Below are 56,516 nucleotides of genomic sequence, written 5' to 3' on the forward strand. Positions count from 1 at the left end.
CGCCCGCAGCCAGGATCGCCCGGCCCGTCGCGGTGGACCCGGTGAACGTGATCATGTCCACCCGGGGGTCGGCGGTCAGTGCGGCGCCGACCTCGTTGGCGTTGGACACCACAACGTTGAAGACCCCAGCCGGGATGTCGGTCTCCTCGGCGACGATGCGGCCGTACTCGCTGCCCGACCAGGGGGTCAGCTGGGCGGGCTTGAGCACCACGGTGTTGCCGGCCATCAGTGCCGGAACCGTCTCGGCGATGTTCAGGTAGAAGGGCACGTTCCACGGGGTGATCGCGCCGACCACCCCGAGCGGCTCGTAGTGGATCTTGCGCCGGGCCGGGCCCAGCGGGGTCTCGTGCACGCCGTTGTCGACGAGGTAGTCGAAGGCCCTGCCGTGCTCGGCCCAGTGCTTGACCTCCTCGATCGGGCTCTCGATCTGGCTGCCGGTGACCGTGACGGGGCAGCCGACCTCGGTGATCAGCATGCGGCGCAGCCGCTCCTTGTTGCGTTCCAGCGCCTCGTGCAGCTGGGTCAGGCAGTGGTAGCGGAAATCCAGGTCGCGCGACCAGTCGGTGGTGTCGAAGGCCCGCCGCGCTGCGCCGACAGCGCGCGCCATGTCGTCGACGGTGCCGTCGGTGGCCTGCCCGGCCACCTGCTCACTGGCCGGATGGATGACGTCGAAACTGGCCCCGCTGGCGGTGAATTGCAGTTCGCCGTCGATGAGCATGCGCTGTTCGCCGGCGAGCACGCCGGTTTCGGTCTCCGCTGTCGTCATGACGGCAAGCTTTACAAAGATTTAGGCGAGTGTCACGCGTTTCAGCCGGTCTTGATCCCCACCGCGTGGCGGAGCTGCGCGAGGAACTGGTCGTCGTCGTCGCTGCGCACGATGTAGTGCGACACGGCCACCCGGACCGCGGTCGCGGCCTTGACCGCGCCGTTGGGGCCGGGCAGCAACTTCTCCAGCTGCGCCCGCATCGCCGGGATGATGTGCGCCAGCCGCCCGATGACGACCTCGGGCTCGATGTCGACCACCCGGACGCCGGAATAGGACTGCTGGTAGGCCACGATGAACTGCATGGCCGCATCCACGCGCTCGGTGCCGCGCAGCCCCGCGGTGGCCCTGGCGATGCCGGTCTCGAACATCTCCCGCTCGTAGACGCCGAACGCCTCCAGGAGGGCCTGCTTGTCGGCGAACCAGCGGTACAGCGTGGGCCGCGACACCCCGGCCTGCAGTGCCACCTCGGACAGGCTGAGCTTGGTCTGTCCGCTGCGGCCGAGGACCTCGGCGGTCGCGACGAGGATCCGGTTCCGCGTCGAGGTGTCCTCGGCGGTGTCGGATCCGCTGTGCGCTGGTTGGTTCACGTACCTGGCCTTTGGTTACGGGTTCGCCGTCGATCGTAAAGCGTGCACGCTCCGGAGGCCGACAGCTGCGGGGGCGGTGTCGGTCACAGCGACTTCTCCAGCAGCGCCACGGTGTCGAGGTCCTCGAGCGCTGCCAGGCTGCGTTCCAGGCCCTTCAGCGCGATGTCCTCGACCTGCATGCCACCCATGCCCGCGGTGATCAGGGTCGCGATGTACGGATATGCCGCGCCCTGGCGGTACCGGTCCCAGAGTTCGTCGCGGTCGATCTCCGGGCCGCCGCCGGCCGCCAGCGCATGCCGGTAGACGTCCAGCAGATCCCGCTGGGACTGCCGGCGGTCCTCGGTGGTCATGGCGGTCACCAGCGTGTAGGCCAGCTCGCGGCCCGGGTGCCCGCGCCGCACCGCCTGCCAGTCGAGCAACCCGGCCCGCCCGTTCTGGAAGTACAGGTTGCCCGGGTGGGCGTCGCCGTGCATGACGGTGTGCGGCGGGCGATCGATCAGCGCGGTCACCGGCCGGTAGTTCTCGTCGATGAACCGGCCCCGCTCGATCGGCAGATCGGTCCGCTGGGCCAGCCGCTTGCCGGAGGTGCGCATCATCGTGGGGACCAGCGGGGAGATGGTGTCCGAGGAGGGGGTGTAGAGCCATCCCAGCGGCCCGGTGCCCATCCGGGCGGGCAGCCGGCCCCAGAACGTGGCGTGCAGCGTTGCCAGCAACTCGACGACCTGTGCGGCCCGGTCGGCATCGATCGGGTGCAGCGTGTCGGGGAAGTCGCAGGGGGTGACCGCCAGATCCTCCAGGACGAGGACGAAGCGCCCGGTCCAGGGATCGAACCGGGAGCCGTACGCGCGGGGCACCCCGGGCACCTCCGGAGCCAGTTGGGTGTAGAACCGGGTCTCGGTGTGGGCGAGGTTGCCGATCTCACCCATCAGTCGGGTCGCGGCGGTCTCGGCCGCCATCTTCACGAAGACGGAGGACGGCACGTCGTCACCGGTCAGGGCCAGCCGGGCCCGCGACGACGTCCCGGCGTCGCCGCCGATCAGCGACACCGTCGTCACCTCCCGGCCGAGCAACTGCGACATCGCCGCGGCGTCGAGGTCGGCGATCGTGCGCGGCATCGGTCGCAACCTGCCGATCGCGGTGTCGGCCGCCAGCCGCCCCACGCCACGCCCGAGGTGTGCGGCCAGCCCGGCGACCGGGGCAACGCGATTTCTGAGCACGGACACCGCGCCCCTCCCTAGGCTTGGGCTGTAGCCCTAACAGGGTTACAAAATGATTCCTTGTTGTAAAGGAGTGAGAATCCATGGCCGGTCCGCTGCGGGGTATCCGGGTCGTCGAACTCGGCGTCTGGGTGGCCGGGCCGGCGGCGGGTGGCATCCTCGCGGACTGGGGTGCCGACGTCGTCAAGATCGAGCCACCCGGGGGCGACCCGGCTCGGGGCTTCGGGCGGATGCTCGGCATCGCGCCGCTGGACCGTCATCACGTCAGCCCGCCGTTCGAGATGGACAACCGCGGCAAGCGCAGCGTGGTGCTGGACCTGACCACCGGGGAGGGCCGGAGCCGGGCGCTCGATCTGCTGGCCGATGCCGACGTCTTTCTGACCAACATCCGCACCGGTGCGCTGCGCCGCCTCGGCCTGGAGTTCGAGGCGGTGGCCGCGGCCAACCCCCGGCTGGTCTACGGCTTGATCACCGGCTACGGGGAGGCCGGGCCGGACGCCGACCGGCCGGCATACGACGTGGCGGCGTTCTGGGCCAGGGCCGGTCTGGCCCACCTGCTCACCCGGCCCGGCGACACTCCGCCGTTTCAGCGCGGCGGGATGGGCGACCATTCCGCGGGCATGACGCTGGCCGCGGCGGTGTGCGCGGCGCTGGTCGCGCGTGCCCGGACCGGCGTCGGGCAGCTGGTGTCGACGTCGCTGTACCGGCAGGGCGCCTATACGGTCAGCTTCGACCTGAACACCTTTCTGCTGACCGGACACTCGATCGCGATCGGTCGGCGGGAGTCGATGGCCAACCCGTGCATGAACAACTACACCGCCGCCGACGGGCGGCGTTTCTGGCTGGTGGGCCTGCAGGGCGACCGGCACTGGCCGGCGCTGTGTGCCGCCGTGGAGCGGCCGGAGTGGCTCGTCGACGACCGGTTCGCCACGGGGGCGGCCCGGGCGGGCAACGCGGTGGGGCTGATCGCCGAGCTCGATGCGATATTCGCCGGCAAGACACTGGACGAGTGGTCCGAAGTCTTTGCCGCCCATCCGGATCTGTTCTGGTCGCCGATCAACTCGATCGAGGACGTGGTCGCCGACGAACAATTCCACGCCGCGGGCGGCATCGTGTATGTGCCCGACGCGGCGGGGTCCGGCGTCCCGATGGTGGCCTCGCCGGCCGACTTCCACGGCACCCCGGCGCAGCCGACGGGATGTGCGCCCGGCCTGGGCGAGCACACCGCGGAGGTGCTCGCCGAACTCGCTCAGCGGACGAATCGCTCGATGTAGGGCGTGAAGCGGCGCCGCAGCTCGGCCTTGTCGAGGCCGAGATCCTCCGGGCGGTAGTCGACCGATCCCAGCCGGCCGCGGGAGTGCCCGGCGAGGTAATCGGCTACCGCCCTGCGGGATTCGTCGCCGGGCCGGTAGCCCGCGGTGTCCCAGACCCGCTGCACCATCGCGAGGTCGTCGGCCATGAACTCGTCGAAGCGCACGTCGATGGTGCGCTCGGACGGCAGCTTGTCGTGGTCGCGCATGCAGGCCGACAGCATCTCGTCGATGCGGTCGATCCAGTAGTTCGCGACCGTCGGCACATCCACCTCGTCGACGCTCATCCGCATCGTGTACGTCATCATCGTCGCCATCGAGACCGACACGTCGACGGGGTCGCGATGGGTCACGATGAAGGTGGCATCGGGAAAGACGTTCATGATCGGGACGAACTGCTCGAGGTGCTGCGGGCTCTTGAGCACCCAGCGCCGGTGCGGCAGGCCGTGGGATGCGTCCTGATGCAGCAGGACCTGCAGCATCATCCGCAGGAACTGGTATCCCGGCGTCTGGTCGTTGTCGCGCAGATAATCCGACCACCGCGGCAGGTGGGTGAGCGTGGTGAAGAACCCGCTGGCGAAGTCCTGCACCATCAGGCCGATGTCCTCGTGGATGTGGTCGATCGTCATTTCGTGCATCAGCTGGAAGTAGGGCATCAGCGTGTTCGAGATGTTCAGCGCATCACCGGTGCGCTGTCTGCGCGGATCTACCGTGCCCTCTTCGCCGGGTGGGGGCAGCGGCTCCTGGGCCTCCCAGTACGGCAGCGCCCGCAACGCCGGATCGGCGGCCAGCAGGCTGTGCAGATGGGTGGTGCCGGTGCGGGGCAGTCCGGCGATGATCATCGGTGCCTCGACCTCGATGTCGAAGATCTCCGGGTGCCGCTTGAGGTGGTCGACGACCTGCAGCCGGCCCTTGAGGAAGGTCAGCATCAGCGAGAACGCGTAGGTGCGGCCGAACGCGGTCAGGTGCGGGAGTTCGTCGAAAGCCTGCAGCAGCAACGCCATTCGCTCGCGATAGTCCTGGGCGCCGAAGTCCGTGAGCCCGGTCTGCGCGGACGCCTGCTCGTGCAGCGCGTCGGCGGTCAGCGGGCAGTACGGCGCCATCGCGGCCATGCCGTCGATGATCGCCTGGGCGTCGGGGGAGAAGGTCGGACGGGCGAGGTCGGTGATATGCACGGCGGAGGCCGGCGGGGCGGGCTGGGAAGGCCGTGTCACGGCGGGGACGCTACTCGCACGTTACAGATCTTACAAGGAGTGTTGCGATGTAACTTTTGCGCCTATGATTCCAGCGCATGTCCTCCGACAGCGCTGTGGCCTGGCGTGAATTGCTTTCCGCCTTCGCCGAATTCGACGCCCAGTTCCTCGAGGGTCCGAAGGCGGTCCGGGGGCAGACGGCCGTCGCCGAGGGTTATCAGAACCTCGCCACCATGCTCGCGCTGTCGCTGGACATGCATTTCTTCGCCGATCCGGTCGCGCCCCGCTTCATCGACACGTTGACCCCGTTCCGCCCCGACCGGCGGTGGGGCGGCGACAACACCGACTGCTACTACGGCTACGCGGCGGTCGACCCGCGGCGGACCTACCGGGTCAGCGGACGTCCCAACGACAGCGCCATGTACTCGGTCACGGTGTACAACGAGCCCGCGCCCGGGGCCTGGCCCAACCGCACCGTCGGGCTGCTCTACGACACCGACATGACGCTCGACGACGACGGCAGGTTCTCCTGCGTGCTCGGCCCGCAGCGGCCGGCGAACTACGATGGGCCGTTCATCGAGCTCTCACCCGATGCGCGCGGCGTCCTCACCCGCGATTACCATCTGCATCCGGACTCCGGCGCGCGGGTCGAGTGGGACATCGAGGTCATCGACCACGCCGGTCTGCCCGTGCTGCCGGCGAAATCGGACGCCGACGTGGCCCGGGGCCTGCGTGCGGCGATGCGGTTCGCCCAGGACATGTATGCGCTGATTCCGCTGATCCTGATGGAACGCCGGCCGGTGGAGCTGGCCGACGGGCAGTCGTTGTCGCTCAACACGCTCGCGCCGCCCTACCGGGCGGGCGGGGCCACGCACGGATACTCGATGCAGGACGCCTGCTACTGCCTCGGCGGCTTCGCGCTGGAGCCCGGGGAGGCGCTGGTGATCACGTCGACCCACCCCGAGTGCCGGTTCTGGAACCTGACGCTGTGGAACCAGTACATGGCCGCGCTGGACGTCGAGTACGGCCGTGCCGGCCTCAATTCGGGCACCGCGGTGCCCAATTCGGACGGGTCGGTCACGATCGTGGTCGCCACGGAACTGCTCGACCATCCCAACGCGATCTCGACCAAGGGACATCCCGAAGGGCTGATGTCGTTCCGCTGGTTCCACGCCGAGGATCTGCCCGAACATCCGCAGACCCGGGTGGTGCCGGTTGCCGATGCCCCGGTGGCGGTCAGCTGACGGCGCCGGCCGTCACGGGCCCGATCCACTGTCGCAGATAGTGGCGCAGCGCGGCCGGGCTGCGTGGCGGGTCGGACGGGGCGATGACCATCGACTGGATCATCCGGAGTAGGTATTCGACCAGGTCGTCCATCCGCTTTCCGGTGAAAGATATTGCCGCCCAGTCGATGTGGGTGTGCTCCAGCATGGTCCGCGAGCGCGCGACGGCAGCGGGCATGACCATCTGCCGGCTCACCAGCCGCGTCCGGTCGGTTTCCAGCAGCAGGGCCAGCAAGGGCTCGTCCGGAAGCTTCTCGATCAGGTAGGCGACGGCTTCGACGAGCAGGTCGGTCGCATCGTGCAGGTTGCGGGTCAGCTGGCCGATCCGCGCGGTCCAATGGTCGAGCGCGATCTGTGCGGCGGCGGCCAGCAGTTCCTCGGTCGAGCCGAAGTGCCGGTAGACGGTCGGGCGGGCGATGCCCAGATCGGCGGCGACCTCCGAGAGCGTGGTCAGCCGAGGACCGCGACGCTCGATGCTCGCCAAAGCGGCATCGACGATACGTTTACGGGCCTCGGCGTCGTCGGCCGGGGGCGCGCCCCGCCACCCCCTACGGCCCACGATGGGCGCCTGCGGGGAGCCGGGGACCGGGCTGCATATCAGCACCCTACCGGTGCCGATGTGTGCCGCTGACCGAAATCGGTTCAGCCGTCGCCGGACTCGTCGTGGCTCGCCGGGGCGTGGTGCTTGACGCGCGCGGCGTGGCGCAGCTGGGCCAGAAAGTCGTCGTTGTCGTCACTGCGGACCAGATACTGCGAGATCGCCACTCGGACCGCCGTCGCGGCCGACAGCTCGGCGTCGGGACCGCTGCAGAACCGGCCGAGCCGCTCCCGGACCAGCGGCAGCACCTCGGCCATCCGCTTGATCACCTCGTCGGGCTCGACGTCGACCATGCGCAGCCCGGGGTAGGAGAGCTGCTGCTCGACGATGACCTGCAGCGCGGCGTCCAGGCGCTGGTCCGGCGGCAGGTTCGCGGTGGCCTCGGCGATGGCCTTTTCGTAGTACTGCCGTTCCCAGACCACGAACACGTCGAGCAACTCCCGCTTGTCGGCGAAATAGCGGTAGAGCGTCGGCCGAGACACCCCGGCCTGCTGGGCCACTTCCGACAGCGACAGTTTCGCCGTTCCGTTGCGGCCCAGCACCTCCGCGGTCGCCTCGAGGATCCGTTGGCGCGTCGAGCCGTCCGCGTCGGCCTCCTGAGGCCCGACCCGGGTGCCCGGCGACGACTGCTGCATCCACATAGCTTTACAAATTTTTGTCTGAGTGTCACGCTAACCCGGTGACTGCCCCGTCGTTGCACGAGCGCGAGCACAGCGCTGTCGACCTCACCTCACACGATTTCTGGAGCCGCCCGTTTGCCTTGCGCGACGAGACTTTCGCGCGGTTGCGGGCCGGCGACGGGCTGACCTGGCACGCGCCGTTCCCGTCGCTGTTCCCGATGGAAGAAGCCGGTTTCTGGGCGGTGACCCGGCGCGCCGACATCGCTTTCGTCAGCCAACACCCCGAGGCGTTCACCTCCGAGCGGGGCGTGGCGCTGGACCCGATGCCCGCCGAGGTGCAGCGGTTCGCGTCGTTCTTCCTGACGATGGACCCGCCGCAGCACTCGACCTACCGGCGGCTGATCAGCTCGGCGTTCACCCCGCGCAACGTGCGCCGGATCGAGGAGCAGATCCAGCGCAGCGCGGTGGCGATCGTCGACGATCTCGTCGGCGCGGGCGACATCGACTTCGTGGCCGACTGTTCGGGGCGGCTGCCGATGCTGACGATCATGGAGATGCTCGGTGTGCCCGCCGCCGATCAGCCCGCGGTGGCGAAGGCGGCCGAGAAGCTCTTCTCGATGAGCGACGACGAGTACAGCTCGCTCGAAGAACGGGCCGCCAACACCATGACCGAGATCATGCTGTTGTCCAGCACCGGCGCGGATCTGGCGAAGTTCCGGCGCGACCACCCCGGTGACGACCTGATGACCAGCATGGTCAATGCCGAGGTGGACGGGCAGCGGCTCACCGACGAGGAGATCGGCGCGTTCCTGATCCTGTTGTCCTCGGCGGGTAACGACACCACCAAGCAGACCACCACACACGCGATGATGGCCCTGGTCGAACATCCCGAGCAGCGCGCCTGGCTGACAGCCGATTTCGAGGGGCGGATCGGTCCGGCCGTCGAGGAGTTAGTCCGGTGGTCCTCGCCGGTGCTGCAATTCGCGCGCTTTGCCACCCAGGACACCGAGATCAACGGTCAGCCGGTGTCCGAGGGGGACAAGGTCGGCCTGTTCTACTGCTCGGCCAACCGCGACGAGACGGTGTTCGGGCATCCGCAGGCGTTCGACGTGAGCCGTTCGCCCAACCCGCACCTGGGGTTCGGCGGCGGCGGGCCGCATTTCTGCCTGGGTAACCAACTCGCCAAGGCCGAGCTGCGAAACCTGTTCCGCGAGCTGCTCACCCGGCTGCGGACCGTCGAACTCGGCGAACCCGACCTGCTGTACAGCAGCTTCGTGCACGGCGTGAAGCGGCTGCCCGCCCACGTCCGGTAGACCCGTCAGGATCGGAGCTCACATGAAGGTCGAAGTCGATCTGTCCAAGTGCACCGGGCACGGCATCTGCGAGTCCATCGCCGAGGACGTGTTCGAGGTTCAAGACGACGGCACGGTGGTGATCCACGACCCCGAACGCCCGGAGTCCGACCGCGAGCGGATGCAGCGGGCCGTCACCCAGTGCCCGGCGGCCGCGCTGCGGCTCGTCGACTGAGCAATGCCCGCGGGCGTGCGCTCCGGGTGGTCGCGGCGCGCGGTCCCCGACCCGGGTAGCACCTTGGCGGCGGGTCAGTTCTTCGGGGGGCGGGGGCGGATCAGCACCGACTGCTGGATGGCGCCGACCGGCCCGGCCTCGTCGAACAGCGTTCCCAGCGTCGTCCCGATCCCGTCCGGGCCGTAATTCGTCTCGGCCCGGATGCCGGTCCACTCGCCCACGGGCAGCCGGTGCAGATGCACCACCAGATCGGTGTTGAGGAACGTGTAGCGGCGGATGTCGAGCTTGCTGCCGATCCCGTTGGCGTCGTCGGCCACCGCGAACAGCCGCTCCAGCGGCGTCATCTGCTCGCCCTTGACCAGGTCCACCTCCGGCCTGATCCACGACTCGCCCGGCCCGTCGCTCATCGGCTTGGTCAGCCACCGCCAATCCAGGCTGTGCACGTAGTTGCGGTCCCAGTTCTTCTTCATGTCGCGGCCGCGCGCCTCGGCGAGTGGGCGCAGCGGCTCGGCGGTGGCGTGCACGATGTCGGCGGTGTCGAGGGTCTGCAGCCGCCACCCGCTGGCCCGGGCCACCGCACGGCGCTGCCCGTCCGGGCCGGCCGCCAGCATCTCGGCGCTGACCAGTTCGATCTGGGTGCCCGCGCGCTCGCGTTGCGCGCGCACCCACAGATCGCCCTCCGCGGGCACCGGGCCGAGCAGGTCGATCAGCACCCGGCTCAGCCGGGTGTCGTCGCGCGGTTCGCAGCGTTGCAGGGCGCGCACCAGCAGCGCGGACACCGGGGCAGCGTGCTGGATGGCCGCCGACCACGTGCTGCGCACTAGATCGGTGGCGGCGAACCGTTCGCCGTGCGCGTCGTCGGCGTCGACGGGCACGTAGTAGGAATCGGATATGCAGGAATCCGACATTGGTGTCCTCTCAGCTGTGGCCGGCGGCGGGCACGTCGACGGTGATGGCTTCCAGGCGTGACAGTTTCGTGCCCCGCAGGCGTTCCGGGTAGGCGTCGGCGGACGACAGCACGAACAGCGTCCGGCCCTCGGGTCCGCCGAGCGTGCAGGCGATGGCGGCGCGGCCGTCGATGTCGATGCGGTCGGAAACGGTGAACCGCCCGTCGCCGTCGGCCACGATGCGCTCGAACTGGTGGGCCAGCGTCATCGCCGTCCACACCCCGCCCTCGGCGTCCAGGCAGATGCCGTCCGGCGGTCCGTCCAGGCCCTCGGCGAAAAGCCTTCGCCCGCCGAGTCGCCCGTCCTCGTCGATGTCGAACGCGGTCAGCCGCCGTCCCGTCGATTCGGCGACGATCAGGGTCTGTCCGTCCGGCGTGATCGCCATGCCGTTGGGGAAGTCCAGCCCGGTGGCCACCACGGTGGCCCGCCGGTCGGGCTCGGCGTCGGGGTCGATGCGCACGATCACCCCGTCGGTGCGGGCCTGCGACCCCACGTACGCGCAGCCGTGCCGGTCGATCACCATGTCGCCCAGTGCTGCGGGAACCAGCGCCGAGACATCGGCGACCACGCTGACGGACTCACCGTCGTAGCGCAGCACCTGCCGGCGTTCGGTGGAGACGATCAGCAGCGAGCCGTCGGGCCGGAAACCCAGCCCGGAGGGTGCGTGACCGGCCAGGCGCAGCGTGCTGATTTGTCCGCCGAGCGTGACCGTGTGCACGGCCTCGCCGAGCATGTCGGAGAACCACACCAGGCCCTCGAACCAGCGGGGGCCTTCGCCGAAGCAGAAGCCATTGGCCAGCGGAGTGCGAGTCATCGGGCGACGACCGGTCGGACGCCCGGATTCCTGTGCGCGGTGACTTTACAAAACACGCGACAAGTGTCACGCTCGCTGGGTGCAGCTGTCAACCACCTGCCACCGTTGTGCACCCGCCGGTGAGGGGACGTGTCCGATCGTGAGCCTGACGTGAACATGAAGAAGTATCACAGCCACACCCTGCTCTACCTGCACGAGACCATCGATCTCGGATCGGCCCGCAGCGAGCAGTTCGTCGCGGAGTTCAGCGGCGTCTACCACCCGATGATGAGCGACCTCGGCGCCCGGCTGTTCGCCCTGTGGGAGACCACCCCGTACAACGGGCACTGGCCGCAGGTGACGATCATCTGGGAGATCGACGCCTTCGCCGACTACGCGCGCATCGGCCGCGCCCAGGCCGCCGGCGGCAGCCACTCCGCGGCCGCGGGGAAGTGGTCGACATTCCTGCAGCAGATCGGGGCCCGGGGCGAGGGCCGGATCATGTACGCCGGACGCAGCAACAAGACGCTGGCTCAGCTGCAGGCCGAGGACTTCAAGGCGGGCCTGGTGATCCAGGAGATCATGCAGACCAAGCCGGGACGCCAGGACGACTACATCCGCGAGCTCGAACGCCTCTACGTGCCGTGGTCGGAGTCCACCGGAAAGCGCTGGCTGGGTTCGTTCATCACCACCTTCCGATTCAACGAGGTGATCCACTACTGGGCGCTGGAGGGCGACTGGGACTGCTTCGAGAACCACTACCCGTCGTGGAAGGATTCTCCACCGGCCGAGATCGTCACCTGGATGAGCGTCGCGCCCGCCCTGCGTGACGGCTGGGAGGACTCGATCCTGGCCGCACTGCCACCCTCGCCGCTGCGGTGATCGTCATGCCGACCGACTTCACCTACGATCCGTTCGACCCCGCGGTGATGGCCGACCCGCTGCCGTTCTACCGGGTGCTCCGTGACGAGTACCCGGTGTACTACCTGGAGAAGTGGGACACCTTCGCGCTGTCCCGCTTCGCCGACATCTGGAATGTGCTGGAGATCAACGACGGAACGTTCGTCGCGTCGGAGGGGACGCTGCCCGCCGCGGCGGTGCTGGCCCGCCACAACGACGGTCCGGTACCCGACCCGCCGCTGCACCCGTTGCCGTTCCACGCCAACTTCGACGCCCCGATCTACGACGACGTCCGTCGCTGCACCGCGGCGCCGTTCCGGCCCAGATCCGTCAACGCGCTGGCCGACCGGATCCGCACGCTGGCCAACGAGCGCCTCGACGAGCTGCTGCCCCGCGGCGGTTTCGACCTGACCCAGGAGTACGGCGGTATCGTCGCCGCCTCGGTGGTCTGCGAACTCGTCGGCCTGCCAACCGATCTGGCCGCCGACGTGCTGGCCACCGTCAATGCCGGCAGCCTGGCCGAACCGGGCAGCGGCGTCGAGGTGGCCAACGCCCGGCCGGGCTACCTGGACTACCTCGTCCCGGTCGTGCAGCGCCGGCGCGGGGGCGCGGATCGGGGCGAACTGCCGATCGTCGACAACCTGCTGGCCTACCGGCTGCCCGACGGTTCGGCGCTGTCCGACATGGAGGCCGCCGTCCAGATGCTCGGCGTGTTCATCGGCGGGACCGAGACGGTGCCCAAGATCGTCGCCCACGGCCTGTGGGAGCTCTCGCGCCACCCCGACCAGCTGGCCGCGGTGCGCGCCGACCTGTCGGCCAACGTGCCGGTCGCGCGCGAGGAGATGATCCGGTTCTGCGCGCCCGCCCAGTGGTTCGCGCGCACCCTGCGCAGGCCGTTCACCATGCACGACAAAACGATCCAGCCGGGACAGCGGATCATCTCGCTGCTCGCGTCGGCGAACCGGGACGAACGCGAATACCCCGAACCGGACCGGTTCATCTGGGACCGGCCGATCGAGCGGCTGCTGGCCTTCGGCCGGGGACAGCACTTCTGCCTGGGTGCGCATCTGGCCCGGCTGGAGATCGCGATCATGGTCACCGAGTGGCTCAAACGGGTACCGGACTTCCAGGTCGACACCGCCGCCGCGGCCAGGCCGCCGTCCAGCTTCCAGTGGGGCTGGAACCGGCTGCCCGTGGAAGTTCCGGCGGTCCCGGAAGTCCGGGTGGAGGCCTGACGTGTGGTCCTACCGGCTGGTCGCCCCGTTCACCTTCGAGAAGGTCGACGTCCTACCGCGCTCACCCGAGTCGCTGGGCGACGGCCAGGTACTGCTGCGATTCCTCGCCGCCGGCATCTGCGGCAGCGACCTGCCCGGATTCCGTGGCGCACAGGGCCGATTGCCCGGCGACACCGGTCGCTGCGCCGCCGAGAAGAACGGCTTCCCGATCCACGAGATCGTCGGTGAGGTGATCGCCAGCGGCCACCCCGCTCATCGCGCCGGTGACCGGGTGGTGGGCTGGGCGTCGGGTTTCGACGGCCTGATGGAACAGGTGGTCGCCGACGGCGACGGGCTGGCGCCCTACGACGCCGGGCTCACCCCGGCACAGGCGGTCGGGCTGCAGCCGCTCGCGTGTGTGCTCTACGCGGTCGAGCAGCTGCCCGAGCTGGCCGGCCGCCATGTCGCGGTACTCGGCCAGGGTTCGATCGGGTTGCTGTTCTCCTACGTCGCCAAGGCCGCGGGCGCCGCCCACGTCACCGGGGTGGACCCGGTGGACCGCGCCGACATCGGTCCCGCGTTCGGGGTCGACACCGTCGTGCGGGCGACCAGTGACCGCTGGGTGCGCCACCTCACCCCGGAAGCCAAGCCCGACATCGTGATCGAGGCGGTGGGCCATCAGGTCGCGACCCTGTCCCACGCGGTCGAAGCGGCCGCGTTCGGCGGGACGGTGTTCTACTTCGGGGTGCCCGACGACGACGCCTACCCGATCAGCATGCGGACCATGCTGCGCAACAACCTGACCCTGAAGTCCGGTGTGACGCTGGACCGCCGGCGCGTCCTCGAGAAGGCCGACGTGTTCGCCCGCGAGCATCCCGGCCTGCTGTCGCGCTACCTCACGCACACCTTCGGCGTCGACGAGTCGCAGGCCGCCTTCGAGCTGGCCTGCCGCCCGGTGCCCGATCGGGTCAAGATCGCGATCGCGGGCTGAGATGACGACGACGAGCAGGCTGCAGGACGCGCTGGCCACCAGGGCGCAGGTGTGGGGCGGCTGGGTGGTGGGCCCGACGGTGCTGGGTCCCGAGGAGTTCGCCCAGGCCGGTTACGGCTACGTCGGATTCGATGTGCAGCACGGCTATCTCAGCGACGCCGACGTGGCGCTGATGCTGCGTCGCCTCGAGCACGTCGACATCGGCACGGTGGTGCGGTTGCCCGGTGCCGATACCGCCGCCATCGGGCGGGTGCTGGACGCCGGGGCCGACGGTGTCGTCATCGCGATGGTCGAGTCGGCCGAACAGGCGGCGGCCGCGGTGGCCGCCACCCGGTACGCCCCGCGCGGGGTGCGCAGTTTCGGACCGCTGCGGGCGAGCCTGGGTGTCGATCCGGGCGCTCTGGAGGCGCGCACGTCGGTGTTCGCGATGATCGAGACCGCCCGGGGCCTGACTGCGCTCGACGACATCTGCGCGGTCGACGGCCTGACGGGGATCTACGTCGGGCCGGCGGACCTGGCGATCTCCCTCGGGTACCGGCCCACCGATGGGTTCTCCGAGCCGACGGTCCGCGACGCGATCCTGCGGATCCACCACACCGCCACGGCGGCCGGCCTGGTCGCCGGAATCCACGCAGGAGCCGGAAAGTTCGGAAACATGATGGCGCAGGAGGGCTTCCAGATGATCACCCTGGCATCGGAGTCGCAGGCCCTGCGCCGGGGGGCCGCCGCGCACCTCGCCGAGGCCGTCGGCGCGGACCCCGGAGATACCCCGGCCGCAGGGGGATACCGGTGAACGCCGCCCCGGCCCGGGTCGCGCTGGTCACCGGTGCCGCCCGCGGGCAGGGCGCCGCGATCGCGTCCCGGCTGCTCGCCGACGGATACCTGGTCGCGGCCTGCGACCGGCTCGCCGACGACCTCACCGAGACCGTCGCCACATTCGGCAGCGATCGGGCGATGGCGGTGCCACTCGACGTCACCTCGCCCGAGGACTGGGCACAAGCGGTGGACACCGTGGTGGAGCGGTTCGGCGGGCTGTCCACGCTGGTGAACAACGCCGGCGTGCTACACCGCGCATCGCTGGCCGACGAGACGCCCGCCGGGTTCGAGGGCAGCTGGCGGGTCAACTGCCTGGGCCCGTTCCTGGGCATCCAGGCCGCCCTGCCGCACCTGCGCACCGCGGAGGGAGCGGCGGTGGTCAACACCTGCAGCACCGGGGCGATCCGGGCATTCCCCAACCACATCGCCTACGGCTCGTCGAAGTGGGCGCTGCGCGGGTTGACCCAGATCGCCGCGGTGGAGCTGGCGCCGGCGGGTATTCGCGTCAACGCGGTGTTCCCCGGACCGGTCGAGACGCCGATGCTCGACACGGCGACGCAGACCCGGCTCGCCGCCCACGCATTGATGGGCCGCATCGGCAAGCCCGTGGAGATCGCCGATGCGGTCGCGTTCCTGGTCTCCGAGCACGCATCGTTCATCACCGGATCAGAGCTCATCGTCGACGGTGGGCAGTCCCTGCAGATTGGATGACAACCAATATGGCGAAGACGCTCTCAGTGGGCATCATCGGGGCCGGCCCGGGCGGGCTGGCGCTGGGAATCTTTTTGCGCAAGGCCGGATTCGACGACTTCACCATCTTCGACCGGGAGGACGGCGTCGGGGGAACCTGGCGGATCAACACCTACCCGGGCCTGGCCTGCGACGTGAAGTCCCACCTGTACTCCTACTCCTTCGACCTCAACTCGGACTGGTCGCGGCTGTGGCCCGAACAGCCGGAGATCCTCGACTACTTCGAACGGTGCGCCCAGCGCTACCAACTGGCGGGCAACCTGCGGCTCAACACCGAGATCGTCTCCGCCCGATGGCAGCCGGACACCAAGACGTGGCTGGTGCGGACCGCCGACGGGGACGAGTACACCTTCGACATCGTGGTGTCGGCGGTCGGCGTGTTCACCCAGCCGGTGATGCCCGACCTGGCCGAGGAGGAGCCGTTCACCGGCACCGTCATGCACACGGCGAGCTGGGACCATTCGGTGGATCTGGCCGGCGCGCGGGTGGCGGTACTGGGCACCGGATCGACGGCATCGCAGCTCGTTCCCGAGGTGGCGAAGGTTGCGGCCAAGGTCTACTCGGTGCAGCGCTCGCCCACCTGGGTGCTGCCGAAGCCGGATCGCCCGTACACCGACCGCGAGAAATGGATGTTCGCCCACATCCCGCTGGCCAAGCGGATCTACCGCACCCGGCTGTGGCTGCGCAGCGAGTCGAACATCTCGGTGATCGAGAACGGCAGCGACAAGACCCAGGAGTTCAAACAGATCGCGTTGCGCTCACTGGAAGCCACGATTTCCGATGAGGAACTGCGCCGCGCTCTGACCCCGGAGCATCCCCTCGGATGCAAGCGGCTGGTGTTCGCGACGGACTATCTGCAGACGCTCAACCAGCCGCATGTCGAGGTGGTTTCCAGCGCGGCCCGCACCCTGCGGTCGCGGTCACTGGTCACCGAGGACGGCACCGAACTGGACGTCGACGCGGTGCTGTGCGCAACCGGCTACGCAGCCGCCGACTACCTGGGACAGATCGAGGTGGTCGGCGCGGAAGGCGTTGCCTTGACTGATGTCTGGCGGGACGGAGCGTATGCCTATCTCGGCATGGCGGTGCCCGGGTTCCCGAACTTCTTCATGCTCTACGGGCCGAACACCAACGTCGGTTCCAACAGCGTCATCTTCATGTTGGAGGCCCAGGCGCACTACATCGTGCGGGCGCTGAAGTACATGCGCCGCAAGAACAAGCCGTATATCGAGGTGCGTTCCGACGTGACGAGCCGGTTCCTGGCCCGGGTCGACAAGTGGATGGAGGGCACGGTCTGGCTGACCCGGTGCAGCAACTACTTCCGGGCCGCCAACGGCCGGGTGGTCACCCAGTGGCCGCGCAGCGCACGCGATTTCTGGGGTATGACGCGCTGGTTCCGGTCGGGCGACTACACCTTCGACCCGCCCGCGGTGCGACAACCGATCGAGGTGGGTGCCCAGACCGCGGTGAAACGGTAGCGTGCCGTGGCGATCCCGGGGATTCCCGGCGGCGACGTGACCGCCCGGCTCGACCCCGCACTGCGACACCTGTCGGAGATTCGCACCGATCTGTCGCCCCCGGTGCTCGGTGCGGTCCGCGACTCGCTGAACCAGCGGCGGGCCGAGACCGCCAGGTCGGTCGACACCGTCGGCGCGGAGGTCGAGCAACGCGAGGTGCCCGTCGAGGACCGGGTCGTCACGGTGCGGATCTACCGCGGCGGACCACCGCCGTCACCGGTGGTGATCTACTGCCACTCCGGTGCTTTCGTTCTCGGCAACCTCGACACCGACCACCGTCAGTGTGTGGAGTTCGCCCGGCGCGGACGCTGCACGGTGATCTCGGTGGACTACCGGCTGGCGCCGGAGCATCCGTTCCCCGCGGCCCTCGACGACGCCTCGGCGATCCTGCAGTGGGCGGTGCACAGCGCGGTCGAACTGGGCATCGACCCCGGTGCGGTGGCGGTGGCGGGCAGCAGCGCGGGCGCGTCGCTGGCGGCGCGGCTGGCCCAGCTCGCCACGGCCGGGCAGGTGCCCGCGGTGGTGTTCACGCTGCTGCACCAGCCGGTGCTCGACGACCGGCCGACTCCGTCGAAGGAGGAGTTCACCGCCACACCGGGATTCGACACCGAGGCGGTGCGGTGGATGTGGCGGCACTATGCGGGCGAACGGGTGCCCGCCGGCGCTGTTCCGGCCCGAGTCGGCGAGTTGGACGGACTGCCCCCCACGCTGATCACCTGTTCTGAGCTGGACCCACTGCGCGACGAGGCCATCGACTACGCATTGCGCCTGATGTGGGCCGGCGTCGGCACCGAACTGCACGTGTTCTCCGGCACCTGCCACGGGTTCGACTCCCTGGTACCCGAATGGGAGACCAGCGAGCAGCTGTTCGCGATGCAGGGCGCGGCGCTGCGCCGGGCGTTCTTGTGATTTCGGTGTACTTCGTCACGTCAGATGTGACGAAGTACACCGAAATCACGAGTTGCTGAGCTCGCGGGCGACGGCGGCGTGATAGGCGTCGATGTTGGCCGGGTTGACGGTCCGGAAGAACCCGTCGGGCAGGGGACAGTCCTTGTACGCCTCGATGGTCATGGTGCGCCGGAACAGCGTGATGTTCTCACCCGGCCGAATGAACTCGTATTGCACGGTGATCCGGCCCGGCATACCGCCGTTGCCGTCGCTGTCGTGGCCGAGGTTGCCCACCGAGGTGAACATCCACAGTTTCGGACGGGTCGCCATGGCCAGATGCCAGGTGAAGATCCGCTCGCCGTCCGGTCCCGCCTCGGTCCACGTGTCGCCGACCTCGAGCGGCAGCTTCTCGGGGATCTTGCCGACGTGGGCGCTGCCGGGATAGGTCTTGGTCCAGTTCACCGGGTTGGTCACGAAGTCGTAGATCTCTTGTGGCGACTGAGTGAATGTCGTCTCCGACGACGTCGTCACGATTCCCACAGTTCTCCTCTGCCGCCGTAGTCCGTCGAGCTTTACAAATACTAGGCGTAGTGTCACGCTGCGATTGGGAATTTCGCCGGCGCCGGGGAAGGGAGTTTCAGCATGGATTTCTCCGAGGTGCAGCTCTGTGACGAGGATCGGGCCTTCCAGGCCGAACTGCGCGACTTCCTGGCCACCGTGGTCACCGACGAGGTGATCCGCCGCGACCGGGAAACCGGTGACAACTTCGACGAGGAGGTCCATCTCGCCCTCGGTGCCGCCGGCTACCTGGAACGCGACTGGCGGCCCGAAGCCGAGGGTGGCTTCACCGCGGTGCAGCGGCGGATCTGGGAGCTGGAGATCGGCAGGGCCCGAACGCCTTGGTGGCACTGGGGGCCCACCATGATGGTGGCCTCCGCGGTGAACCGATTCGGGTGCGACGAACTGCGGGACGAGGTGCTGGCCAAGACGCTGTCCGGTCACTACCGGCTGTGTCTGGGCTATACCGAACCCGGAGGCGGCTCCGACGTCGCAACCTGCAAGACCCGTGCGGTGCGGGACGGGACCGGCTGGGTCATAAATGGCTCCAAGATGTTCACGTCGAACGCCCACCATGCCCAATATGTCTTCCTGATCACCAACACCGATCCGAGTGCGCCCAAACACCGAAGCCTGACGATGTTCCTGGTCCCGCTGGACACCCCGGGGGTGGATGTCCAGGCGCTACGCACGGTCGACGGCGAGCGCACCAACATCACCTACTACAGCGACGTGCGGGTCGACGACCGCCACCGGGTCGGCGCCGTCGACGGCGGCTGGGCCGTGCTGCGGGAAGCCCTCGACGCAGAACACGGCACCGTCGATCGCGACGACAGCGGGCTGCACAAGATCGCCGCGATGACCGAGCACGCGATCGTGCTCGCCGAGGCCGTCGACGCCACCGCGGCCGCGATCGCCGCCGGCGGCGGGCTGGACGACCGGTCGGTCGGCTACCGGCTGGGCCGCAGCATCGCTCGTCTGGAGGTCGCGCTGAGCACGCCGGAGATGTACGGCCGGGTCGCCATCGCGCAGACCCTGCGCGACGTGGCGCCGGAACTGATGGACATACTCGGGGCGGCAGCCGGCCTGACCACCGGGACCCGCGGGGCGGCGGCCGACGGCGCTGCCGAGTACGTCTACCGGATGGCCGGCCCCACCGGCATCTACGGCGGAACACTGGACGTGTTCCGCAACATGATCGCCCAGCACGCGCTCGGGCTGGGCCGGCCGCAGTACGCGCCCGTGCGTGCTTAGTCTCGATACACCGATCGGGCGGCGGTTTGGGCGGGGTCGTAACGCCGATATCCACTGCTGTCGTGAAGGTATGAGGTTGTATTAGGCCACATTCGGCCACGACGAAGAGCAGCACTGAGATGCAGGCATCTCACGCTCGACCCGTTACCTCAGCCCGCATCGATGATCGGAATCTGGTGTCGTGCGCGGGTCTGGTCCCGATGCGTTCGCGACGACCTCAACGGCCGGATCACTCCGACTGGCAACTAACAAATGCCAGGATCAGGTTCACCGTTTGTCAGACAGTCCCCGCCGCGAGGCTGGGTTTTTTTAGGTGGACTGGTGTCAGGAGCTTCAGCGACCTGTATGGGCGGGTCCACAATGACGGGGCCGCCGCGAGGCGGGGTTGTTGGAGGCGGAGTGGTGTCGGGGAGTTCGAGCTTATGGTCACTTATACACTTAAACGTAATACCGTCGTGGCAGATTATCTTGCATGTGCCTTGGCGGCAGACCTGGGTAAATCCGTCGTAGACACAAGCGTAACCCTCATCGAAATAGTCCTCAAAATTGCCGCCTGCGTTTTCACAGTCCTCCTTGGCCTCTTCCGCGGTGAGATCTTGTGGGACTGCACTGGCAGTTGATATATCGACTGCCAGGAGTAGTGCGGCAGTGGCGAAAAGTATTGTGGCAGTGGCGAAAATCGAGAAGGCTCGCTGAAGACGTTTGTGCTGAATGATACCGTTCACAACGGGCCTCTCCGGTTTCCGGACGCGCGTGCGACGACGCACCTGCCTGACGGATGCGAGGCAGACAATCTTTGTCTGCGCGACCACGCTGTGTGATGAGGCCCATATCACCCTACACTCACTCGCCGACGTGCACTACGGGTTGGCCACCGACAAAGCCGCCGACCGGCGCGCCGTGTTGACCCAAGCCCGCGCCCGCGAGCGCCGCGCCGTACAAGAACTGCACCGAAACGGTGACACCAAAATCCCCTCGAGCAGCGACGAGTACGGGCCTTGGCTGGACAGCGACGGCGACGGCATCGGCTGCAAGTCGTCCTCGTAGAGACTTGAAACGCCTGTATGTTGGGTTGCTCGCGGTGCCGGCCCTAACCCCAGCGTGTCTCGTTGCGCCGCTCACTGCGACAGCCGACGTGGTGGGCACCACCGCCGTGGTGCTCAAGATCGTTCACGGCGACAACCATCGACATCCGCGACGATGTTCGCGGCCGACTGCGCGTACGCGTCTTGGGCATCGACACCCCAGAGACCAAGAACCCGGCTATCTGGTCGGCTGCTGGGGTCGGATACCAACCGAATTCGCGAAGGCGACTCTGCTGGGGCAACGTGTGGCGGTCCAGACCGACCGGGCTCGAGATCGAACCGACCGCTACGGGCGCACCCTCGCCAATCTCGACAAGGCCGATGGCTGGGAAACTCACGAAACACGGGTCTCGAGATCGTCAAGAATGGCGAGGTGCTCAGGCAGTGAGTCGGCGGTTGAGTTCGCCACACCGGAGCCAGCCTGGACGTCCGGTAGTCAAGTGAAAATGGGCCGGTGCCGGCCTCGTTTCAGGGTCAGGGATTGGATGAGGAGGCTACCTTCATGTCAAGTTGATCAAATCCGGTCAGACGTATCCGCTCCAGACGATGCGGAGATCCCCCGAGGACGCGGATGGAATGGCTATGTCCCTGGCGGTACTGATACTGCGATCACCTACAGCCCGCTATCAGGTCAGCTTGGTCGCCCGCTGGATTGGCGAATCGTCGACGGGCCGAGCAGGCCGAGACTATGCTTTTCACGACGACCGGATGCAGTTGCGTGCGGCTTGTCTTGGAGCACCAGTGACCCCATTTGGGAGGTCCTCACATGGCTCATCCATCGATCGATCCGACGTTTTACCGGACCGCCGCAGAGGCGGCGGCCGCTCCCGGTGAGCAGCTCGCGTACGTGGTGGCCTTCGACCGCACGGCACAGAAGCATGACGCGATGACCGTCGTCGACGTCGATCCCGCCTCGGACAGCTATGGGCGGGTGGTCGGCTGGACAGAGGTTCCCGGCCGCGGCGACGAGCTTCATCATTTCGGCTGGAACGCGTGCAGCAGCGCGCTCAAACACGAGGGTCACGACATGGAGGGCCTCGCGCGCCGCTACCTCCTGGTTCCCGGGCTGCGATCCTCCAACATCCACGTGTTCGACACCCAGCCCGACCCACGCAACCCCGCACTGATCAAGACAATCGACGCCAAAAGCCTGTCCCAAGAGGCCGGATACTCGCGTCCGCACACTCTTCACTGCGGACCCGACGGGGTCTTTCTCACCTGCCTGGGCGGCCCCGAGGGCAACGACGACGGACCGGGCGGGATCGCGCTGCTCGACCACGCGACATTCGACGTCCTACGTGCCTGGGAGACCGACCGCGGGCCCCAGCACTTCCACTACGACGCCTGGTGGCACCTGAATCAGAACGTGCTGATCTCGAGCGAGTGGGGCAGCCCCTCGATGATCGAGAACGGCATCGTGCCGGAATTGTTGTTGGGCCAGAAGTACGGCCACGCCATCCACTTCTGGGACCTCGCCAAGGGTGAGCACATCCAGCGCGTCGACCTGGGCGCCCAACACCAGATGGTACTGGAGGTGCGTCCGTCCCACGACCCCGATGCGACTTGGGGCTTCGTCGGGGTCGTGATCTCCACCGAGGACCTGTCCGGCTCGGTGTGGCGCTGGTCCCGCGACGAGCACGGGTGGAGGGCCGAGAAGGTCATCAGCATCCCCGCGGAGCCCGCCGACCCGGAGTCGCTGCCTGCGGCGCTCAAGCCGTTTGCCGCGGTGCCGCCGCTCATCACCGACATCGACCTGTCGGTCGACGATCGGTTCCTCTACGTGTCCTGCTGGGGCACCGGTGAGATGAAGCAGTTCGACGTCTCGGATCCCGTGAACCCGAAGCAGGTGGGATCGGTGCGGCTCGGCGGCATCGTCGACCGGGCTCCGCACCCGGCGACACCCGAGATGCCGTTGGCCGGCGGTCCCCAGATGGTCGAGGTCAGCCGCGACGGCAGACGGGTGTACTTCACCAACTCGCTGTATGGGGCATGGGACGACCAGTTCTACCCCGACGGCGTCGGCGCCTGGATGGCTAAGCTCGACGCGGATCCCGCCGGCGGGCTGAGCATCGACGAAAAATTCTTCCCGTACGGCGAAGAGTTCCGAGGCCTGCGCGTGCACCAGATCCGGCTGCAAGGCGGCGACGCTTCGTCAGACTCCTACTGCTATAACTGATTCCCACTGCACCGCCACGTGAGCGACATCGCCGCTCGACTACATCGGTGCGCATATCGGGTGCGCACCCACCGCAGACCGTCGGCATGGGCCGCGCCGATGTTGGCAATGGCCTTCTGGCCGAGCTTGCGGGCCCGACCCGTCCACGGCGGCAACGGTATGGGTCCGCCTATCGGTATCGACGCCTCACCGCGTCCATGGCCCGATGTTCCTTGGGGACACTGCCGATGACCAGTCCAGCGCCGAGCAACCGTTTCTGTCTTCGTCCGCGATGCACAGGGTTGACGGTTCGTCCCACCCGGGTGCCGGCATCATCTATGCAAGCCAACCCGCAGGCGGCACGACGACCGAAACGGCCAGACGCCGGGGGGCGACACCATGGCCCCCGCAATGCGGTGGCCATCGCTTGACGAGCGAGGCTCCTCAGAACTACAGGTGGGGGAGCACCGACGACGCCATCAGCTCGAGGGTCTGCTCAGAGCAGCGGTCGTGGGTGAACAACACGATCTGGCCGAAGCCCATGCCGACCAGCTCGCGCAGCCGGTCCACGACGGCCGGCGCGGTGCCGATCAGGCCGGCTTCGTGCAAGCCGAAACCGGGCCCACCGAAGCGCTTTTCGGCGAACTCTCGGACCTTGGGCAGGGCTGCCTGGTCGGGCGCCAGCGCCATCACCGCCTCGATCGACAGCACGATGTCGTCCGGATCGCGACCGATCTCCCCGCAGATCGTGCGCAACACGCCGATCTTGTGCTCGATCTCGCCCAACGCGTAGGTCGGTACGTTCCAGACGTCGGCGTAGCGCGCCACCAGGGGCAGCGTGTACTTCTCGCCCACGCCGCCGACCACGATCGGGGGGCGCGGGCGCTGCACCGGGCCGGGCTTGATCGGCATGTCCGAGACGGTGAAGTGGTTCCCGGCGAAGTCGATCCGCTCCTCGGTGAACGCCTGATGCAGGATCTGCAGCGTTTCGCCCAACAGCGTCGAGCGTTCGGCGAACGTGCCCCAGGGCAGTCCGGCGCGCCGGTGCTCGTCCTCGATCGAGCCGCTGCCGATGCCCAGCGTCAATCGGCCCCCCGAGATCTGGTCGAGCGTGGTGGCCATCTTCGCCAGCGTCACCGGATGGCGGAACTGGTTGCACAGCACCATGTGTCCGACACGGATGCGCTCGGTGCGGCTGAGCAGGGCGGTCGCCAGCGTCCAGGCCTCCATGGACGGGTAGTCGGGCATCCCGGGGCCGTAGAGGTGGTCGTAGAGCCACAGCGAATCGATCCCGTGCTCCTCGCAGAGCCTGGTCCGGTGCAGCAGGTCGTCGAACGAGAAGCCCAACTGGGGTAGGTAGATGCCGATCTCGGGCCTGCTCATGTCGTTGCGCCTTCCCGGCATCGGCCCGCCGCCGGCCGATCGCCTCGCTGTACATTTCGCCGCCTGCATGGTAACGACATTCTCAGAAGTGCAGAAGGTAGTTCCGGCCCGTTCCGACGCGGCCGACCCGAGGAGGGCCCGTGAAGTTCGCCATCACCCACCCGATGCACAGCCATCCGTACAACCCGGAGCTCGTCACCGCAGCGGGCATCGCGAAGGTCGCCGCCGCCGCCGAGGCGGCCGGGTTCGCCGGCTTCGGGTTCACCGATCATCCCGCGCCGACCCAGCGCTGGCTCGAGTCGGGCGGACACGACTCGCTCGACCCGTTCGTCGCGATGGGTTTCGCGGCGGCCCACACCACGACGCTGAGGCTGATCCCCAACGTCGTCGTGCTGCCCTACCGCAACCCGTTCGTGGTCGCCAAGGCCGGCGCGACGCTGGACCTGGTGTCCGGCGGCCGGTTCACGCTGGCCGTCGGCGTCGGCTACCTCAAGCGTGAATTCGCCGCCCTTGGAGTGGATTTCGATGACCGCGCGAAGCTGTTCGAGGAGTCGCTCGGGGTGATCCGGGCGATCTGGACCACCGATGACCTCACGGTGGACGGTGAACACTTCACCGCGAAGGGGATCACCGCGCACCCGCGGCCGATCAGCACACCGCATCCGCCGATCTGGATCGGCGGAAACACCGCGGCCGCGCGGGCCCGGGTGGTGACCCATGGCCAGGGCTGGTGCCCGTTCCGCGCCCCGGCCGTGCTGGCCCAGACCGCCCGCACCGCGGCGCTCGACTCGGTGGAGATGCTCGCGGCCGGCATCGGCGACCTGCGACGCCGGCTGGAGGAGGCCGGCCGCGATCCGTTCGGGGTGGACATCACGTTCACCAACGACGCCGGGGGAAACCCGGGCGACGACGACTTCGACGCCGACGCGTTCCTGGCCGGGACCGCCGCGCTGGAGGATGTGGGCGTCACCTGGGTTCAGGTGCTGGTGCCCGGCGACAGCCTGGCGCACGCGCTGGAGGCGATCGAGCGGTTCGGCACGGAGGTCATCGGCCGGTCGTCAGCGCCGGTGCGACCCAGCGGTGCAGGTATCGCCTGAGCGCGGCGCCGTCACGGTCCGGTTTGGTGTGTACTGACGATGGGAGGGCAGCGATGACCGACCTCGAGGTCCGCCGGCCGCGCTTCGACTTCACCGAGGACGTGCCCTGGGAGTGGAACCCGGCCAACCCCGGTTTCTCCTTCTTCATGAACGCCACCTCGATCATCGCGGTGTGCTTCGAGCAGATGATCGTCGCGGCGGTGACGGAGGCCAGACCGCTGATCGCCGATCCTGCGGTCGCCGCGGAGGCGGCGGCGTTCCTGCGCCAGGAGGCGCAGCATTCGGCCAGTCACCGCAAACACGTCAACGCGCTGATCGCCAACCATCCCGGCCTGCAGCACACCTTCGATGCGGCGATCGCGCGTTTCGACGAGCTCACCGCGACGGCGCCGCTGCAGTTCCGGCTGGCCTACATCGCCGATCTGGAGGCGACGTTCACGCCGAGCTTCAAGCTGATGCTCGACAACGAGGCCACGCTGTTCCGGCCGGGCGACGAGCGGGTCGGCTCGCTGTTCCTGTGGCACTTCGTCGAGGAGGTCGAGCATCGCAGCTCGGCGCTGGTGATCTTCGACGCGGTGGTGGGCAGGCCGTGGTACCGGCTGCGGGTGGTGCCGGCGGTGGCCCGGCATCTGCTCTCGGTGCTCGCGCTGATCGCCGACGGTGTCAACACCCACGTGCCCGAAACGGAGCGCAAGGTGGACGCCCGAACGCTGCAGCCCATCTATGGCCTGCGCAGTGCCCTTCGGCAGCGGATGCCCTTCGGCCGCAAGGGTCGTCCCCCGGCGCCACCGGCCTTCTCGTCGGTGCCCCGGCGGGAGAAGCTGATCGCCGGGTGGCGGGTGCTGCTCAGCCAGACACCGTTTCACGACCCAGCCGCCGAGCCGTTGCCCGCGTTCGCCGACGAATGGCTGGCGCGCTGGAACCGCGGCGACGACGTGTCGCGCTGGTACACCGCGGCATCGCACGGGTAGGTAGGGGTAGGTACAGCCCGTGGCCACACAGTGCACCCAGACATTCGACGAGATCGCCACCGCGCTGGGCGGGTTCAGCTGCCACGACGCGCCCGCGATCGTGCACCTGCGCAACCCGTTCGGCCTGTCGAACTGGACCCTTCCGGTGCTGGAGCTGCTGATGGTGACGATCGCGGTGGCCGCCCTGCTGCACGGGGTGCGGCGGTGGCGCCGCGACGGCGACCCGGTCAACCTGGCACTGTGGTTCGCCACGGTCGGGTACCTGTTCGTCATCGAGATCCCGCTGTACTTCCCGAACGTCTTCGGAGTCGACGGCGCGGTCGGAGTGGTGTTCGCGCACAACGTGTTCAGCGTGCAGTTCCTGTTCGACCGGTTGCCGCTCTACATCGTCGCGCTGTATCCGGCGGTGGTCTCGCTGTCCTATGAGGTGGTGCGATCCCTCGGGGTGTTCCGCGACCGCGGAATCCTGCTCGGCGCGGTCTGCGTGGGATTCGTCCACCACTGCTTCTACGAGGTGTTCGACCAGCTGGGTCCGCAGCTGCGCTGGTGGTCGTGGAATACCGCGAACCCGCTCAACCAGCCGTGGTTGGCGTCGGTGCCGATGACGAGTGTCTTCATCTTCGCAACCCTGGGGCCGATGGTCGTCACCGCACTGGTGATGTTCTTCGTCGCGCGTCCGCGGCCGGTCCCGCGTCCCGCCGCGCTGGCCTGGCGGACGGTGCTGGCGGGCGCGCTGACCCCACTGGGGCTGGTGGTGCTGAGCATTCCGACGTCGCTGTTCGGCGGCGACGCACCCAACACGTCCGCACAGGCCGTGCTGTTCACGGTCGAGTTGGCGGCGGTCGCCGCCACCGGGGCGGTGCTGTTGTCACGGCAGTGGTGGCGGATCCGCTCCGGCGACACCGCGCCCACCGCACCCGGTTGGTTCCTCCGGGTGTTCGGGCCCGGCTACCTCGGCGTGCTGGCGCTGTTGTGGGTGACCGCGCTGCCGGACTACTTCGGCGCGGTCTCGGGCGTCACCGCGGACGGCACCCCGATCGGCTGCCTGCCCTACGCCGGGGCTGCGTTCGTCGGGGCCGCGTTGTGCCTGGCCGGCGCGCTCACGGCGGAGCGCGCGGCGCCGCGGACACCCGCGCGGGTCACGTCCCGGACAGCCTGACCAGCGTCTTGCCGATGTTGACGCCGGTGAACAGGCCGTTGAGGGCGTCGACGCAGGACTCGATGCCCTCGAAGATGTGTTCACGGTGCACCAGCAGCCCGTCCTGCTCCCACCGGCGCAGCGCGGCGAACGCCTCGTCGAAGCGTCCCCACTCGTCGAGCGCGTTGAACCCCTGCATCAACGCGGTCTTGGCCAGCAGGTTCACGTAGTTCGCCGGCCCCGGATGCTCACCGGTCAGATAGCTCGAGATCACCCCGCACAACACCACCCGCGCCTTGTGGGCCAGCCGGCCCAGCACCGCGTCGAGGATGGGGCCACCCACGTTGTCGAAATAGACGTCGACCCCGTCGGGGCAGTGTCGCCGCAGCGCCGCCGGGACGTCCTCGCCGCGGTAGTCGATGCAGGCGTCGAACCCGAAGTCGTCCACCACCGCCCGGCACTTGTGCGCCCCGCCCGCGATGCCCACCACCCGGGCGCCGGCGATCTTGGCGATCTGGCCGGCCACCGAACCGGTCGCGCCGGCGGCAGCCGACACCACCACCGTCTCGCCCGGCTTCGGGCGGCCGATCCCCGTCATGCCGAAGTATGCGGTGGCACCGGTCGGTCCGTAGATCGACATCACCGCGCGTTGATCCACCTGCTCGCCGGGTCCGGGCACCGGGGTGGTGAACAGGTCGTCGCGCACGATCGTGTACTCCTGGAATCCGGTCAGCGTGGTCACCACATCCCCGACGGAGTAAGCGTCGCAACGGGATTGCACGACCTCCCCGATCCCGGCCGCGCGGATCACCTCGCCCAGCCGAACCGGCGGCAGGTAGCCGGGCTGGTCGTCGAGCCAGGTGCGGGCGGCGGCGTCGATGCCGACGAACGTGGTGCGCACCAGCGCCTCACCGTCGCCGGGCTCGGGGGCGCCCACCGTGACCAGCTCGGTGTCCTCCGGTGCGACCAGCCCGTGCGGGCGGCGGCGCAGCAGGATCTGGCGGTTCGTCAGCGTCGGCACCAGGCCGAAACTACCCAAGCGGTGGCGCCGCCGGAGCCGGTTTCACCGTGCCGCGAAGTACTTCTGCCCGTCGGCGGCCATCCGGCCGAAACCCGCCTTGACCACCGGCGCGAGCAGCGCGAACGGCAACCGCGCGAGGCGGACCGGTTCGATGGCCACCGCCCAGGTGAACCGGGTGCCTGCGCCGTCCGGCTCCACGCGGTAGTCCTCCGCGAACCGGCGGAACAGCGGCACGTTGGCCTCATAGACGTAGAACGCGTACCCCGAACCCTCGTCCCACCGGTAGAAGCGTTCGTGCACCCTGGCCGGGCCGGTCCCCACCTCCCTGGTGGTGCCGACCCCGAACGGCCGCGGCGACGTCCAGGTCAACGATCCGACCGTGGCGCCCCAGGCCGACAGCGACTCGTCGGACTGCAGCGACTCCCACACCCGCTCGGGTGGCGCGTCGAAGTGCTTCTGGTAGCGGAACACGTGCGGGGCGGTGTCGAAGAAGCCGGCGTCGGCGGGCTCCAAGGCGGACCAGCGCGTCATGACATGCAGCATCGTCGGCGCCGGGCCGGCTGACAAGGCACGCACGTCACGTCGGCCGAACCTGGCATCCGCAGTCCGAGTAACCCGCGGATTCGGGCAGTTCGGCCAGCACATCGGCCTTCGTCTCGTCGAAGCTGAGCATGCCCCGGATCGGCAGGCTCTCGGGCAACGGATCCTCGTAGCTCCACGCCACATCGTCGACCACGAGGTCGCCGATCGCCGCGCTCCAGTAGGTGGTATACCCCTTGTAGTTGCAGTAACTCGAGGTGTCCGACCGGCGTAGCAGGTCGGTGCGCACCTCGGTGGGGCTGACGTACAGGCGTGGCGCCAGCGCGGTCTCGAACAGGATCACCGTGTTCACGGTGTCCACCAGGGTCGAACCTGCGACATCCACGCGCAGGCCGCGCTCGGTCGGCCGGCAGTCCACCCGGTGGTACGGGTTGGGGGGGTAGTGCACCAGCGGCCTGCCCTCCTCGAGCCAGGTGTCCACGGCCGTCCACGGCACCACCACGAAGCCGGGGGCCTCCGGTACCGCGGTGGCGGGCAGGTCACCTACCTCGTCGACGGCGAACGCGTAGCTCAGCGGGCTGCCGCGGCGGTGCACCATCAGCGCCCGTTCGGTGTCGATCAGCGTCCGGTCGCCGACGATCGCCTGGATTCGGCGCGGATGCGGCTCGATGTAGACCAGGTCGCCGTCGACCGGCGGGGTGAACTGGCCCGCCCGGTCCGCGCTGAGTGGGCCGCTGCCGGCGACCAGGCTCATCGAAGCGGCCCGGTGGCAACGGTTTTGCTGACCCGGTTCATGAATGACCTCCCGCCGCCCGCGACGTCGTGTTGTGCGATCGAGTTTACAAAGCCGGGCAGGGGTGTCAGGGGTCGACGTGGTGGGGCGATAGGCGTCTGTTTCTGCTGACACGCGGTTTCGGTTCGGTCCGATGTCGTAACGGGCGGGCGAAGCGCTGTGCAATGGTGGTCACGATCAAGCGGGGATGCCCGCGCGGTTCTCGGCGAACGGAGTGGGAGTCAGGGTGAAGAGGCTCAACGGCGTGGACGCCATGATGCTCTACAGCGAGACTCCGGAAATCCACATGCACACCCTCAAGATCGGTGTGCTCGATGTGTCCGCGATCGGTGACTACGACTTCGAGCGGTTCCGCACGATCGCGCTGCCGAGGCTGCACGCCCTGGCCCCGCTGCGCTACCAGCTCGTCGACATCCCCTACCGGTTCCACCACCCGATGTGGGTGCAGAACGCCGAGATCGACCTCGACTACCACGTGCGCCCGGCGCGGGTGGCCGCCCCGGGAGGGCGTCGCGAGCTCGACCAGCTGATCGGTCAGATCGCCAGCACCCCGCTGGACCGCGGCCGGCCGCTCTGGGAGATGTACATCGCAGATGGCCTGGTGGACAACCGGATCGCGGTCATCCACAAGGTGCACCACGTGCTGGCCGACGGGGTCGCCTCGGCCAACCAGATGGCGCGGGTCATTCGGCCGCAGCAGCCCGAGGTCGGCGGGCAGCTACCGACGGCGTCCGACGAGGCCCGCACCGCCGGCCACCTGCTCGGGGCCGCCGCCCGGGACCACCTGCGGCAGCTGCGCCGGCTGCCGCGGCTGGTCAACGAGACCGCGACCGGGGTGTCCCGGGTACGCCAGCGGACCAGGCAGCGCGGACGCCATCCCGACCTGGCCCGCAACTTCGCGCCGCCGCCCACCTTCATCAACCATGTCGTCTCACCGGGGCGGCGGTTCGCGTCGGCGCCGCTGGCGCTCGCCGACGTCAAGGAGACCGCCAAGCGCCTCGGCGTCACCCTCAACGACATCGCGCTGGCGTCCACGGCCGGGGCGTTGCGCCGGCTGCAGCTGCGCTACGACGGCCACGCCGACGCCCCGTTGATCGCCGGGGTTCCGGTCAGCTTCGACACCTCGCCGGACCGCTCCGTCGGAAATGAATTCACCTACCTGACAACGTCATTGCCGGTGCACATCGCCGACCCGCTGGAGCGGGTGCGGCTGACCGCGACGGCCACGTCGATCGCCAAGGAGAACCACCAGCTGCTCGGGCCGACGCTGCTGCCGAACTGGCTGGCCTACCTTCCGCCCGCATTGAGCCCGCGGTTCTTCCGCTCACAGGCCAGGCGGGTGGAGTCGGCCAGCGTGATGAACCTGACCGTGTCCAATGTGTCCGGGCCGCGCGAACGCGGCCTCGTGCAGGGCGCCACCCTCAGCGAGATCTACTCGGTCGGACCCATCGTGGCGGGCAGCGGCATGAACATCACGGTGTGGAGCTACGTCGACCAGCTCGCGATCTCGGTGCTCACCGACGACCGCACGCTCAAGGACCCGCACGAGGCCACCGACGCACTGCTCGAGGCGTTCGCCGAGATCAGGGCCGCGGCGGGTATACCGGGCGAGCTCACGGCGATCCCGACGGCGCTGCCGCCGGCCCGCGCACACTAGTTCTCATCCGGAAAGCGTTGCCGAGTCCCTCCTTTCGGCATCCGGCCGGGGCTCGGCGGCGCATTCGGAACGGATCGTCTACTTTACATATCTTTGCTAAAGTGTCACGCTGTGTGAGGTGCGCCGACGGGTGGCATGATGACGATCCCGGCCGACGGCGGGGAACTCCGAGGGAGGACGACGGTGAGCGCTCGCACCGATGAGGTCGATGACCTGCCCCCGGAGGTGCGCGAGGGAACCGGCGTCCGCGCCTGCGGTGAGAAACTGCTCGGCTACGCGCTGACGGTGATCGCAGCCGATGTCGAGGGCGTCGTGGACTCCGCAGGGGCCTGGCTGTGCGACCGGGTGCGGGCCGGCTGGCGCGTGACGGTTCAGCTGCCGGCCGGGCACGAGGTGCGCCCCCTGACCGTCGTCGGCCTGCACACGACCGCAGAGTCCGTCACCGACCTCGTGTGCCGCCAGCCGCCCGCGGCGCTGGCGATCGACGCACGCCGGCTGCGCCGGGACGACCGGCTGCGCGACACGGTGCTGCGCGTCGTCGACGACGGCCGCACCGAGGTGACGGTGTGGGGTGAGTCGGCGCTGCTCGGGGCCGACGATCGATTCGGCGCGGTGCGCCACCGGCCCAGCGCCGCCGCGCGGGCCTTCAAGGCGCACGCGCAGCTGGCAGACGGCCGGGTCGTCACCGCACACGACGAGCTGTTCATCAGCGCCGCGCTCTGGTACCCGCCGGACGGCGCCGACCTGGTGCCGCTCCATACGTCCCTGTCCACCGGATAGCGGCACCGTGCCTTCTCGGCGATTCAGTCCCGTCCGTGGCGCGCTCACCGGCGCCGCCCGGCTTCCGCACTACCGGTTGGTCGTCGTCGCAGACGGGGTCGGCGACGTCATCGGGCCGGCCGGCGGATTCCTGTGCGATCGGGCCCGGGCGGGCTGGGACGTCACCGTGTTGCTCACCGGGGCCTGCGATACCCGGCCGCTGCGGATCCTCGGGGTCGACGCCGGCCGCCTCAGCGCCGACGTCGGATCGGTGATCGACGGCCTGTCGGCCGGTGAGGCGCTGGCGTTGGGCGCCGATCAGCTGGCCGTCGACGGGCTGGTCCGCGACCGGCTGCAGCGGACGGCGCGACGCGGCCTCAACGAGATCACCGTCTGGGGTGCACCGGCGGCCGCCGAGCTGGGACGTGGCCTGCAACCCGTTGTGCACACCCTCAGCGCCGCGGCCCGCGCGTTCAAGTCCCACGCGCAGGCCGCCGCGGGGATCGCCGGATCGCCGGGGGAGGGCAGCGAGCCGCTGTACCGGCTGCGCGCCGACGGGTTCCGGCGGCTCTATCCGGTCTGAGCGGGATCGCTACCTGGTGGAGCGGTTGCGCGTGACGTACCAGCTGCGCGCCACGAAGCCGAAGACCGCCACCGCGAAACCGATGAGGAACCAGTCCTCGACGTGGCCGACGTGGTTGCCGCGCATGAGCAGCAGCAGGAACACCGCGGCGAGCAGCCCGCCGAGCTGGATCAGCCTGGGATTCTCCTTCGACCAGCCCCAGTTCGCGGACGGCACCTCCTCGACGTCGACGCCGGTGTGACGCTCCACCTCGGTGCTTGCCACGGCTGCTCCTCACGGTCGGGCGGCATGTGCTGTGGTCATTCTGACACAGCCCTACTACGGGGCGCCGTAGAGCCGGCGGGGAGGGCAGTAGGCTGGCCGGTCATGACTGGGCAGCCGGCGCACGGGATTCTTCAGGACAGGGTCGTCTTCGTCACCGGGGCCGCCCGCGGCCAGGGCCGGGCGCACGCCGTCCGGTTCGCCGAAGAGGGCGCCCACGTCATCGCCGTGGACCTGTGTGATCAGATCGACAGCGTCGCCTACCCGATGGCGACCCGCGACGATCTCGACGAGACGGTGCGGCTGGTGCAGAAGACCGGACGCCGCATCGTCGCCGAGCCCGCCGACGTCCGGGACCGCGACAGGCTGGCCGCCGCCGTCGACGCCGGGGTCGCCGAGTTCGGGCGCCTGGACTTCGTGATCGCCAACGCCGGCATCCTGCCCGCCGCCGGCGAGCAGGGCCGCGACATCACCGCGTTCACCGACGCCGTGGCCGTGATGCTCAACGGCGTCTACTACACGATCGACGTCGCGCTGCCGGCGCTGCTGCGCAACCCGGACGGCGGAGCGATCGTCATCACCAGCTCGGCCGCCGGCTTCACGTCGGTGAGCACCGAGTTCGCCACCATGACCCACGGTGCCGCCGGCTACACCGCCGCCAAGCACGGTGTGATCGGCGTGATGCGGCACTTCGCCCGCTCGCTGGCCGAGAAGAACATCCGGGTCAACTCGGTGCACCCGGGCGGGGTCGCCACCCCGATGGTCCTCAACGAGGCCATGGCCGAGTTCGTCAGCGAGACGCCGTCGTTCGGCGAGGGGCAGCGTCCCCTGCTCCCCGGACCGATGATGGAGCCCGCCGATGTCAGCGACGCCATGGTCTACCTGTGCGGGCCGGCCGGCCGCTTCCTGACCGGCGTCGCGCTCCCGGTGGACGCCGGTCAGACCCTGAAGTAGCGCCGTACCGGCACTTCACCTGATCGCGCCCTACCGGCACTTCACCTGATCGCGCCGTACCGGCGCCTCACCTGATCGCGCCGTACCGGCGCCTCACCTGATCGCGCCGTACCGGCGCCTCACCTGATCGCGCCGTACCGGCGCCTCACCTGATCGCGCCGTACCGGCGCCTCACCTGATCGCGCCGTACCGGCGCCTCACCTGATCGCGCCGTACCGGCGCCTCACCTGATCGCGCCGTACCGGCGCCTCACCTGATCGCGCCGTACCGGCGCCTCACCTGATCGCGCCGTACCGGCGCCTCACCTGATCGCGCCGTACCGGCGCCTCACCTGATCGCGCCGTACCGGCGCCTCACCTGATCGCGCCGTACCGGCGCCTCACCTGATCGCGCCGTACCGGCGCCTCACCTGATCGCGCCGTACCGGCGCCTCACCTGATCGCGCCGTACCGGCGCCTCACCTGATCGCGCCGTACCGGCGCCTCACCTGATCGCGCCGTACCGGCGCCTCACCTGATCGCGCCGTACCGGCGCCTCACCTGATCGCGCCGTACCGGCGCCTCACCTGATCGCGCCGTACCGGCGCCTCACCTGATCGCGCCGTACCGGCGCCTCACCTGATCGCGCCGTACCGGCGCCTCACCTGATCGCGCCGTACCGGCGCCTCACCTGATCGCGCCGTACCGGCGCCTCACCTGATCGCGCCGTACCGGCGCAGCGACTCCGCGCGCTCCTCCGCGTGGTCCACCATCGGCGCCGGATACCCGGCCGGGCGGGATTCGCCCATCTTGTGCACGTCGGCAACGAGCGCTTCGTCGGCCAACTCCGGTATCCAGCGCCTGATGTAGTCACCGGACGGGTCGAACTTCGCCCCCTGAGTGGTCGGGTTGAACACCCGGAAGTACGGCGCGGCGTCGGTGCCGCACCCCGCCGCCCACTGCCAGCCGTGCTGGTTGCTGGCCATGTCGCCGTCCACGAGCTGCTCGAGGAACCACCGGGCACCCCATTGCCAGGGCAGGTGCAGATCCTTGACCAGGAACGAGGCGACGATCATCCGCACCCGGTTGTGCATGAACCCGGTCTCGCGCAGCTGGCGCATGCCGGCGTCGACGATCGGGAACCCGGTCCTGCCGTCCCTCCACGCCTGGAACGCCCGCCGCGCCTCGGGGCCGTCGTCGACCTCGATCGCGTCGAAGGACCGGTTCCAGTTCCGCCACGCGCTGTGCGGCCACTCGTGCAGCACCGAGGCGTAGAAGTCGCGGAACGCCAGCTCCCTCAGATAGGCCTGCGGCCCGGTGCCGCGGCCCAGGTCTGCGGCCAGCGTCCGCGGGTGAATGGTGCCGAACTTCAGGTGCGCCGACATTCGGCTGCTGGCGTCCAGATCGGGGCGGTTGCGGTCCTCGGCGTAGCCGGCCAGCCCGTCGGCGACGAACTTCTCCCACTGCCGCCGCGCGGCCCGCTCGCCCGCCGGGAACTCGAGTTCGACGCCGGCGTCGGGGATGTCGGCCAGGTCGGGCCGGCCGGGCACCTCGGCCGGACCGATCCAGCGCACCGAGCCCGCACCGGACTCGGCGGACGCGCGCCAGCCGTGCCTACGCCACGCCTCGTAGTACGGGGTGAACACCTTGTACGGGGTGCCGTCGCTCTTGGCGACCCGACCGGGGGAGACCAGGTACGGCGAGCCCGTCGCCACCAGGTCGACGCCGCCGAGCGCCGCGCGCACCGCGTCGTCGCGGCGCCGGCCGAACGGCGAGAAGTCGTCGGACACGTGCACCGCTGTGGCGTCGACTGCGGCGGCCAGGGCCGGCACCCGTGTCACCGGATCGCCGCGGGTGACCACCAGCCGGCCGTCGAGTTGCTCGCGCAGGTCGCGCAGCGCGTCGTACAGATACTGCAGACGGCGCGGCCCGCCGGAGGCCTCGAGCCGCGGATCCAGCACGTAGCACGCCAGCACGTCCGCGTCGGAGCCCTCGCCGGCCGCCGCGGCGAGCAGCGCGGGCAGATCCGACAGCCGCAGATCGCGACGAAACCACAACACGGCGGGCATGGCATTGATGCTGCCCGCAATCTCCGATAAAGAAACCGGGGAGACCGAAGAGTCCCGGATTCGTCACCGTGGAGAGGGAGGGTCCTGTGCAGTTCTGGTCAGGCACGGCGTTCATGAACACCACCGACGCGCTGGCGGTCGCGCGACTGCTCGACGAGGCCGGGTTCGACGGGATGGTGACCTCCGATCACATGATCTATCCCCGGCATCTGCAGTCTCCCTACCCGGACTCGACCAGCGGTACGCCGCCGTGGCCGCCCGAGACGCCGTGGCCGGACGCCTGGGTGCTGACCGGGGCGATGGCCGCGGTCACCGAGCGGCTGCGGTTTTCCAACGCGGTGTACATCGCGCCCGCCCGTCCGCTGCTCGAGGTGGCCAAGCAGATCGCCACCGCATCGGTGATCTCCGGCGGCCGGGTCTCGCTCGCCGCGGGGGTGGGCTGGATGCGTGAGGAGTACGCGCTGATGGGCCAGGACTTCGGTACCCGCGGCAAGCGCCTCGACGAGATGATCCCCGCGTTGCGGACGCTGTGGCAGGGCGGCTGGGTGTCCTGGCACGGTGAGTACTACCAGGTGCCGGAGATGATGATCGAACCGCACCCGCCGGGGCCGGTGCCCATCCTGGTCGGCGGCGAGTCCGACACCGCACTGCGCCGCGCCGCCCGGATGTGTGACGGCTGGGTCGGCTACGCCTACCGCTGGGACGAGGCGGTGGGCTACGCCCGCCGGCTCACCGAGTTGCGGCGGGAGTACGGCCGCGCCGACGAGCCGTTCGAGATCCTGTTGGCGTTGATGGAACCGCCCAGCGCCGAGCTGTATCTGCGCGCCGAGGAGGCCGGAATCACGTCGGTGATGTGCGCGCCGTGGATGGGCGCCGACGGGGGCGCGGCGCCCGGTGACCCCGCACGATTCCGCGGCCCGATCGAGCACTTCGCCGAATCCGTGATCGCCAAGGTCCGGGCGTGATGCTCGATGCGGTGAGCCTGGAAGTCCCGGCCGGCCGACGGGCCGGGGGCAGTCCTGCCAGAATGCCTGCATGACCCTGGGCAATCCCGAGAGCTACCCGCGGGACATGGTCGGTTACGGCCCGCACCCGCCTCACCCGAAGTGGCCGGGGGGCGCCAAGATCGCGGTGCAGTTCGTGCTCAACTACGAAGAGGGCGCCGAGAACAACGTGCTGCACGGCGATCCGGCGTCGGAGACGTTCCTGTCGGAAATCATTGCCGCGCAGCCGTTCCCGAACCGCCACATGAGCATGGAGTCGCTGTACGAATACGGCTCGCGGGCCGGGCTGTGGCGGGTGTTGCGGGCGTTCGACCGGCGTGGTCTGCCGCTGACGATCTTCGGGGTGGCGATGGCGCTGGCCCGTAACCCCGAGGCGGTGGCGGCGTTTCGGGAGCGCGGAGACGAGATCGCCTGCCACGGGCTGCGCTGGATCAGCTACCAGCTGATCGAGCCCGAGGTGGAGCGGGCCCACCTCGCCGAGGCGGTCGAGGTGATGACCGAGGTGACCGGGGCGGCCCCGCTGGGCTGGTACACCGGCCGCGACTCGCCGCAGACCAGGCGACTGCTGGTCGAACACGGCGGTTTCCTCTACGATTCGGACTCCTACGCCGATGACCTGCCGTACTGGACGCAGGTGGCCGGGACCGACCATCTGGTGGTGCCCTACACGCTGGACACCAACGACATGCGCTTCGCCATCGCCGGCGGCTTCCCCAGCGGCGACGAGTTCTTCACCCACCTGCGCGACGCGTTCGACGTCCTCTACGCCGAGGGGCAGGCGGGCTCGCCCAAGATGCTCTCGATCGGCCTGCACTGCCGGCTGGCGGGCCGCCCGGCGCGGACCGCGGCCCTGGAACGCTTCCTCGATCACGTGCAGTCGCATGACGACGTATGGGTGGCGCGCCGGGTCGACATCGCCCGGCACTGGATCGAGCAGTTCCCGCCGGGCTGACGCCGCACCGGGAGACCGCGACCCGGCCGGCAGACCGGGGAGGATCCCCCGCACGCGGCGAGGGATCCCCGGTTCCGGGTCACGCCGGCGGCATCAGCACCGTGTCGATCAGATACACCGTCGCGTTGGCCGTCTGCACTCCGCCGCAGACCACCGACGCGTCGTTGACCTTCAGCTCGTTCGGGTGCCCGGTGACCACGACGTCGCCGCCCTGCACGGTCGTGTGGGTGCCGACCACCTGGTCCGGCGTCGCCCGGCCCGGCACGACATGGTAGGTCAGGATGCTGGTCAGCAGTGGAGCGTCCGTCGTGAGCTTCTCGATAGTGGCCGGGTCGATCTTGGCGAACGCGGCGTCGGTCGGCGCGAACACGGTGAACTCGCCGCCGTCGAGCGTCTCGACGAGATTGACCTGCGGATTGAGTTGTCCGGAAACGGCTTTCGTCAGTGTGGTCAGCAGCGGGTTGTTCGCGGCGGCGACCGTCAGCGGGGCGACGGCCATGCCCTGTACCGATCCGGGGCCGTCGGGAACCTGCTCGACGTATGCTGCGCACCCGGGCCCCATGGGCTGAGCGGCGGCCGGTGTCGCGGTGCTCAGCGCCAGCCCGACCGCGGTGGCCGCGGCAAAACCCGTTGCGGCCCAGGTTCGTTTGTTCATCGGCATGATGTCGATCTCCTTTTCCGGTGACGTCCTACACCTGTGCTTCGGGGCCGAGCTCTGCTCGGATGGGGTGTCGGACAAAATGTTTGCGATTCGCGTTGGCGAGGCATTCGCTCCGGCCCCCGGTGCCCCGGGCATCCCCGACACGTCGCAGCGTGCCGGGGATGGCGTTGCCCGGGCCGCCCAGATCAGCTCGCCGGCGGCATCAGCACCGTGTCGATCATGTAGACCGTCGCGTTGGCCGTTTTGACCCCTCCGCAGACCAGGCCGGCATCGTTGACCCTGAGGTCATCGCCGGCGCCCGTCACGGTGACCGTGGCACCCTGCACCGTCTCGTGGTCGCCGGCGACCGCATCCGGTGCGGCCTGGCCGGGCACCACGTGATAGGTCAGGATGCCGGTGAGCAGCTCCGAGTCCGTCTTGAGGGTTTCGACCGTCGCCGGATCGAGCTTGCCGAACGCGTCGTCGGTCGGCGCGAACACGGTGAACTCGCCACCGTCGAGCGTCGCGGTGAGGTCGACGTCCGGGTTCAGCTGACCCGAGAGCGCCTGGGTGAGCGTGGTCAGCATCGGGTTGTTCGACGCCGCGACCGTCACCGGTTCGGCGGCCATATCCTGCACCGAACCGGGTCCCGAGGGCACCTGCTCGGCGTAGGCGGCGCAGCCCGATCCGATGAGCCCTGCGGCCGGATCTGCCACCGCGCTGGTGGCAGGGGTGGACTCGGCGGTGCCGGTGGTCGCCTCGGCCGACGACGTGGTGGTCGTCCCGGAGGATTCGGTGGAGCTGTCGCCCGAGCAGGCGGCGGCCCCGAAGATCGCAACAGCGGCCAGACCCGCCACGGCCGCGGACTTTTTGTGAACTGTGGTCATCGCTTCCCATCCCGTCGCGGACGGGCTCCGGTGCCCGTCCTGTGTTGACACCCGGGATTCATCGCCGCGGCGCCGCCGGATGGGTCCCGGACCGATCCGTCACATTCGCGTCACTTTTGCTCGGTCCACCCGGGTGCGGGGTGCCGGCCCCGCTCGCACGCACGGCACAATGAACCGGTGACACCACACGGCGACACGCAGCAGCAGGGCCGCCTACGCGTGCTGCTCCTGGGCAGCACGGGATCGATCGGCACCCAGGCCCTCGACGTGATCGCCGCCAACCCCGACCGCTTCGAGGTGGTCGGGCTGGCCGCCGGCGGCGGCAACCCGGACCTGCTGGCGCGCCAGCGCAGCCAGACCGGGGTGACCAACATCGCCGTCGCCGACGAGACCGCCGCGGATCTGGTCGGCGACGTGCCCTACAGCGGGCCGGCCGCGGTGACCCGGCTGATCGGGGACACCGCCGCGGGGCCCGGGGTCGACGTGGTGCTCAACGCGCTGGTCGGGGCCCTCGGGCTGGAGCCGACGCTGGCCGCACTGGCCACCGGTGCCCGACTCGCGCTGGCCAACAAGGAGTCGCTGGTCGCCGGCGGGCCGCTGGTGCTGCGGGCCGCCGCGCCCGGCCAGATCGTGCCCGTCGACTCCGAGCACTCCGCGCTGGCGCAGTGCCTCCGTGGCGGCGCCGCCGACGAGGTCGCCAGGCTGGTGCTCACCGCCTCCGGCGGGCCGTTTCGCGGCTGGAGCGCCGATCGGCTCGAGGACGTCACCCCTGCCCAGGCCGCCGCGCACCCGACCTGGTCGATGGGGCCGATGAACACGCTGAACTCGGCGTCGCTGGTCAACAAGGGCCTCGAGCTGATCGAGACCCATCTGCTGTTCGGGGTCGACTACGACCGCATCGACGTCGTCGTACACCCCCAGTCGATCGTGCACTCGATGGTGACGTTCACCGACGGATCGACGCTGGCGCAGGCCAGCCCACCGGACATGAAGCTGCCGATCGCGCTGGCGCTGGGCTGGCCGGCGCGGGTCGCCGGTGCCGCACCGGCGTGCGATTTCAGCACGGCGGCGTCCTGGGAGTTCGAGCCGCTCGACGACGACGTGTTCCCCGCGGTGCGACTGGCCCGCGACGCCGGCCGGGGCGGTGGCTGCCTGACCGCGGTGTACAACGCGGCCAACGAGGAGGCGGCGGCGGCCTTCCTGGACGGCCGGATCAGGTTCCCGGCGATCGTGCGGACCGTCGAGCAGGTCCTGCGCGCTGCCGACCAGTGGGCCGCCGAACCCGCTACCGTGGAGGAGGTACTGGCCGCCCAGGACTGGGCCCGCGACCGGGCCCGGAGTGCGGTCGCGCGGGAAACCGCAGCTAGCAGTCGGTAGTAGAAGGACCTGAAAGGGAGAGCTGGCCAGCCCATGATGTTCGTGATCGGCATCGTGCTCTTCGCACTCGCCATCCTGTTGTCGGTGGCGCTGCACGAGTGCGGGCACATGTGGGTGGCGCGGGCCACCGGCATGAAGGTGCGCCGCTACTTCGTCGGCTTCGGTCCCACGCTGTGGTCGACCCGCCGGCCCAACCGGCTCGGGGAGACGGAGTACGGCGTCAAGGCGATCCCGCTGGGCGGTTTCTGCGACATCGCCGGGATGACGTCGGTCGACGAGATCGCCCCGGAGGACGAGCGGTACGCGATGTACCGGCAGAAGACCTGGAAACGGGTCGCGGTGCTGGCCGCCGGGCCCGGGATGAACTTCGTCATCGGATTGGTGCTGCTCTACGCCATCGCGGTGGTGTGGGGCCTGCCCAACCTGCACCAGCCGACCAACGCCATGGTGGGGGAGACCTCCTGTGTGAAATCCGAGGTGACCAAGGGCAGCCTGGGCGACTGCATCGCCCCGAGCCCGGCCGCCGCGGCCGGGATCCAGGCCGGCGACGTCGTCGTCAAGGTCGGCGACACCCCGGTCGCGAACTTCGACGAGCTGGTCGCCGCGGTGCGCCCGCTGGACGGTCCGACGCCGGTCACCGTGCAGCGCGAGGAGGCGGGCCAGACCCGGGAGTTCACCACCACGGTCGATGTCACGCCCAGCCAGCGCTTCGTGGCCGGTGCCGACGGCGCCGGACCGGCGCCCACCGACGTCGGCACCATCGGTGTCACCGCGGCCAGCTTCGGGCCCACGCAGTACAACCCGCTTTCGGCGGTGCCCGGGACGGTCGCGTTCACCGGCGACCTGGCCGTGGAACTCGGCAAGTCACTGGCGAAGATCCCCACCAAGGTCGGCGCACTGGTGCATTCCATCGGCGGCGGCGAGCGTGACCCGGAGACGCCGATCAGCGTCGTCGGCGCCAGCATCATCGGCGGCGACACCGTCGACGCCGGTCTGTGGGTGGCGTTCTGGTTCTTCCTGGCCCAACTGAACTTCGTGCTCGGCGCGATCAACCTGATCCCGCTGCTGCCGTTCGACGGCGGTCACATAGCGATCGCCGTGTTCGAGAAGGTCCGCAACATGTTCCGCTCGGCGCGCGGCAGGGTGGCCGCCGCCCCGGTCAACTACCTCAAGCTGCTGCCCGCCACCTACGTGGTGTTTGCACTGGTGGCCGGGTACATGCTGCTGACCGTGACCGCCGACCTGGTCAACCCGATCAGGTTGTTCCAGTAGCACCCTAGGGAGACACGTGACCTCGATCGGTCTGGGGATGCCCGCAGTATCCTCGAACGCGCCGCCGCCCGTACTGGCACCCCGCCGCAAGACCCGCCAGCTGATGGTGCGCGACGTCGGGGTGGGCAGCGACCACCCGATCTCCGTGCAGTCCATGTGCACCACCAAGACCCACGACATCAACGCGACGCTGCAACAGATCGCCGAGCTGACCGCGTCGGGCTGCGACATCGTGCGGGTGGCCTGCCCGCGCCAGGAGGACGCCGACGCGCTGCCGGCCATCGCGGCGAAGTCGAAGATCCCGGTGATCGCCGACATCCACTTCCAGCCCAAGTACATCTTCGCCGCGATCGACGCCGGCTGCGCCGCGGTCCGGGTGAATCCCGGCAACATCAAGGAGTTCGACGGCCGGGTCGCCGAGGTCGCCAAGGCCGCCGGGGACGCCGGCATCCCGATCCGGATCGGCGTCAACGCGGGGTCGCTCGACAAGCGGTTCATGGACAAGTACGGCAAGGCCACCCCCGAGGCGCTGGTGGAGTCGGCGCTGTGGGAGGCCTCGCTGTTCGAGGAGCACGGCTTCGGCAACATCAAGATCAGCGTCAAGCACAACGACCCGGTCGTCATGGTGGCGGCCTACGAGCAACTCGCCGCGCAGTGCGACTACCCGCTGCACCTCGGCGTGACCGAGGCGGGCCCGGCGTTCCAGGGCACCATCAAGTCGGCCGTCGCGTTCGGCGCGCTGCTGTCCAAGGGAATCGGCGACACCATCCGGGTCTCGCTGTCGGCGCCGCCGGCCGAGGAGGTCAAGGTCGGCAACCAGATCCTGGAGTCGCTCAACCTGCGCCCGCGCTCGCTGGAGATCGTCTCGTGCCCGTCCTGCGGGCGGGCCCAGGTGGACGTCTACACGCTGGCCAACGAGGTGACCGCAGGTCTGGAGGGCATGGAGGTGCCGCTGCGGGTCGCGGTGATGGGCTGCGTCGTCAACGGGCCCGGCGAGGCCCGCGAGGCCGACCTCGGGGTGGCCTCGGGCAACGGCAAGGGGCAGATCTTCGTGAAGGGCGAGGTCATCAAGACCGTCCCCGAGGCGCTCATCGTCGAGACGCTGATCGAGGAGGCCATGCGCCTGGCCGCCGAAATGGACACGGCGCGAGGTTCGGATGATGCCAGCGGTTCGCCTATTGTGACCGTAAGCTAGGACTCGGCCCCCGGGCGTTGCCGGTCGGCTGCTCAGGGTTTCGCAGAAAGAGTCCAGATGTCGGCTCCTCCACTGTTCCGGCTCGTCGACGAGCGACGGGTGTCGGTGGTCCGAGACAGCCGTGACATGGCCGCTGTCCGACAGGTTCTCGACGACGATCCGGTCGCATCCTGCATGGTCGCCTCCCGCGTCGCCGAACACGGCATCGAGCCGTCCGCGATCGGCGGCGAGCTGTGGACCCGTCGCCGCGCCGACGAATCCCTGTGTTACGCCGGCGCCAACCTGATCCCGCTGCGCGGCGGGCTGGGCGACCTGAATGCGTTCGCCGACAAGGCGATGAGCTCGGCGCGCCGGTGTTCGTCGCTGGTCGGCCGCGCCGAGCTGGTGCTGCCGATGTGGCAACGCCTCGAGCATGTCTGGGGCCCGGCCCGCGACGTGCGCGCCGACCAGCCGCTGATGGCGCTGAGTACCGCGCCGGCCTGCCCGGTCGACCCCGCGGTTCGGCCGGTGCGCATCGATGAGCTCGACGCCTATCTGGTGGCGGCCATCGACATGTTCATCGGGGAGGTCGGTATCGACCCCCGCATCGGTGACGGCGGCCGTGGCTACCGGCGCCGGGTCGCCTCGCTGATCGCCGCGGGCCGCGCCTGGGCCCGGTTCGAGCGGGGCCAGGTGGTGTTCAAGGCCGAGGTCGGGTCGCAGTCGCCGGCCGTCGGCCAGATCCAGGGCGTGTGGGTGCATCCGGACTGGCGGGGCCGGGGCCTCGGAACCGCCGGGACCGCCGCGCTGGCCGCCGCCGTGGTGGGTGGCGGGCGGATCGCGAGCCTCTACGTCAACAGCTTCAACACCGTCGCGCGGGCGACCTACGCGCGGATCGGTTTCACCGAGATCGGGTCGTTCGCCACCGTCTTGCTCGACTGAGCGCCGCGGCGGCATACGCTTCACCCCATGACCGAGCAGGACCCCATCGCCGAGCGCCGGGCGATCGCCGACGCGCTGGTGCACGCACTGGAACGCCGCCACGAGATCCTCGACGCCGTCGTCGACTCCGATGACTACGACGCGGCGATCGAGGCCATCGCCGACCTGCTCGACACATCGGAGGTGGCCGCCGAGGCGGTGCTGAGGCTCTCGTTCGACCGTCTCACCAAGGTGTCGCGCCGCCGCATCGCGGCGGAACTGGAGAACCTCGCCAGCCAGTCGCCGATCTTCGAGCCGGCCGACCAGACCCCGGGGCCGGCCCGCCGATTGCTGTTGCGCCCGTTCGCCGCCGTCGACGACCGCGACATCTTCGCCGCGCGCACCGACGACATCCGGCTGGCCGGCGACGGGACCGCCACGCCCGCAGGCGAACTCGGCGACGAGATCCGCGACGCGGTGGCCCGCGTCGCCGCCGAGGAAGCCGCCTGGCTGGTGGCCGAGGTCGGGCCGACGAAGGTGGGGATGGTGTTCGGCGAGCTCGCCGGTGGCGAGGTCGACGTGCGCATCTGGATTCATCCGCAGCATCGCAAGCAGGGCTACGGGCTGGCCGCACTGCGGGCGTCGCGTTCGGAGATGGCGGCCTATTTCCCTGCCGTGCCGCTGGTGGTGCGGGCCCCCGCCGCCGGTTCCTGAGCGCGCCGCGGCGGCGCGACCCGGGGCCCGCCGCCGGTTCCGACCGCGACCGGGCACGCCGAACCCCACGTTTTGCAGGCCGCCTCTGGAACGTCGGCTGCAAAAGGTGGGTTTCGCCGTCGCCGGTCGGTGCGCCTGCGCCGAAATCCGATCGTTATTTCTTAACATTTGCCTCAATGGCATCACTGATCTCATCCTCATCACGAGCATCACGCTCGCTGAGCGTCGGCGCGGTCATCGCGCTGGTCGTCACGCTCGGCGCCTGCACGCCACGCCCGAACGGACCCGAGCCGACGGCCGAGGAGTTCTTCGCGGCCCTGGCCACCGGCGACACCGGCGCGGCCGCCGAGCTCAGCGATCGCCCCGCAGATGCCCGGGCGGCGCTCAACGAGGCCTGGTCGGGCCTGCAGGCCACCGGGCTGGACGCGCAGATACTGAGCTCCAAGTACGCCGAGGACACCGGCAGCATCGCCTACCGCTACACCTGGCACCTGCCCAAGAACCGCACCTGGGCCTACGACGGAACGCTGAACATGGTGCGCGACGAGGGCCGGTGGGAGGTGCGGTGGAGCGCCACCGGCCTGCATCCGCGGCTGGGGGAGAACCAGACGTTCGCGCTGCGCGCCGATGCGCCGCCGCGCGCATCGGTGAACGAGCGCAGCGGCACCAACGTGCTGGTGCCCGGCTACCGCTACGGGTTCGCCCTCGACGCGCGGGCCGCGGGCGGGGACCTGATGCCGACCGCCCGGGCGGTCGTCGATGCGCTGCGGCGCTTCGACCCCACGCTGGATCCGCAGCGCCTCGCCGAGCAGGCCAGCTCCACGAAGGGTCCGCTGAGCCTGATCACGTTGCGGCAGGCCGACCGCGATGCCGTCGCCGGAGCCATCGGAGCGCTGCCCGGGGTGGTCATCACCCCGCAGCCGGAGATGGTGCCCACCGACGAGAACTTCGCGCCGACGCTGGTCGATGAGGTCAAGAAGACGGTCGCCGACGACCTCGACGGCAGCCCGGGCTGGCGTGTCGTCACGGTCAACCAGAACGGCGTCGACGTCGAGATCCTCAACGAGGTGCCCGGCGAGCCTGCGCCGTCGGTCACGATCAGCCTGGACCGCGCCGTGCAGGACGCCGCGCAGAACGCCGTCGACTCCACCGACAAGCAGGCGATGATCGTGGTGATCCGGCCCTCGACCGGCGAGATCCTCGCCGTCGCGCAGAACGCGGCGGCCGACCGGGAGGGGCCCATCGCGACCATGGGCCTGTACCCGCCCGGGTCGACGTTCAAGATCGTCACCGCGGGCGCCGCCATCGAACGCGACATGGCCACCCCGAACACGTTGCTGGGCTGTCCGGGCCAGCTGGACATCGGTCATCGCACGGTGCCGAACTACGGCGGGTTCGACCTCGGCACGGTGCCGATGTCGCGGGCGTTCGCCAGCTCGTGCAACACCACGTTCGCCGAACTGGCCAGCCGGATGCCGCCGCGCGGCCTGACCCAGGCGGCCGCGCAGTACGGAATCGGGCCCGACTACAACATCGCGGGCCTGTCCACGGTCAGCGGGTCGGTGCCGCCGACGGTCAACCTCACCGAGCGCACCGAGGACGGCTTCGGTCAGGGCAAGGTCCTGGTCAGCCCGTTCGGCATGGCGATGGCCGCCGCCACGGTGGCCGCCGGACGCACCCCGGTGCCGCACCTGATCGACGGCCGGGAGACCGCGGTCAACGGTGACCGCGACCAGATCCCGGCCGCCGTCGTCGACGACCTGCGGCCGATGATGCGGCTGGTGGTCACCAACGGCACCGCCAAGGACCTGCAGGGCGCCGGCGACGTCCGCGGCAAGACCGGAGAGGCCGAGTTCGCGGGCGGCTCGCATTCGTGGTTCACCGGGTACCGCGGCGACATGGCGTTCTCGGCGCTGATCGTCGGCGGCGGCAGTTCGGAGTACGCGGTGCGGATGCTGAAGTACATGCTGGACTCGCTGCCCGACGGCTACCTCGGCTGACTTGCCCGGGATCACACCGGCAATCGGCGGTGCGGGCGCTCGGCGGCGGTACCGTGGAGGCATCATGACCGACGTCAACCAGGGCAGAACCCACCGCGTCAGCGACGCGGCCCTGGTGCGCACCCCGGCCGAGCCGGTGGAGATGCGGATCTCCGACGCCGACCGCAACGGAACGCTGCGCCGACTGCACAACGCCGTCGCGCTCGGGTTGATCGACATCGAGGAGTTCGAGGAACGCTCGGCGATGGTGTCGCGGGCGCGGATGCCGTCGGATCTCGACATCCTCGTCGGGGATCTGCCCGGTCCGGGCGCGATCGTCACGTCGGCCGCCGACCGCGTCGAGCTTCGTGGAGTGCTCGGCTCGCTGAAGCGCCAGGGCGAGTGGATCGTGCCCACCCGGCTGGCGCTGCACCGGCGGATGGGTTCGGTGGACCTGGACCTGACCAGGGCACGCTTCGCCGGCCCGATCGTCGTCATCGAGCTCGACCTGGTGCTCGGTGGCCTGGACCTGCGGCTGCCCGATGGCGCCAGCGCCTCGATCGACGACGTGGAGGTCAACGTCGGCAGCGCCCACGACCACCGCAGGGACGCACCCGCCGAGGGCAATCCGCATGTGATCCTGACCGGCAAGGTGGTGTGCGGTTCGGTCGACATCCGCGGACCCCGCAGGTCGTGGCGGATGGCCCGGTTCTCCCGGTCAACCTGAGCGTTCTCCCGGGCTACCTGAGTTCCTCGTCGGGGACGCCGTAGCGCTGCTGATAGCCGCGCACCTGCTCGCGTACCGATCCGGCGTCCAGCCCGGTGTCCGACCACCGGTAGCGCTTGCCGCCGTGATCGCCGGGATGGGCGGCCAGGTGCGCCCGCATCCGTTGTTCGGCGGCGGGGTCGAGTTCACGGCCCAGCTCGGCGTAGAGCGCGCGCACCGTGGCCAACGGGTCCCGCATGAAATCGGCGAACTGCACGTCGATGACCTGTCGCTCGCCCAGCACGCCGGTGTCGCGCAGCGCGGTGGCGCGCTGCAGCCCGACGACGATCTCCTCGCAGGACTGCGCGGCGCATTCCTCGATGGAGGACTCGTCGGAGGCCAGCCGGCGCAGATGGTGGGTCAGTGCGCTGATCGAGGAGATGACGTTGAGCGGGTCGCGGTGGGTCTGCACGATCAGCGCGTCGGGGTACTCGGCGACCAGCGCTTCGAGCTGCCACAGATGCGCGGGTGACTTCAGCAGCCACTGCCCGCCCACCCCGGACTGCAGGTGCTGCAGGAACATCCGGTGATAGCGGTAGGCGGGGCCGTGGTCGGCGTCATGGTGCAGCCACCGCGCGTAGCCGGGCAGCCGGTACTGCACCGGGAAGATCATCGAGCAGAACTCCCCGGCGGTGATGCGCACGCACTCCTGGCCGACCAGCGCCCCCATCGGATGGTGCGCCAGCAGACCCGGCACGATCTGCTCGGACATCTCGATGGTGGCCTGGGTCTCGGCGATGCGCGGGTCGGTGTCGTAGCTCTCCGGCCCCGGCGGTGGGTAGGGATGGTCGACCTCCCAGGTCAGCGGCGGCCGCAGCGCCGGATCCTGGGCCAGCAGGTCGAACAGGATCGTGGTGCCGGTGCGGGGCTGCCCCACGATGAAGATCGGCCGGGACACCGGTGCGGCGGCGACGTCGGCGTGGGTGCGGCGCCAGTCGACGATCTGCAGCCGGTGGGTCAGTGCGCGCACGATGTCCATCGCCGCGATCTCGACCCCGAGATCGTTGAGCCGCGCCTCGCCGGCCAGCCCGTCGCACAACCGGGCCAGCCCGTCGCGCCAGGTCTCACCCAATTCGGCACCGCCGAAATCGGTGCTGCCCGCAGCCGCGCAGGCCTGCTCGACCAGCCGGTCGGGCACGAACCGGTCGGCGGTCACGACGCCGCCCTGCCGCGCCGGACCGCGGTGTGCACGACCGGTGGCTCGGGATTGTCGAGCCAGCGCAGGATGACGAATCCGCGCTCGCGGCCGCCGGTGTCCAGCCAGTGGCCGTGACCGAGGTCCGCGGCCCCGACGGCGATGCGCACCCGTCCGTCGTCGTCCGGCCGTACTCCGCGGTTGGTCACCGAGCTGTGCCGGTGCCGCGGCTCCAGGCATTCGTGCCAGACGCTTTCCAGCGTCACGTTCCAGTACCGGGTGTCGGGCGGGGTGATCTCGAGCACCAGCGACTCATCGGGCTCCAGGGCGAACGACCCGATCATGTAGAGGTTGTCCGGCGTGGTGTTGTCGTCGCCGAGGTCGGCGGCCTGCGCGGTCAGCAGCACATTGGGCCGGGCCAGCATCTCGGGTTTGACGGTGCGGTGCAGGGTGGTCAGCTTGGCGATCGTCCACGCCATCGAGGTGAAGGCCTCGGCCGCAGCCCGGTCGGAAATCGGTTGCAGGTCTTCGCCGTCGAGGCAGTCGATGGTCATCGTCGCGTGCTGTTCAGAGGCCGGGTCGGCGATGTACTCACGCACCACCACGGCCGAGGCGTCATCGGGAATCTGGACCCACTGCGCGTCGCCGAGGACCTCGGCCGTCGGGCAGGCGGCCGACAGGACCAACGCGAAAGACCCCGAGGACAGCGCCAACTCCGAGTCGCCGACGTAGGCCGCCATCCGGCGGGGGTTCAGCCCGGTGCCGGCGAGTACCTGGAATCCCAGGTAAGCGGTGCTGCCACGGTGGCCGGTGATCCGGTAGCTGCGGTCACCGGAGATCATCGCCAGCAGGTATCTGCCGTCGGGGTTGGGGCCGGCCAACTGTCGGGTGTCCGAGCACATGTCGAAGAAGTGCGGGCGCTGCGGATCGGCTTCGATCGACATCTCGGTGCACAGCGCGGTCGTCTTGGCCAGGACGCGTAACCCTTCAATCACTTCTCGTTCGTTGACGGCGTCCTCGATCACCATCGACGTCATATCGGACAGCATCTGCTGGGTGAATTTCCAAGATTCGAGCGCGGCGGGGGCCCAGGCGTTGCGGTTCACATCCATGATGAGACATAGTCTCACTGTGGACGTCGTATCAGAAGGCAAATCGGCGGAACGCCTGACGGCGAGGAAACAGCGGGCGACCAAGGCCCGCATCGCCGCCGCCGCCGCGCAGGCCGTCGCCGACCACGGGCTGGCCGGTGCCACCGTGGAGCAGATCGCGGCCGCGGCCGAGGTCGGTCGCGCCACGTTCTTCCGGTACTTCTCGGCCAAGGAGGACGCGGTCGCCGACGGGATGACCACCCGCTGGCTGGACGTCATCACCGCGGCGATCGCCGCGCAACCGCCCGAGCTGGCCGCCGACGAGGCGGTTCTGGCCGCCTTCGGCACGCTCGGCGACGGTTTCGGGGCGATCAGCGATCAGGTCCGCGAGCTCGCCACGCTGACCCGCTCGTCGCCGGTGTTCAGCGCGTGGACGCTGCAGATCTACCTGCGCTACGAGACGGCCATCGCCGACCTGCTGGCCGGCCGGTTCGCCGACCCGGTGCCCGACGACCCACGGCCGCGGCTGCTGGGGGCGGTTGCGATGGCCTCGGTGCGGATCGCGCTGGACGACTGGCTGGTCCACGGCGGTTCGCTACCGGGGCGGGTGCGCGCGGCGCTGGTCTCCATTCGCCTGGTGTGAGAACGGCCGGTCTCAGCGCGGGTCGAGGACCGCGAAGCTCAGCGTCGACTTGGCCGCCAGCCGGCCCCGGCCGACGTCGGTGACGTCGACCGCGATCACCGACAACCGGCGCCCGGCACGTACCACGGTCGCCTCGGCGCGGGCCGGACCGGCCAGGATCGGGGCCAGGAAATGCACGGTCATGTCGGCGGTGGTGACGTCCTGGCCGGGCCCGACGTGCCGCTCGGCCAGCCGGCCTGCGGCGATGTCGATCAGCGTCGCGACGAGGCCGCCCTGCAGTGCTCCGCGCCGGTTCGCCAGGTCGGGCCGGTTGTCCAGCTCGATGACCAGCCGCTCGTCGGACTCCTCGACATCGCGGAAGTCCAGCTGAGCGAACAAATGTCCCGGGGTGACCTGCATGCCGGAACGCTAGCATTGCCCACATGTCTGTACGGAGTGCCCTGCAGCCCGGCACGGTGTCGCCGACACTGCCGGTGCCCAAGTCGATCGCCCGCCCCGAGTACGTGGGCAGGCCGACCGCGCTGGAGGGCAGCGAGCCGTGGGTCCAGACGCCCGAGGTGATCGAGAAGATGCGGGTGGCCGGCCGGATCGCGGCGGGCGCCCTCGCCGAGGCGGGCAAGGCGGTCGCCCCCGGTGTCACCACCGACCAGTTGGACCGGATCGCCCACGCGTACATGATCGACCACGGCGCCTACCCGTCCACACTGGGCTACAAGGGCTACCCCAAGTCCTGCTGTACGTCGCTGAACGAGATCATCTGCCATGGCATCCCGGATTCGACCGTCATCGAGGACGGCGACATCGTCAACATCGACGTCACCGCCTACATCGACGGCGTGCACGGCGACACCAACGCGACCTTCCTGGCCGGCGACGTCAGCGAGGAGCACCGGCTGCTCGTCGAGCGAACCCACGAGGCCACCATGCGGGCGATCAAGGCGGTCAAGCCCGGCCGGGCGTTGTCGATCGTCGGCCGGGTCATCGAGGCCTATGCAAACCGGTTCGGCTACAAAGTGGTTCGTGATTTCACCGGGCACGGCATCGGCACCACCTTCCACAACGGTCTGGTGGTGCTGCACTACGATCAGCCGTCGGTGCAGACCGTGCTCGAGCCGGGCATGACCTTCACGATCGAGCCGATGATCAACCTCGGCGGGCTGGACTACGAGATCTGGGACGACGACTGGACGGTGGCCACCAAGGACCGCAAATGGACCGCCCAGTTCGAGCACACCCTGGTGGTCACCGACACCGGCGCGGAGATCCTCACCCGGCTCTGAGCCATCGGTAGCCTTGGGGCATGACCCGGGTGGCATTCGTCGCCGCACTCCTCGCCGTGCTGCTGGCCGGGTGCGGACACGCCGTCAGCGGCACCGCGACCTGGCCCGGTGCCCGCCTGGAGCGAGCCGTGCTGACCGAGGCGGACTTTCCGCCCGGGGTGCGCTACGAGCGCATGATGCAGGGGCAGGGTGACGGCCCGGGTCCGGCCCCACCGATGCTGTCCAGGCCGGCGGGGTGCACCGACGCCCTGACCCGCGACATCGCTGACACCGCCGAGTACGGCGCGGGCAGCGCGATCGAGTACGTCGCCACCTACGACGGTGCCCGCATGGTGGTGTCCGTGCTGTCCTGGCCGTTGAATCTCGAGCGGCTGCAAGCCACCGCGCAGCGGTGCGCGGCCTACAGGACGTTCTTCGACCCGTCGGACCCGGGGATCGCGATGACGACGACGCGGCTGCAGACCCCGCGCCCGGACGCGTTGGTCTACGAACAGACGATGCACCTTCCCCGCGCCGAGAGCAGCGTGTACTTCTCGTTCGAGAATGTCGGCTCGATCGGCGTGTTCGGCATCGCGTTTCCCGCCCCAGACCCGTCCATCGCCGTCAAAGGCACGCTGCCGCAGACCTTTTTGGAGCTGCTCTCGAAACAGGCCGAGCGCGCCGAGGCGGTGTGACCGCACCCGTCGAGACGGTGCAAAACTGCCCGCCGGATCGGCGTGGCCTGTAGCGTGACGCAATGCCTTCTCCGATGGTCGCCGTCGACGGCTTCGGTGTGCCCGTCGAGATCGCCGGGCCGGAGAAGGGTTCGGTCGTGGTGGTCCTCGGTGCGTCGAATCAGACGCCCGTCGCCTATGACGCGGTGTGCCAACGGCTGCACACCGCGTCGCTGAGGACCGTGGTGATCGGCCAGGACCCCCGCCTGACGCCCAAGTCGGTGCTGGGCATCCTGGATTCGGTCGGGGTGCGGTGGGCGCTGCTGGTCGGCGACCGGCTGGGTGGGGAGCTGGCCTGGGAGCTGGCCGCCACCCGGCTGGATCGCTTCATCGGCCTGGTGGTGATCGATCGTGGTCATCCGCGGGTGCCCGATCTGGCGGGCGTGGTCCGCGACGAGCACTGCCCGCCGGTCGAACTGAACACCACGGTGTTGGTCAGTACCAGCGCCGCCCGTACGGTCGCCAGGGCCAGCCAGCGGTTCGTCTACGGCGAATACCGCGTCGTCGACCTGCTCGGCCGGCGCAACGCAGCCGATTCCACCGCGCAGCTGGCCGCGGAGATCGTGATGCGCACCAGCACCTGGTGAACGCTCACGGCTTGCGCTCGGCCTTCTTGCTTTCGGCCCTGTCGCGTTCGGCCTCGTCCGGGGTCCAAGCCTGCGGCAGCCCCGGTTGGCCGGGAAACAGGAAGTCCACGAACGCCTTTGCGGTGGGCTGCGGCTCGTGGTTGGCCAGCCCCGGCCGCTCGTTGGCCTCGATGAACACATAGTCGGGCCGGGTGACGTCGGGCACCAGCAGATCGATGCCGGTGACCGGGATGCCGATCGCCTCGGCCGCGGCCACCGCCACCGAGCGCAACTCCGGGTGCACGCTGGCGGTGACGTCGTGGATGGTGCCGCCCTGGTGCAGGTTGGCCGTGCGCCGCACCCGCAGCCGGGTGCCCTCGGGCAGCACGTCGTCGAACGACCAGCCCGCCTCCCGGACGGTCGCCTCGGTCACGTCGTCCATCGGGATGCGGGACTCGCCGCCGGTGGCGGCCGCCCGTCGCCGGCTCTGCGCCTCGATGAGCTCCCGCACGGTGTGCTTGCCCGTGCCGGTGACCTCGGCGGGCCTGCGCAGCGCGGCGGCGACGACCTTGTGGTCGATCACCACCAGGCGCAGGTCGTCACCCTCGGCGCGCTGCTCGATCAGCACCTCGGGGTGCTGCTGGCGGGCCCGGGCCAGCGCCGCGTCCAGATCGTCGGGGCCGGTGACCCCCACGGTGATGCCCTTGCCCTGCTCGCCCCGGGTCGGCTTGACCACGACGTCGCCCACCTCGGCGAGGAACTCGTGGTCGGCCTCGTCGAACGTCGCCAGCCGGCCCATCGGCACGATGATGCCGGCCTCGGACACGATGCGCCGGGTCAGCCGCTTGTCGTCGCAGCGGCTCATCGCCACCGCAGAGGTGTACTCCGACAACGACTCCCGGGTGATCACGGTGCGCCCGCCGTGGGACAACCGGAGCTCGCCGGCCTCGGCGTCGAGCACCTCCACCCAGATGCCGCGCCGGATGGCCTCGTCGGCGATGATCCGCGCGTACGGGTTGAGGTCGTCGACGGTCTCGGGGGGATGGGTGAACAACGGCTCGTTGATGGCGTTCTTGCGTTTGACCGCCATCACCGGCACCCGGGTGAACCCGAGCTTCTCGTAGAGGCCGATCGCAGCGGTGTTGTCGTGGGCCACGGACAAGTCGATGTAGGCCCGGCCGCGGCGCTGCATGATCTGGGCCAGCGCCCGGGTCAGGGCGACGCCCACCCCGGGCAGACCCGCGGCCGGGTCGACGGCCAGCGTCCACAGGCTCGAACCCTGCTCCGGGTCGCCGAACAGCCGTTCGTGGTCGACGCCGGTGACGGTGCCGATCACCGTTCCGTCGTCATCGCGCACCGCCACCAGGTAGTCGACGGCGTCGACCTCGCGGTGGTTGCGCCAGATCACGTCCGTCGGCGCGGGCACCATGCCGCACCTCACGTAAACGCGGTTGATCTCGTCGGCGTCGACGGGGTCGGTGAGAGTGCGCACCGTGATGCCCAGCGACGGCGCCGGGTCGACCTCCTCGTAGAACCGCCACCGGTAGGTGTGACTCGGGTCGATGAACAGTTCGGCGGGTGCGCGGGCCACCAGGACGTGCGGTTCGCGGGCGTAGATGCAGATGTCACGGCGGCCCTGCGCCTCTTCGCGCAGCACCTCGGCGAGTTGCTCCGGGTCGCTGAACGTCTGCCCGAATATCAGTCGGCCCCAACCGAGTTCGAGAACCACGTCGGAGGCCATCGACTCGACCATGTCCGGCGGTGCGGCTTCGTGCAGTGAAAGGGTGATCCCCTCGGGGTGTTCGCCGCCCGGTTCCGCACGGGGGTCGGGCGTGCTCATGCCGCAGGGCCCTTGATCCCGTGTCGTTGCAGCCACAGTTCCAGCAGCGCTATCTGCCACAGCTCGTTGCCGCGCAGCGGGGTGAGCCTGCCGTTCGGGTCGGCCAGCAACTGCTCGACCGCCTCGGGGCGGAACAGCCCGCGCTCCTTGGCTTCCGGGGCGTACAGCGCGTCGCGCACCATGTCCAGGTAGGGCCCCTCGAGGTGGGTCAGGGCCGGCACCGGGAAATACCCCTTGGGGCGGTCGATGACCTCGGACGGGATCACCTTCCGGGCGGCCTGCTTGAGCACGCCCTTGCCCTCGTGGGCGGTCTTGTACTGCGGCGGGCAGGTCGCGGCCAACTCGACCAGGTCGTGGTCGAGGAACGGCACGCGGCCCTCCAGGCCCCACGCCATCGTCATGTTGTCGACTCGCTTGACCGGGTCGTCGACCAGCATCACCGTGGTGTCCAGCCGCAGCGCCCGGTCGACTCCGCCCGTGGCGCCGGCCCGGGCGAAGTGCTCGGCGACGAACAACTCGCTGGGATCGTCGGCGGTGGCCAGGGCGGGCGAGACCAGCGCCGCGTACGCCGACTGGTCCCGGTCGAAGAAGGCCGCCCGATAGCTGGCCACCGACCCCTGCAGCGACGCCGCGGCCGGCTCGCCCATCGGCGGATACCAGTGGTAGCCGGCGAACACCTCGTCGGCGCCCTGGCCGGACTGGACCACCTTGACGTGCTTGGCCACCTCCTGGCTGAGCAGGTAGAACGCGACGCAGTCGTGGCTGACCATCGGCTCGCTCATCGCGTCGATCGCACCGCCGAGGGCCGGCAGCATCCGGTCGGTGCCGATCCGGATCTGGTGGTGGTCGGTGTCGAACCGCTTGGCGATCACGTCGGAGTAGCGAAACTCGTCGCCCTGCACGCCGCCGACCGACTCGAAGCCGATCGAGAACGTCTTGAGCCCGTGCTGGCCGGCCTCGGCGAGCAGCCCGACGATCAGGCTGGAGTCCACCCCGCCGGACAGCAGACAGCCGACCGGCACGTCGGCCACCAGCCGGCGCTCCACCGCGACCCGCAGCGAGTCCAGAACCGCGTCCTCCCAATCCTGTTCGGACCAGTCGGCGCGCTCGTCGCGGCGGGTGAAGTCGGGCTCCCAGTACAGTTTGGTGGTGCGGGTGCCGTCCGGCTCGATCGCCATCAGCGACGCCGGCGGAAGTTTGCCGACGCCGCGCAGGATGGTGCGTGGCGGCGGCACCACCGAGTGGAACGTCATGTAGTGGTGCAGCGCGACCTGGTCGATGCGGGTGTCTATCGAGTTGTCCCGCGCGCCGCCGGCCAGCAGCGCGGGCAGCGACGACGCGAACCTGATCCGGTCGGCGTTCTCGGTGATGTAGAGCGGCTTGATGCCG

General features: G+C 69.6%; 56 protein-coding genes (2 of these 56 only partly in view). 34 read left to right on the forward strand and 22 right to left on the reverse strand.

Going from position 1 to position 56,516, the window contains the following annotated elements; genetic code table 11:
• The 3 genes from JDV09_RS01545 to JDV09_RS01555 all read right to left on the reverse strand — a co-directional run.
• A protein-coding gene (locus tag JDV09_RS01545) for an aldehyde dehydrogenase family protein (protein WP_221367328.1) crosses the window boundary here: on the reverse strand, positions 1-766 show its 5' portion. 716 nt of this gene lie to the left of the window's left edge; the window shows 766 of its 1,482 coding nt (coding positions 1-766); it begins with the start codon at positions 764-766; its stop codon lies beyond the left edge, outside the window.
• A 41-nt stretch (positions 767-807) separates the two neighbouring features.
• Positions 808-1,353, reverse strand: a complete 546-nt coding sequence (locus tag JDV09_RS01550; RefSeq protein ID WP_221367329.1) for a TetR/AcrR family transcriptional regulator — start codon at positions 1,351-1,353, stop codon at positions 808-810.
• Positions 1,354-1,436: 83 nt separating this feature from the next.
• Positions 1,437-2,576, reverse strand: coding sequence for a phosphotransferase (locus tag JDV09_RS01555; protein WP_221367330.1), 1,140 nt, complete (start codon positions 2,574-2,576; stop codon positions 1,437-1,439).
• 77 nt (positions 2,577-2,653) lie between these two features.
• On the opposite strand from JDV09_RS01555, the gene JDV09_RS01560 reads away from it, so the two are divergent.
• Entirely contained in the window at positions 2,654-3,844 is a 1,191-nt protein-coding gene (locus JDV09_RS01560; protein WP_221367331.1) for a CaiB/BaiF CoA transferase family protein, read from the forward strand.
• Here the strand turns inward: JDV09_RS01560 and JDV09_RS01565 are convergent.
• Positions 3,820-5,055: a sulfotransferase family protein gene (locus JDV09_RS01565; protein WP_221367477.1), complete on the reverse strand. Its 1,236-nt coding sequence runs from the start codon at positions 5,053-5,055 to the stop codon at positions 3,820-3,822. The genes JDV09_RS01560 and JDV09_RS01565 overlap by 25 nt on opposite strands.
• A 116-nt stretch (positions 5,056-5,171) precedes the next feature.
• Here JDV09_RS01565 and JDV09_RS01570 point away from each other — a divergent pair, with 116 nt between their 5' ends.
• A complete protein-coding gene (locus JDV09_RS01570; RefSeq protein WP_221367332.1) occupies positions 5,172-6,317 on the forward strand; it encodes a DUF1214 domain-containing protein in 1,146 nt (381 codons plus the stop codon).
• On the opposite strand, the gene JDV09_RS01575 is transcribed toward JDV09_RS01570, so the two are convergent.
• Both JDV09_RS01575 and JDV09_RS01580 read right to left on the reverse strand, forming a co-directional pair.
• Positions 6,310-6,915 (reverse strand): TetR/AcrR family transcriptional regulator, encoded by a 606-nt coding sequence (locus JDV09_RS01575; protein ID WP_221367333.1) that lies wholly within the window; start codon positions 6,913-6,915, stop codon positions 6,310-6,312. The genes JDV09_RS01570 and JDV09_RS01575 overlap by 8 nt on opposite strands.
• Before the next feature lie 83 nt (positions 6,916-6,998).
• Complete coding sequence (locus JDV09_RS01580) at positions 6,999-7,589, reverse strand: TetR/AcrR family transcriptional regulator (RefSeq protein ID WP_221367334.1); 591 nt, start codon at positions 7,587-7,589, stop codon at positions 6,999-7,001.
• 44 nt (positions 7,590-7,633) lie between these two features.
• Here JDV09_RS01580 and JDV09_RS01585 point away from each other — a divergent pair, with 44 nt between their 5' ends.
• Both JDV09_RS01585 and JDV09_RS01590 read left to right on the forward strand, forming a co-directional pair.
• Positions 7,634-8,887: a cytochrome P450 gene (locus JDV09_RS01585; RefSeq protein WP_221367335.1), complete on the forward strand. Its 1,254-nt coding sequence runs from the start codon at positions 7,634-7,636 to the stop codon at positions 8,885-8,887.
• A gap of 22 nt (positions 8,888-8,909) precedes the next feature.
• Positions 8,910-9,101 (forward strand): ferredoxin, encoded by a 192-nt coding sequence (locus JDV09_RS01590; protein WP_221367336.1) that lies wholly within the window; start codon positions 8,910-8,912, stop codon positions 9,099-9,101.
• A gap of 74 nt (positions 9,102-9,175) precedes the next feature.
• On the opposite strand, the gene JDV09_RS01595 is transcribed toward JDV09_RS01590, so the two are convergent.
• Both JDV09_RS01595 and JDV09_RS01600 read right to left on the reverse strand, forming a co-directional pair.
• Positions 9,176-9,994: a thioesterase family protein gene (locus tag JDV09_RS01595; RefSeq protein WP_221367478.1), complete on the reverse strand. Its 819-nt coding sequence runs from the start codon at positions 9,992-9,994 to the stop codon at positions 9,176-9,178.
• A 25-nt stretch (positions 9,995-10,019) separates the two neighbouring features.
• Complete coding sequence (locus JDV09_RS01600; RefSeq protein WP_221367337.1) at positions 10,020-10,862, reverse strand: SMP-30/gluconolactonase/LRE family protein; 843 nt, start codon at positions 10,860-10,862, stop codon at positions 10,020-10,022.
• 156 nt (positions 10,863-11,018) lie between these two features.
• Here JDV09_RS01600 and JDV09_RS01605 point away from each other — a divergent pair, with 156 nt between their 5' ends.
• Genes JDV09_RS01605 through JDV09_RS01635 form a run of 7 tightly spaced genes read left to right on the forward strand, consistent with a single transcriptional unit; the run spans position 11,019 to position 17,938 of the window.
• Positions 11,019-11,723 carry an NIPSNAP family protein gene (locus tag JDV09_RS01605; RefSeq protein ID WP_221367479.1) on the forward strand — a complete coding sequence of 235 codons (705 nt, stop codon included), beginning with the start codon at positions 11,019-11,021 and terminating at the stop codon, positions 11,721-11,723.
• A gap of 5 nt (positions 11,724-11,728) precedes the next feature.
• Positions 11,729-12,976 carry a cytochrome P450 gene (locus tag JDV09_RS01610; protein WP_221367338.1) on the forward strand — a complete coding sequence of 416 codons (1,248 nt, stop codon included), beginning with the start codon at positions 11,729-11,731 and terminating at the stop codon, positions 12,974-12,976.
• Between the two features lies 1 nt (position 12,977).
• Positions 12,978-13,946 carry a zinc-binding dehydrogenase gene (locus JDV09_RS01615; RefSeq protein WP_221367339.1) on the forward strand — a complete coding sequence of 323 codons (969 nt, stop codon included), beginning with the start codon at positions 12,978-12,980 and terminating at the stop codon, positions 13,944-13,946.
• 1 nt (position 13,947) lies between these two features.
• Positions 13,948-14,739, forward strand: a complete 792-nt coding sequence (locus JDV09_RS01620; protein WP_221367340.1) for an HpcH/HpaI aldolase family protein — start codon at positions 13,948-13,950, stop codon at positions 14,737-14,739.
• Positions 14,736-15,473 (forward strand): SDR family NAD(P)-dependent oxidoreductase, encoded by a 738-nt coding sequence (locus JDV09_RS01625; RefSeq protein WP_221367341.1) that lies wholly within the window; start codon positions 14,736-14,738, stop codon positions 15,471-15,473. Before JDV09_RS01620 ends, JDV09_RS01625 begins: the two co-directional genes overlap by 4 nt.
• An 8-nt stretch (positions 15,474-15,481) precedes the next feature.
• The gene (locus JDV09_RS01630; RefSeq protein WP_221367480.1) at positions 15,482-16,990 is read left to right on the forward strand and encodes a flavin-containing monooxygenase; all 1,509 of its coding nucleotides are present in this window, start codon (positions 15,482-15,484) and stop codon (positions 16,988-16,990) included.
• Between the two features lie 6 nt (positions 16,991-16,996).
• Positions 16,997-17,938, forward strand: a complete 942-nt coding sequence (locus JDV09_RS01635) for an alpha/beta hydrolase (RefSeq protein ID WP_372452821.1) — start codon at positions 16,997-16,999, stop codon at positions 17,936-17,938.
• 45 nt (positions 17,939-17,983) lie between these two features.
• Here JDV09_RS01635 and JDV09_RS01640 read toward each other — a convergent pair whose 3' ends face one another.
• The gene (locus tag JDV09_RS01640; protein ID WP_221367342.1) at positions 17,984-18,457 is read right to left on the reverse strand and encodes an SRPBCC family protein; all 474 of its coding nucleotides are present in this window, start codon (positions 18,455-18,457) and stop codon (positions 17,984-17,986) included.
• Positions 18,458-18,559: 102 nt separating this feature from the next.
• Here JDV09_RS01640 and JDV09_RS01645 point away from each other — a divergent pair, with 102 nt between their 5' ends.
• From JDV09_RS01645 to JDV09_RS01655, 3 genes are all read left to right on the forward strand, one after another.
• Positions 18,560-19,729 carry an acyl-CoA dehydrogenase family protein gene (locus tag JDV09_RS01645; RefSeq protein ID WP_221367343.1) on the forward strand — a complete coding sequence of 390 codons (1,170 nt, stop codon included), beginning with the start codon at positions 18,560-18,562 and terminating at the stop codon, positions 19,727-19,729.
• 711 nt (positions 19,730-20,440) lie between these two features.
• On the forward strand, positions 20,441-20,776 hold the full coding sequence (locus tag JDV09_RS01650; RefSeq protein ID WP_221367344.1) for an excalibur calcium-binding domain-containing protein: 336 nt from the start codon (positions 20,441-20,443) through the stop codon (positions 20,774-20,776).
• Positions 20,777-21,580: 804 nt separating this feature from the next.
• Positions 21,581-22,990: a selenium-binding protein SBP56-related protein gene (locus JDV09_RS01655; RefSeq protein WP_221367345.1), complete on the forward strand. Its 1,410-nt coding sequence runs from the start codon at positions 21,581-21,583 to the stop codon at positions 22,988-22,990.
• 429 nt (positions 22,991-23,419) lie between these two features.
• Here the strand turns inward: JDV09_RS01655 and JDV09_RS01660 are convergent, their stop codons facing one another.
• Positions 23,420-24,352, reverse strand: a complete 933-nt coding sequence (locus JDV09_RS01660) for an LLM class flavin-dependent oxidoreductase (RefSeq protein ID WP_221367346.1) — start codon at positions 24,350-24,352, stop codon at positions 23,420-23,422.
• 140 nt (positions 24,353-24,492) lie between these two features.
• Between JDV09_RS01660 and JDV09_RS01665 the strand changes: the two genes are divergently transcribed.
• From JDV09_RS01665 to JDV09_RS01675, 3 genes are read left to right on the forward strand one after another with little or no spacing between them, the layout of a single operon-like run.
• Positions 24,493-25,449, forward strand: a complete 957-nt coding sequence (locus JDV09_RS01665; protein ID WP_221367347.1) for an LLM class F420-dependent oxidoreductase — start codon at positions 24,493-24,495, stop codon at positions 25,447-25,449.
• Positions 25,450-25,502: 53 nt separating this feature from the next.
• The gene (locus JDV09_RS01670; RefSeq protein ID WP_221367348.1) at positions 25,503-26,420 is read left to right on the forward strand and encodes a metal-dependent hydrolase; all 918 of its coding nucleotides are present in this window, start codon (positions 25,503-25,505) and stop codon (positions 26,418-26,420) included.
• Positions 26,421-26,439: 19 nt separating this feature from the next.
• Complete coding sequence (locus JDV09_RS01675; protein ID WP_221367349.1) at positions 26,440-27,579, forward strand: hypothetical protein; 1,140 nt, start codon at positions 26,440-26,442, stop codon at positions 27,577-27,579.
• On the opposite strand, the gene JDV09_RS01680 is transcribed toward JDV09_RS01675, so the two are convergent.
• The 3 genes from JDV09_RS01680 to JDV09_RS01690 are packed head-to-tail and all read right to left on the reverse strand — an operon-like array spanning position 27,560 to position 29,873.
• Entirely contained in the window at positions 27,560-28,579 is a 1,020-nt protein-coding gene (locus JDV09_RS01680; protein ID WP_221367350.1) for an NADP-dependent oxidoreductase, read from the reverse strand. The genes JDV09_RS01675 and JDV09_RS01680 overlap by 20 nt on opposite strands.
• Before the next feature lie 42 nt (positions 28,580-28,621).
• Complete coding sequence (locus JDV09_RS01685; RefSeq protein WP_221367351.1) at positions 28,622-29,110, reverse strand: SRPBCC family protein; 489 nt, start codon at positions 29,108-29,110, stop codon at positions 28,622-28,624.
• Between the two features lie 46 nt (positions 29,111-29,156).
• Positions 29,157-29,873 (reverse strand): DUF427 domain-containing protein, encoded by a 717-nt coding sequence (locus JDV09_RS01690; protein WP_221367352.1) that lies wholly within the window; start codon positions 29,871-29,873, stop codon positions 29,157-29,159.
• A 265-nt stretch (positions 29,874-30,138) separates the two neighbouring features.
• Here JDV09_RS01690 and JDV09_RS01695 point away from each other — a divergent pair, with 265 nt between their 5' ends.
• The 3 genes from JDV09_RS01695 (at position 30,139) to JDV09_RS01705 (ending at position 32,911) form a co-directional block, all read left to right on the forward strand.
• Entirely contained in the window at positions 30,139-31,569 is a 1,431-nt protein-coding gene (locus JDV09_RS01695) for a WS/DGAT/MGAT family O-acyltransferase (RefSeq protein WP_221367353.1), read from the forward strand.
• Positions 31,570-31,752: 183 nt separating this feature from the next.
• On the forward strand, positions 31,753-32,349 hold the full coding sequence (locus JDV09_RS01700; protein ID WP_221367354.1) for a hypothetical protein: 597 nt from the start codon (positions 31,753-31,755) through the stop codon (positions 32,347-32,349).
• A 7-nt stretch (positions 32,350-32,356) separates the two neighbouring features.
• The gene (locus JDV09_RS01705) at positions 32,357-32,911 is read left to right on the forward strand and encodes a hypothetical protein (RefSeq protein ID WP_221367355.1); all 555 of its coding nucleotides are present in this window, start codon (positions 32,357-32,359) and stop codon (positions 32,909-32,911) included.
• Between the two features lie 9 nt (positions 32,912-32,920).
• Here the strand turns inward: JDV09_RS01705 and JDV09_RS01710 are convergent, their stop codons facing one another.
• The gene (locus tag JDV09_RS01710; protein ID WP_221367356.1) at positions 32,921-33,175 is read right to left on the reverse strand and encodes a DUF2631 domain-containing protein; all 255 of its coding nucleotides are present in this window, start codon (positions 33,173-33,175) and stop codon (positions 32,921-32,923) included.
• A 102-nt stretch (positions 33,176-33,277) separates the two neighbouring features.
• On the opposite strand from JDV09_RS01710, the gene JDV09_RS01715 reads away from it, so the two are divergent.
• A complete protein-coding gene (locus tag JDV09_RS01715) occupies positions 33,278-34,126 on the forward strand; it encodes a mycofactocin-coupled SDR family oxidoreductase (RefSeq protein ID WP_221367357.1) in 849 nt (282 codons plus the stop codon).
• 691 nt (positions 34,127-34,817) lie between these two features.
• Here JDV09_RS01715 and JDV09_RS01720 read toward each other — a convergent pair.
• Positions 34,818-36,173 carry a cryptochrome/photolyase family protein gene (locus JDV09_RS01720; protein WP_221367358.1) on the reverse strand — a complete coding sequence of 452 codons (1,356 nt, stop codon included), beginning with the start codon at positions 36,171-36,173 and terminating at the stop codon, positions 34,818-34,820.
• Between the two features lie 86 nt (positions 36,174-36,259).
• Between JDV09_RS01720 and JDV09_RS01725 the strand changes: the two genes are divergently transcribed.
• A complete protein-coding gene (locus JDV09_RS01725) occupies positions 36,260-37,138 on the forward strand; it encodes a TIGR03619 family F420-dependent LLM class oxidoreductase (RefSeq protein ID WP_221367359.1) in 879 nt (292 codons plus the stop codon).
• A 70-nt stretch (positions 37,139-37,208) separates the two neighbouring features.
• Positions 37,209-38,129: an allantoinase PuuE gene (puuE, locus tag JDV09_RS01730; RefSeq protein ID WP_255604631.1), complete on the forward strand. Its 921-nt coding sequence runs from the start codon at positions 37,209-37,211 to the stop codon at positions 38,127-38,129.
• Between the two features lie 79 nt (positions 38,130-38,208).
• On the opposite strand, the gene JDV09_RS01735 is transcribed toward puuE, so the two are convergent.
• A complete protein-coding gene (locus tag JDV09_RS01735; protein WP_221367360.1) occupies positions 38,209-38,790 on the reverse strand; it encodes a fasciclin domain-containing protein in 582 nt (193 codons plus the stop codon).
• A 185-nt stretch (positions 38,791-38,975) separates the two neighbouring features.
• Complete coding sequence (locus JDV09_RS01740; RefSeq protein ID WP_221367361.1) at positions 38,976-39,656, reverse strand: fasciclin domain-containing protein; 681 nt, start codon at positions 39,654-39,656, stop codon at positions 38,976-38,978.
• A gap of 177 nt (positions 39,657-39,833) precedes the next feature.
• Between JDV09_RS01740 and dxr the strand changes: the two genes are divergently transcribed.
• The 7 genes from dxr to JDV09_RS01775 all read left to right on the forward strand — a co-directional run bounded on the left by dxr (position 39,834) and on the right by JDV09_RS01775 (position 47,820).
• The gene (dxr, locus tag JDV09_RS01745; RefSeq protein WP_221367362.1) at positions 39,834-41,033 is read left to right on the forward strand and encodes a 1-deoxy-D-xylulose-5-phosphate reductoisomerase; all 1,200 of its coding nucleotides are present in this window, start codon (positions 39,834-39,836) and stop codon (positions 41,031-41,033) included.
• 33 nt (positions 41,034-41,066) lie between these two features.
• The gene (locus JDV09_RS01750; protein WP_221367363.1) at positions 41,067-42,305 is read left to right on the forward strand and encodes a M50 family metallopeptidase; all 1,239 of its coding nucleotides are present in this window, start codon (positions 41,067-41,069) and stop codon (positions 42,303-42,305) included.
• A 16-nt stretch (positions 42,306-42,321) separates the two neighbouring features.
• A complete protein-coding gene (gene ispG / locus JDV09_RS01755; protein WP_308123968.1) occupies positions 42,322-43,500 on the forward strand; it encodes a flavodoxin-dependent (E)-4-hydroxy-3-methylbut-2-enyl-diphosphate synthase in 1,179 nt (392 codons plus the stop codon).
• Between the two features lie 57 nt (positions 43,501-43,557).
• On the forward strand, positions 43,558-44,421 hold the full coding sequence (locus tag JDV09_RS01760) for a GNAT family N-acetyltransferase (protein WP_221367364.1): 864 nt from the start codon (positions 43,558-43,560) through the stop codon (positions 44,419-44,421).
• Between the two features lie 27 nt (positions 44,422-44,448).
• Positions 44,449-45,114, forward strand: coding sequence for a GNAT family N-acetyltransferase (locus JDV09_RS01765; protein ID WP_221367365.1), 666 nt, complete (start codon positions 44,449-44,451; stop codon positions 45,112-45,114).
• A gap of 176 nt (positions 45,115-45,290) precedes the next feature.
• A complete protein-coding gene (locus JDV09_RS01770) occupies positions 45,291-47,114 on the forward strand; it encodes a penicillin-binding transpeptidase domain-containing protein (protein WP_221367366.1) in 1,824 nt (607 codons plus the stop codon).
• A gap of 64 nt (positions 47,115-47,178) precedes the next feature.
• Entirely contained in the window at positions 47,179-47,820 is a 642-nt protein-coding gene (locus JDV09_RS01775; protein WP_372452822.1) for a DUF1707 SHOCT-like domain-containing protein, read from the forward strand.
• A gap of 13 nt (positions 47,821-47,833) precedes the next feature.
• On the opposite strand, the gene JDV09_RS01780 is transcribed toward JDV09_RS01775, so the two are convergent.
• Together JDV09_RS01780 and JDV09_RS01785 are read right to left on the reverse strand one after the other, a co-directional pair.
• Positions 47,834-49,015 (reverse strand): sulfotransferase family protein, encoded by a 1,182-nt coding sequence (locus tag JDV09_RS01780; RefSeq protein ID WP_221367367.1) that lies wholly within the window; start codon positions 49,013-49,015, stop codon positions 47,834-47,836.
• Positions 49,012-50,106 carry a DUF1214 domain-containing protein gene (locus tag JDV09_RS01785; protein WP_221367368.1) on the reverse strand — a complete coding sequence of 365 codons (1,095 nt, stop codon included), beginning with the start codon at positions 50,104-50,106 and terminating at the stop codon, positions 49,012-49,014. The genes JDV09_RS01780 and JDV09_RS01785 overlap by 4 nt, the downstream gene beginning before the upstream one ends.
• A gap of 19 nt (positions 50,107-50,125) precedes the next feature.
• Between JDV09_RS01785 and JDV09_RS01790 the strand changes: the two genes are divergently transcribed.
• Positions 50,126-50,728: a TetR family transcriptional regulator gene (locus tag JDV09_RS01790; protein ID WP_308123969.1), complete on the forward strand. Its 603-nt coding sequence runs from the start codon at positions 50,126-50,128 to the stop codon at positions 50,726-50,728.
• A 12-nt stretch (positions 50,729-50,740) separates the two neighbouring features.
• Here JDV09_RS01790 and JDV09_RS01795 read toward each other — a convergent pair whose 3' ends face one another.
• On the reverse strand, positions 50,741-51,127 hold the full coding sequence (locus JDV09_RS01795) for a PaaI family thioesterase (protein WP_221367370.1): 387 nt from the start codon (positions 51,125-51,127) through the stop codon (positions 50,741-50,743).
• A 23-nt stretch (positions 51,128-51,150) separates the two neighbouring features.
• Between JDV09_RS01795 and map the strand changes: the two genes are divergently transcribed.
• The 3 genes from map to JDV09_RS01810 all read left to right on the forward strand — a co-directional run bounded on the left by map (position 51,151) and on the right by JDV09_RS01810 (position 53,308).
• A complete protein-coding gene (gene map, locus JDV09_RS01800; RefSeq protein WP_221367371.1) occupies positions 51,151-52,008 on the forward strand; it encodes a type I methionyl aminopeptidase in 858 nt (285 codons plus the stop codon).
• Between the two features lie 20 nt (positions 52,009-52,028).
• The gene (locus tag JDV09_RS01805; RefSeq protein ID WP_221367372.1) at positions 52,029-52,682 is read left to right on the forward strand and encodes a hypothetical protein; all 654 of its coding nucleotides are present in this window, start codon (positions 52,029-52,031) and stop codon (positions 52,680-52,682) included.
• A 62-nt stretch (positions 52,683-52,744) separates the two neighbouring features.
• A complete protein-coding gene (locus tag JDV09_RS01810) occupies positions 52,745-53,308 on the forward strand; it encodes an alpha/beta hydrolase (protein ID WP_221367373.1) in 564 nt (187 codons plus the stop codon).
• Positions 53,309-53,312: 4 nt separating this feature from the next.
• On the opposite strand, the gene ngg is transcribed toward JDV09_RS01810, so the two are convergent.
• Both ngg and JDV09_RS01820 read right to left on the reverse strand, forming a co-directional pair.
• A complete protein-coding gene (gene ngg / locus JDV09_RS01815; RefSeq protein ID WP_221367374.1) occupies positions 53,313-55,127 on the reverse strand; it encodes an N-acetylglutaminylglutamine synthetase in 1,815 nt (604 codons plus the stop codon).
• On the reverse strand, positions 55,124-56,516 hold the 3' portion of the coding sequence (locus JDV09_RS01820; protein ID WP_221367375.1) for an N-acetylglutaminylglutamine amidotransferase. Its footprint extends 425 nt past the window's final position; only the last 1,393 of its 1,818 coding nucleotides appear in the window; its start codon lies beyond the right edge, outside the window; the stop codon is at positions 55,124-55,126. The genes ngg and JDV09_RS01820 overlap by 4 nt, the downstream gene beginning before the upstream one ends.

It is taken from the genome of Mycolicibacterium xanthum (genome assembly GCF_019710635.1).
GTDB classification, from domain to species: domain Bacteria; phylum Actinomycetota; class Actinomycetes; order Mycobacteriales; family Mycobacteriaceae; genus Mycobacterium; species Mycobacterium xanthum.

Coding starts and splice junctions, on each gene's coding strand:
- JDV09_RS01690 (WP_221367352.1), bottom strand. CDS start 29,873: ATGAGCCTGGTCGCCGGCAGCGGCCCACTCAGCGCGGACCGGGCGGGC.
- JDV09_RS01720 (WP_221367358.1), bottom strand. CDS start 36,173: ATGCCCGCCGTGTTGTGGTTTCGTCGCGATCTGCGGCTGTCGGATCTG.
- JDV09_RS01770 (WP_221367366.1), top strand. CDS start 45,291: ATGGCATCACTGATCTCATCCTCATCACGAGCATCACGCTCGCTGAGC.
- JDV09_RS01620 (WP_221367340.1), top strand. CDS start 13,948: ATGACGACGACGAGCAGGCTGCAGGACGCGCTGGCCACCAGGGCGCAG.
- JDV09_RS01795 (WP_221367370.1), bottom strand. CDS start 51,127: ATGCAGGTCACCCCGGGACATTTGTTCGCTCAGCTGGACTTCCGCGAT.
- ngg (WP_221367374.1), bottom strand. CDS start 55,127: ATGAGCACGCCCGACCCCCGTGCGGAACCGGGCGGCGAACACCCCGAG.
- JDV09_RS01775 (WP_372452822.1), top strand. CDS start 47,179: ATGACCGACGTCAACCAGGGCAGAACCCACCGCGTCAGCGACGCGGCC.
- JDV09_RS01605 (WP_221367479.1), top strand. CDS start 11,019: ATGAAGAAGTATCACAGCCACACCCTGCTCTACCTGCACGAGACCATC.
- JDV09_RS01810 (WP_221367373.1), top strand. CDS start 52,745: ATGCCTTCTCCGATGGTCGCCGTCGACGGCTTCGGTGTGCCCGTCGAG.
- JDV09_RS01760 (WP_221367364.1), top strand. CDS start 43,558: ATGTCGGCTCCTCCACTGTTCCGGCTCGTCGACGAGCGACGGGTGTCG.
- JDV09_RS01645 (WP_221367343.1), top strand. CDS start 18,560: ATGGATTTCTCCGAGGTGCAGCTCTGTGACGAGGATCGGGCCTTCCAG.
- JDV09_RS01630 (WP_221367480.1), top strand. CDS start 15,482: ATGGCGAAGACGCTCTCAGTGGGCATCATCGGGGCCGGCCCGGGCGGG.
- JDV09_RS01660 (WP_221367346.1), bottom strand. CDS start 24,352: ATGAGCAGGCCCGAGATCGGCATCTACCTACCCCAGTTGGGCTTCTCG.
- JDV09_RS01735 (WP_221367360.1), bottom strand. CDS start 38,790: ATGCCGATGAACAAACGAACCTGGGCCGCAACGGGTTTTGCCGCGGCC.
- JDV09_RS01560 (WP_221367331.1), top strand. CDS start 2,654: ATGGCCGGTCCGCTGCGGGGTATCCGGGTCGTCGAACTCGGCGTCTGG.
- puuE (WP_255604631.1), top strand. CDS start 37,209: ATGACCCTGGGCAATCCCGAGAGCTACCCGCGGGACATGGTCGGTTAC.
- JDV09_RS01785 (WP_221367368.1), bottom strand. CDS start 50,106: ATGGATGTGAACCGCAACGCCTGGGCCCCCGCCGCGCTCGAATCTTGG.
- JDV09_RS01650 (WP_221367344.1), top strand. CDS start 20,441: ATGATACCGTTCACAACGGGCCTCTCCGGTTTCCGGACGCGCGTGCGA.
- JDV09_RS01600 (WP_221367337.1), bottom strand. CDS start 10,862: ATGACTCGCACTCCGCTGGCCAATGGCTTCTGCTTCGGCGAAGGCCCC.
- JDV09_RS01670 (WP_221367348.1), top strand. CDS start 25,503: ATGACCGACCTCGAGGTCCGCCGGCCGCGCTTCGACTTCACCGAGGAC.
- JDV09_RS01685 (WP_221367351.1), bottom strand. CDS start 29,110: ATGACGCGCTGGTCCGCCTTGGAGCCCGCCGACGCCGGCTTCTTCGAC.
- JDV09_RS01580 (WP_221367334.1), bottom strand. CDS start 7,589: ATGCAGCAGTCGTCGCCGGGCACCCGGGTCGGGCCTCAGGAGGCCGAC.
- JDV09_RS01655 (WP_221367345.1), top strand. CDS start 21,581: ATGGCTCATCCATCGATCGATCCGACGTTTTACCGGACCGCCGCAGAG.
- JDV09_RS01610 (WP_221367338.1), top strand. CDS start 11,729: ATGCCGACCGACTTCACCTACGATCCGTTCGACCCCGCGGTGATGGCC.
- JDV09_RS01715 (WP_221367357.1), top strand. CDS start 33,278: ATGACTGGGCAGCCGGCGCACGGGATTCTTCAGGACAGGGTCGTCTTC.
- JDV09_RS01750 (WP_221367363.1), top strand. CDS start 41,067: ATGATGTTCGTGATCGGCATCGTGCTCTTCGCACTCGCCATCCTGTTG.
- JDV09_RS01805 (WP_221367372.1), top strand. CDS start 52,029: ATGACCCGGGTGGCATTCGTCGCCGCACTCCTCGCCGTGCTGCTGGCC.
- map (WP_221367371.1), top strand. CDS start 51,151: ATGTCTGTACGGAGTGCCCTGCAGCCCGGCACGGTGTCGCCGACACTG.
- JDV09_RS01590 (WP_221367336.1), top strand. CDS start 8,910: ATGAAGGTCGAAGTCGATCTGTCCAAGTGCACCGGGCACGGCATCTGC.
- JDV09_RS01740 (WP_221367361.1), bottom strand. CDS start 39,656: ATGACCACAGTTCACAAAAAGTCCGCGGCCGTGGCGGGTCTGGCCGCT.
- JDV09_RS01765 (WP_221367365.1), top strand. CDS start 44,449: ATGACCGAGCAGGACCCCATCGCCGAGCGCCGGGCGATCGCCGACGCG.
- JDV09_RS01570 (WP_221367332.1), top strand. CDS start 5,172: ATGTCCTCCGACAGCGCTGTGGCCTGGCGTGAATTGCTTTCCGCCTTC.